Source organism: Mesorhizobium sp. Ca11 (assembly GCF_020165275.1).
In the GTDB taxonomy this organism is placed as follows: Bacteria; Pseudomonadota; Alphaproteobacteria; order Rhizobiales; family Rhizobiaceae; genus Mesorhizobium.
This window is the reverse complement of record NZ_JAIUHU010000005.1, coordinates 288358-343440: the sequence shown is the minus strand read 5'-3', so window position 1 is coordinate 343440 and position 55083 is coordinate 288358. Positions and strand designations below refer to the sequence as shown.

Here is a 55083-nt window from a genome sequence, read left to right as displayed (position 1 = left end):
GTCGCGCCCCATCTTCGGAAGATCTGCAAGGCCGTCCGGATATATCGTGACCCTGCCTTCCTCGACATGCGTGACAGCGCCCATGCGCTCGATCTGGTGGGAGCAGGATATGGAAGGGCCGGCGAACGCTGCGGGATTGCCTCCGCTCCGGATGATTCTCGACACCAACAACAGGTTGATGTACGAGCCGCTGCTGGGGAGATCGAGCCATCGCGCGCCGAATTCGCCGGGCGCATGATCGGGGCCTTTGCACGCGTGGCCGCAATCTGTTGGCTGATGATCACACGGTCCGCAATCGAGCTGTTCTGAAGGGTTCGCGAACCCTGCGCAACCGAAACGCAACGACAACGTCTGGCGACCAACGCTGACTAACGTCTCGCACCCAAAGTGCTCGAAACATCAAGCGAAAAGTGCAGACAGGTGCGGGAGACGATTCCGCCTCTCCGCTCTTGCAGGCTCGTCTACCCGTCAGGACGGTGACGGGTAGACGAAACCGAGCCTCGTCAGGTCGGCAGGTTCAATCAGCCCGAATCTTATTTTTTCTTGCGAGCGGCGGCTTCGGCGCGCACAGGCGCCTCGTTGATATTGGCCGCGCCGCCCATGTCGCCATTCTTGGTTCGTCCGGCCCCCGGCCCGGCGCCTATATCCGCGCCTGTGGTCGGATCGGAGGAGGGATCCGAAAGCGTCCGCTCTCCCATTTTTGTAACCACTTTCATGTCTTTGGCCGCCAGCTTGACTGTTGCTGTCCCATCGCCATCGTCCGCTGGCATGACTTCCTCAAGATCGTCCACGCGGTCCCATTCGTCTCCCGAATTCCATGGCCCATTTGTGTCCCCTTCACCCTGCGACGTGTTGACGTACATACTCGCATATTTCTCAATGCCGGGGAGCTTGCCCGTCGGAAAGTTGTTCTCGATCGCGTAGAGTGCTTTCTCGAAAGATTTTTGATGCGCGATTTCGCGCGTCATGAGGAATCCGAGGGCGTCTTTGACGCCGGGATCTTCGGTGATGTTGATCAGTCGCTCATAGACGATCTTGGCACGCGCCTCGGCGGCAATGTTAGACCGCAGATCGACGGTAGGCTCGCCGCGGGAATCGATATAGGCGGCAGTCCACGGGACTCCGGCCGAGTCGCACAACGCAGGTGCGCCGCCAAACAAGATGGACTCTTTGGCCGTCGTGCCGCTTGCGCCGACCATCAAGTACAGTTCGGCTTCTTTCATCTGCCCTTCGGCCAGCTGCGCCTTCAGGCCTTTGTTGAGCATGGTGACGATCGAGCCGACGACCTCGAGATGACTGAGCTCCTCGGTCGCTATGTCGAGCAACATGTCCTTTCGGCCGACATCGTCTTCGCCCAGCCCTTGGGTGAAATAGCGCATTGCGGCGGCAAGCTCGCCATCGGCGCCGCCGAACTGCTCCATGATCATGCACGCCAGCCTCGGATTCGGCTCGGAAACGCGAACGGTGTATTGCAGTCGTTTATTGTGCATGAACATGAGGCTTCCTCCAAGGGTTGGGGCTTCCTAACCTCCCGACACCTGGAATGTTCCTGCGTATAGACAGAACGACTTAAATCGTGCGTCTTCTGAATCCGCGGAGCCGCGTTGACGTCGCGTGCTCACCCGGATCCGACTTTGCACGAGAATTCCTGCAAGCTAACCTTATGCAATACTTAAGTGGGAGGACCGAGACGATCAGAGCGCGTTGAGGCGCCGACGTGTCAGTCGGGCCTGAAGGAGGACTACGACCAGGAGGAACAGTCCTCGGATCACTGATTGCCAGTAGGCTGAAAGCGAGATCCATCCCATGCCGTTCTCGAAATTCAGAACATTGAAAAGGATGCCGAGCAGGAGCACGCCGGCGAGCGTGGTCACAACCGAACCCGAGCCGCCGGTGAGCAGCGTCCCGCCGACCACAACGGCTGCTATGGCGAACAATTCCCAACCCACTCCTTCAATGGGCTGTCCCGCCCCAAACTGAGATGCCAGGATAACGCCGGCGAGCCCTGCGAGTCCCCCGCTCGCGACATAGACCAAAAACTTCACACGATCGGTCCGCAGGCCCATGAGACGCGAAGCATCCTCGCCGCCGCCGATTGCCAACACCGCCCGTCCGGTACCGGTGTAATTCAAGACAAGGGAACCAATGAGATATGCCACGACGGCGATCGCCGCCGGGATCGGAAACGTCCAGAAATTGCCTTGGCCGATGGCAGTGAAGCCCGATTCATAGGAGACCGAAACGGTCTGGTTGCCCGCAAGCAGGAGGGCCGAGCCACTGGCGGCCTGCATCGTGGCGAGAGTGGCTATGAACGGCATCAGATTGGCGCGTGTGACAAGGGTCGCATTGATGAGCCCGGCGGCCAGCCCAGCGCCTATACCCGCCGCGAGACCAGGAACGATTCCATAAGGGCTTGCCAATGCCGAAGCCACGCTGCCCAAGGCAGCGACGGAGCCCACGGAAAGATCGATTCCCCCTGTCATGATGACGAAGCACATACCAAGCGCCACCAGCGCGAACATGGAATTGTAACGCAGGAGAGTCATGACATTGTAGAAGCTGACGAACCGATCATAACGCAGAAAACCGAACAGAATGAGCGCAGCCAGGGCGATCAATACGCCGTAGGTGCCAATAATGCGGACGAGGCGAGCGCGATTCATAAGGCTACCCGCGATGCTGCTGCTGCAGCCACACGGCGAGTGCGATGATTCCTGCCTTGACCACCAGGGCAGCGGCGTCAGGCACCCCGTTCGCCAGAAGGGTGTAGCGCACCAGTTGAATGGTAAGCGCTCCCAGCAGGCTACCGACGATGGTGGCCTTGCCGCCGCTGAGCAGGGTCCCGCCCACGGCAACAGCCGCGATGGCATCGAGTTCCATACCAAGGCCAACCAGGTTGGCATCGCTGGAGGAGTTGATTGCAATCACGATAAGCCCGGCCAGCCCGGCGCAAAGACCGCTAATGCCATAAACCGCAATCTTTACCTTGGAGACGGCAATCCCAGCTAGTTCGGAAGCCTTTTCATTACCGCCGACCGCCAATATGCGTCGCCCGAACAGCGTTTTTTTCAACGCCCATGCAGCTGCCGCGACAATGACAGCCATGATGATGACTTGCGCCGGGATGTCCAATGGTCGAGCAAGGCCGATCCATTGAAATTCAGGTACGCGGAAGGTTTGCAGGTTCCCGTTGGTCATCACCTGAGCGATGCCGCGGCCGGCGATGAACAGAACCAGTGTCGCGACAATGGGCTGGATGCGGAACCGGGCGACCAACCAGCCATTGAAGAGCCCCAACAGCCCGGCCACCGATACCGAGACGGTCATCGCGGCAGCCACGGCCAGGTGGATGCTTCCGATCGGAAGGATCTTGCCCATGAAGATCATCGGGGCCAGCGCACCCGAAATCGCCATCAGAGATCCGACGGAGAGATCGATGCCGCCCGTGGCTATGACGAGCGTCATCCCGACGGCTACGATGACGATGGTGCAGACCTGGGTGAGGTTGACGTTCAGCGTCTGCATTGTCGCGAAATTGCGTGTGAAGGCGAGGTTGAACGCAACGAGCAAGAGAAGTGCGATCAAGGTACCGTAGCGTGACAGAAAGCCGAAGAGGTCGAAGCTCCGCGCGACGGCATCCCGCTCCGCATATGACCTCGGCAGCTCGGTCATGTCGTGGCCCCCCAGGACGCGCTTGTCCCGTGCGCCATCGCGGTCAGCACTTTTTCTTCGCTAGCGGCTTCAGCTTCCAACTCGGTCACGCTGACGCCATCGCGCAGAACGAATATGCGATCCGCACCTTCGATCACTTCCTCCAGCTCTGACGAGATCATGAGCACACCGAGGCCCTGGTCTGCAAGCCTCCGGATCAGACGCTGGATCTCGCCCTTGGCACCCACATCGATTCCCCTTGTCGGCTCGTCGAGTATGAGTAGCTTCGGATTCATCGCCAGCCAGCGGGCAAGCAGCACTTTCTGCTGGTTCCCACCCGAAAGCTCCCGCATCTTCTGATTGGGTCCGGAGCATTTAATGCCGAGCTCGCGGATGAACCGCTCGACGATTTCGCGCTGGCGCGAGTCGTCCAGCACGCCGTTGCGGCTGATTTTCGGAAGCAAGGCAAGGGTGAGGTTTTCTGCCACCGTCATCTCCGGCACGATACCTTCGCCTTTGCGGTCCTCGGTGCAGAAGCCCATCCCGGCGGCGATCGCGTCGGCGGGACGGTCGGGGTGGTACGCGGCACCCTCCATCGTCATCTGGCCGGCGCTTGGGCGATCGGCACCGAACACGAGCCTTGCAGTTTCGGTGCGACCCGCGCCGAGGAGGCCCGCAAACCCCGCGATCTCGCCGCGCCGGAGATCGAAGCTCACATTGCGGACAGCCTGCCCGGCCCCAAGCCCTCGGGCCGAAAACATTACATCCCCGATTCTAGAGCGGTCGCGCTCGCCGAAGGCTGTGGCGTGACCCTCGACAGCCGCGACATCGCGGCCGAGCATAGCTGCGACAAGTTCCAGTTTGCCGATTTCTTCCATTGCGGCGCTGCGCACTGTGCGGCCGTCGCGCATGATCGTGACCTGGTCGCAGACCTCATACAACTCGTCGAGCTTGTGGCTTACAAAAATGACGGACACCCCTTCAGCCTTCAACTGATGAATGACGCTGAACAGCACTCCCACTTCGCGTTCGTCGAGCGACGAGGTCGGTTCGTCCATAATGACAAGGCGAGCGGAGAACCCTATAGCCCGCGCGATCGCGACCATCTGCTGTGTTGCAGTGTTGAACTCGCCAAGCGGACGGCGAACATCGATGCCAATTGCGAAGCGGCTCAGCAGGCGCTCGGCTTCCGCGTGCATGGCATTCCAGTCGAGCAGGCCGTAACGGCGCTGTTCCCGACCCAGGCAAATGTTCTCCGTCAGTGACCGTAGCGGGACCAGATTGATCTCCTGATAGATCGTGCTGATGCCGTTGACTTGTGCCTGGTGGGGCGAGTGGACCTCAAAGGGCTCGCCTTCGAACAGCACTTGCCCGGCATCCTTACGGTAGTATCCGGTCAAGACCTTGATCAGCGTTGATTTGCCCGCGCCGTTCTGGCCTATCAGGGCATGGACCTCGCCTGAGCGCACGCAAAGCGACGCATCCGCCAGCGCCGGTATGCCTGCGAAACGCTTTTGGATGTCGCGCATGTCGAGAAGCAGCGTGGAAGGTCCGTCCGGCGGCCGCGTCATCAGCAAAGCTCCGAAAAAGCCTCCCCGCCGAGGCGGGGAGGCGCCTTTATCCAGACAACTCAGAACGCCGTACTGATCTTATCCTTTGCGTTCGTGCCATCGTAGAAGTCGTCGTCGTTCTTGATGAAGGGCGGGATTTGCTTTCCAGCGGCATAGTCGGCCATCGTGGCGAAAGCCTTCGGTCCGAAAAGCGGGCTGCAGCCGCAGATGGCGCCGATCTTGCCGTCGACGATTGCTTGCACGCCGTCCTTTTCGCCGTCTATCGAGACAATCAGCACATCCTTGCCGGGCGTCTTGCCGGCGGCCTCGAGAGCTGCGATCGCGCCGAGCGCCATCTCGTCATTATGGGCATAGATGATATCGGCTTCAGGATGGGCCTGCAGCAACGTCTCGGCCACTTGGCGGCCCTTGTCGCGAGCGAAGTCGCCCGACTGTGAGGCGACAATCTTGAATTCCGAATGCTTGGCGATGATGTCGTCAAACCCCTTCTTGCGGTCGTTGGCTGGCGAGGAACCGGTGGTGCCTTCCAGCTCGATGATCTTCGATTTTCCATTGGCGTTCTTCACCACCCATTCGGCGATGCGGTTACCCTCATTGATGAAGTCGGAACCAATGAAGGTGACGTAATCCTGTCCAGGCTTGGCCATGGTGTGATCCACGTCGCGGTCAATGAGAAAGACCGGGATGCCGGCATCACGCGCGGCCAGGATGACCGGCACCAACGGCTTGTCCTCGCGGGGAGGCAGGAAAATCGCGTCGACGCCCTGCGCGATCATGGAGTTTACGTCGGAGGCCTGCTTGGCCGAGGATCCGGCGGCATCAGTATAAACGAGCTGATGGCCGAGCTTTGCAGCCTCATCCTGCATGCTTTTGGTTTCCGCTAGCCGCCATGGATTGTTGCTCTCGGTCTGGGCGAAGCCAACTTTATACTTGTCTTTCTTGGCAAGTGGCGGGAGCGCGGCGAAGGCGCGTGGAGCGAGGGTAAGAGCGGCCACGCCGACGGCGGAGCCTACCAACAATTTCCGACGGGTAATGATCATGCTTTCCTCCTTGGTTGTCGCGTTTTGACGCCGTTGAATATTCCTCGCCTATGGCGGGCTAGGTCAGCTCGCTTGCAGACTCCGCCCTCGATTGAGTCACTGCGCCCGCTTCCAAAATGAAATCGGCGCAGCGGTCGCCCAGCATCATGGCGGGTGCAGCCGTGTTGCCGGCGTTGATGTTAGGGCACACCGACATGTCGGCAACGCGCAGGTTCTCTATTCCGCGCACCCGCATGGCCGCGTCCAGAACGGCCATTCGATCGCTGTCCGGGCCCATGCGGCAGGTGCCGGCCGGATGGTAATTCGTTTTGACGAAGCGCTTGCAGTGCCTTTCGAGCGCCGCGTCGCTGAGGTCGTCTTCCCGGGGGACGGCTACAGCCTTGACGCGGTCAGCCAGTGGCTTCGCGTGGAATGCCTTCAGGAAATAGCGCTGGCCGGCAATCATCTGCTTCATGTCGTCTTGATGTTTGAGCAGGTGCGGAGAGACGACCGGCATGTCGTTCGGATCTGCCGAACGCAGCTTCACGAAGCCACGGGACTTCGGCTTGACGACCACGGTCGTCACAGTGAGGCCGTAGGTATTCTCGACCAGGGTCAGGATATCGCGGTCCAGGTACACATGGGGCACGCAAAAAGCCTGGATCGTCGGTTCGCCATCCGGGTCGGTCGGATTGACAAAAGCCCCGGCCTCGACTCCCGCGGACAGGATCGTACCGGCGCCGAAAAGCTTGAAGTGCAGGCCGTTCTTGATCATCCGCCAACCCTGGCCCTGCTTAAAGTAGCCATACGGGCCGTTTGCTGTGGCAATGATGGGCACTTCCGGATGGTCGATCAGGTTCTGGCCGACGCCTGGAAGGTCGACGACGCAGGCAATGTCATGTCTGGAAAGTTCCTCGGCCGGGCCAATACCTGACAGCATAAGGAGTTGCGGCGATACCAGCGCGCCCGACGAGACGATCACGTCGCCGTCCGCATGGGCCTCGTGCTCGGTTCCCGATTGGTCAGTGTAGATTACACCCTTTGCGCGCTCGTTCTGGATCAGCAACTGCCTCGCGGCAGAATTCAGCCTCAGCGTCAGCCTGGGATCCTTAGCCAATGGCTCGATAAACGCATAGGCAGCGCTGCTACGCTTCCCGCGCCGGTTCATGAACTGATAGAAGCCCACTCCGCGTTGCGACGGCCCGTTGAAGTCATGATTGTAGGGCAGTCCGAGCCGTTGGACCGCCTGTACAAACCAACGCGAAACGTCGTCAATGTGACCGGGGTCGGAGACAAGCAACGGTCCTTCGCTGCCATGCAACTCGCCGCCGAGGCGGTTGTTGCCTTCCATGCCCGTGAAGTGGGGCAGCACCGCCTGCCAGTTCCAGCGGATGCCGGCATTGTTGCCGCGCAGCAACTCATCCCATTCGTCATAGTCCGAGGCACGGCCGCGCATATAGACCTGGGCGTTGACCGAGGTGCCGCCGCCCAGCACGTTGCCTTGCGAGATTTCGTGTTGACGTCCATCCAGATGCTGCTGCGGCTCGGTGCGGTAATAGCGCATGAACTTCGAGCCATTGATCATCTTGAAGATCCCCGGCGGCATATCGAGCAGCGGGTGGTGATGCGAATGCCCAGCTTCGAGAAGCAGGACCCGCCGTCCTGCCCTCACCAGCCGCGCCGCGACCACGCAACCCGCTGCTCCGCCGCCCACCACGATATGATCGTAAGTCTGCGTCATTCTCGCCGGTCCTCCCTCCGGCCCTCACGACATTTCAAATGTGCCACGGACATACTCCCAAGCCGCGGAAAGATGATTGAGCAGCGCCCGCTCGGCGCCATCCGGATCTCGCTCGATGATCGCCATGCAGATTTCGCGGTGGCTCAGGAAATTGATGCGGTTGCGCTCGGGCGATCGGGGCATGCGCATCCAATGCGGCGACAGCCACGCGGTGAAGGCCTTGTGCACTGCGGGCATCACCGGGTTGCGCGTGATCTGGTAGAGCACGGCGTGAAATCCTACGTCGGTGGCATAGAATTTTTCCGAATCCGGTATCGCCGCCTCGTTCATCTCGAGCGCTGATCTGAGCGTGGCCACGTCGTCCTTGCGCGCATGGATGGCGGCGTTGCGCGCAAGAGCGGCTTCAAGAAAGACCCGGGTATCGTAGAGGTTTTTCACTCCCGCCTGAGCGCTTAGCAGGTGGCCGACAACACCTTCCAAAGCGCCGAGCGCCGCGTCCAGCCCCGGCCGGCGGACCACTGGGCGAAAGCGTGGACGCGCTTCGATAAGACCGCGGCTTGCCAGGCGAGCGACCGCTTCACGCACCACGCCGCGGCCGACCCCGTACTCGGCCATCAACTCGCGCTCGGCCGGCAGGAAGCTGCCATCACCGAGCTTGCCGGAGACGATATCCGCTTCGATTCCAATCACCATGGCGTCTGCCGCGCGAGCAGCTCCGCTCGTGGCCCGCGTTCCAAGATGCTGTGGTGTACTTAACAAGCCGTCCTCCACTTCACGCAGTCATTAATGCGCAGATCGGACCAAAGCACAAGGTCCAGCGAGTTATCATCGGACCAAAATCGCGGTGGATCACCGATCTGGTTGCGATCAGCCCGATAGAGTGCAATTATGGTATGACGAAAATAGGCCAGACGATGAGAGCCTCGCAATGGGCGATACAATAATCACGGACGTAGAGGTCCGGCTTTTCCGGGTGCCGCTGCGTGAAGTAATGACCGACGCCAAGCATGGTGCTCACACGCATTTTGAGCTGGTGACAGCGACCCTGAGGCTGGCGGACGGCAGCGAAGGGACTGGTTACACCTACACTGGAGGTAAAGGTGGGCATGCGATCGGAGCCATGATCGTGCACGATCTGGCGCCGTTCCTGAAAGGACGGGACGCGACCGACATCGAGGCGCTCCATGATGGGATGCTATGGCACATCCATTATGTTGGACGCGGCGGCATCGCGTCCTTTGCGATTTCTGCGCTCGACATAGCGCTCTGGGATCTGCAGGGCCGGCGCATCGGCCGGCCACTCTGGGAAATGGCAGGCAGGGCCGGCAAGACAGCCAAGGCATATCGCGGCGGCATCGACCTGAACTTCTCCCTCGATCAGTTGCTGGCGAGCATCGACTCCTATCTCGCCGCCGGGTTCAATGCTGTGAAGATCAAGGTCGGCAAAGACGACCTCGCGGAGGATGTCGCCCGAGTTAAGGCGATCCGCGAGCGCATCGGGCCGCACACCCCGTTCATGGTGGACGCCAATTACGCGCTCGACATTCATCGGGCGATCGAAGCGGCGAAAGCATTCGCGCCTTACGAGCTGCTCTGGTTCGAGGAGCCCATCATACCTGACGATTACCAGGGCTACGCTGCCATTGCCGAGGCGACGGGCATGCCGCTGGCCATGGGCGAGAACCTGCATGTGATCGAGGAGTTCGAGCATGCCTTCGCGTGGTCGAAGCTATCCTACATCCAACCAGACGCGTCGAACTGTGGCGGCATCACAGGCTGGTTGCGGGTCGCCGAGCTTGCGCGCAAGGCTGGAATTCCGGTGTGCAGCCACGGCATGCAGGAACTACATGTCAGTTTGGTCGCAGGCCAATCAAACGCTGGTTGGGTGGAGGCGCACAGTTTCGACATCGACCTGTACACCACTCGTCCGCTCAGGCTGCAGGATGGGCTGGCAGTCGCCCCAGACGAGCCAGGCATTGGTGTCAGCTTTGACTGGCGTAAGCTGGATGGCTTTGAGGAGAGGGTCTAAGCCAGATCGGTAACGGACCGACCTGGCCCGAAAGAGCCAGCTTGCCGAGCGGACCAGCCACGGTCGCTTCGAAGCGTCGAGAGGCTATCGCGCTGGAAAAGGAGCGCGCCGCGAATAAGCAGCACCCGCCGAACGGCGAGTGGGGGTCCACGGCGGCCGGTCAAGTGCTCCCGGCAGAAGCGAATGACATATCGCTATTGGGCTGTCGCAGGCGAAGCGGAGCACCTGGCCAATGAAGCAAATGTCCGACTGCTACTACGCGCAAGGTATCAACTTTTTTGCGAGACCTCGTCCCTCTGCCCATTGCGATCACTCAAAGTTAAATGCGCTGGCATCCGAAGTGCTCACAATGGCTGAATGCCACGGTACGTTTTCGAAGTTACAAGAAACGGCCAGCGATTTGCCGATGCGTGGGTTGAACTGGACAGCCTGCGCGACATGCGACGAGAAGCGCTTAAGACGCTGCACGACATCGCCGTCGACGAAATGGCTGAGAGCGACGTCGATGAGACCCTGGCGATCTCGGTCCATGATGAAACCGGCAGGGCGATATATTCAGCAACTCTCACGGTCTCACAATCGTTGCCGCTCTTGCACCTGGTTGGCCGGTGAGAAGCGTCATAGGACGTTGCGTCGAAGTGGTCCGCCGCCGAACATTCTTGGGTGGGCCGTCATCGGGGGCCATGATCAGTGCGCGCGTCACGTGGGGTTGTGGCGCCGATCCGCCGGAAAATGAAGCTTTCATTTCCCTCCGGCGCTGCCTGCGCGGCGTCGGTCAGCATCGCCATTCGCTTGTGGATCGGCGACTTGATGCAGGCCGGATCCGTTGCCGCCGCATCGCCGGCGATCGCCATCGCCTGACACCTGCAGCCGCCCCAATCGATCTCACGCCGCTCGCAGCTTCGGCACGGCTCCTGCATCCAGTCGGTGCCGCGGAAGGCGCTGAATGCCGGTGAGTCGGCCCAGATTTCGGCGAGCCTGCGGTCTCCGAAGCGCTCGAAGCGCAGCGAGGGAATGGTCTGGGCGGCATGGCACGGCAACACGGTGCCGTCGGGCGCGACCATGAAGGCGTCGCGCGCCCAGCCCCCCATGCATGGCTTGGGACACACGGCAAAATAATCCGGCGTGACAAAATCGATGTTCATGATTCCGGCGAGCCTTTCGCGTGCCGCCGTGACGATGTCCGCCTGCCGGTTGACCGCCGCCAGGTCGGGCATCAGCCTGTCGCGATTGGCGAGCGCCCAACCGGCATATTGGACGTTCGCGATCTCCAGCCGCTCCGCATCCAAGGAGAGGGCGAGATCGATGAATTCCGGCACTTCCTCGATGTTGTGGCGATGGACCGGCGCATTGATGGTGAGGGGCAGCCCGGCCGCGCGGGCGCGGCGTGCCGTCTCCAGCTTCTTCTCGTGGCTGCCCCGGTGGTTGCCGATACGGTCGGTGGTCGCCGGACGGGCGCCCTGGAAGCTTAGTTGCAGGTGGTCGAGACCGGCTTCGGCAAAGGCCTCGATGCGGCCCTCGGCAATGCCGACGCCGGCGGTGATGAGGTTGGTGTAGACGCTGCGCGCCGAAAGCCCGGCGATCAATTGCTCGAGGTCGCGACGCAGCGTCGGCTCGCCGCCGGAAAGATGCACCTGCAGGACACCGAGATCGGCGGCCTGCGAGAACAGATCGAGCCAGGTCTGCGTGTCGAGCTCGTGGTTGGCCTTCAGCAGCTCGAGCGGATTGGAGCAATAAGGGCACTGCAGCGGGCAGCGATGCGTCAGTTCCGCCAGCATGCCGATCGGGGGCAGGAGGGGCGCGTTCATAGCTTCACCAAAAGCTTGTCCGACCATTCCTGCAGGAAGGCGATGACGTCGGCCGCCACGTCCTCCGGATCCGCGTCATAGTCGGCCGCAAGATCGGCGATGATGCGCTCGACCGTGGACCGGCCGTCACAGCGGCGCAGTATGTCGAGACTGATCTCGTTCGGCCAGAATACCTTCTCCGGCGAAAGCACGGCGAACGCCTGCCGCACGGGATCGTACTGGATGCGCACATGCCTGGGCAGCGATGGCGCCGACCGCAACGACACGATGGCTCTTTCCCGTAGTGCCGTCATGAGGCCGCCGGGCGGAAGGCGCCGGGCGGTATGTTTCCCGGCGCGCCGTAAGCATGCTGGAGCGCATCGAGCATGGCCCAGAGTATGTCGCATTTGAACACCAGCGCATCGATCGCCTGCTGCTGGCGTTCGGCCGTGTCGGCATGGGCCAGCACATAGGCGAGGGCGAAATCGGCGTCGCGCGATGCCTGTTCGGGCCGCCGGCTGAAATAGGCCAGCGTATCCTCGGTGATGTAGTCGTATCTGGCCAGCATCGCCGGCACCCGCTCGCCAATGATCGTCGGCGAGAACATCTCGGTCAGCGATGACGCGACCGCCTCGAGCAGCGTATGGTTCGTGCAGAAGGAAAGATAGGCGCCGACGGCGAAACGGGTCGCCGGCAGGGCCAGCTTTTCGCCCTTGACGGCTTCGGCATCGAGCCCAAGAGAGCTCGCCAGGTGCAGCCAGCGCGCGATGCCGCCGCTCCAGCCGTCATCACCGTCATGGTCTTCGATGCGCTTGCGCCAGGCGGCGCGAAACGCCGGATCCTCGGCACGCGCCAGGATCATGGCGTCCTTGCGCGGAATGACGGCCTGATAGCAATAACGGTTCAGCGCCCAGGCCTGCATTTCGACCTTCGACAAGGCGCCGCCGGTCATCCTGTGATGGAAAGGATGGCGGTTATGATAGCGCTCGTCGCCGACCTGCCGCAGCACGGCCTCGAGCTCGTTCTTGGACAGTCCGCCTCGGGCCGCGTCGTGGAAATCGCTCACAATTCAAGCTCCATGCCATCGCTGGCGACTTCCCAGCCAGCCGCCTTGACCGCCGCGTGTTCGGCGGAATTCTCGTCCAGAACAGGATTGGTGTTGTTGATATGGATGAAGATACGGCGACCGATCTTCACATCGGCCAGGCCGGCGATAGAACCTGCTTCTCCGGACATTGCGATGTGCCCCATGCGCGCGCCGGTTTTCTGGCCGACGCCGGCCGTGATCATCTCGTCGTCCGTGTAGACGGTGCCGTCGAACAGAAGGCAGGCAGCACCGGCCAGGCGCGCGCGCAGCGCGGCATCGATGCGCGCGCAGCCCGGAATGTAAAAAACCGCGCCGCGACCGCCGGTCTCGCTGATGCGGACGCCGATCGTGTCGCCGGTGTCCGAGCTGAAATCGGCGGCGGGATCGCCTCTTTGCTCGAGGTAGAGCGCTATCTTGCCCGGCACCGGAAAGCTGCGGACGATCACGCCGGTCGGGTGGCCGTCCGCGCCGCAGATAGCCATCTCCTGTGTCGGCGCCAAGAGACGCCGTGGCACGATCGCCGGATCAAGGACATTGAAGATCGAATTGGCCGCCAGTGTCGCGAGCACCTGCGCGGTCGCATAGATCGCGAAAGGCTGCCGCTCACGCAGGCTGAGCAGGCCGGCGATATGGTCCACGTCGGCATTGGTCAGCACCACCGCGCGGATAGGCGTCGAGCGCAGCGGTGCATCGGCCGCGGGCTGCAGCTCGGACGCTTGCGCAATCTGCTGGCGGATGTCGGGCGACGCGTTGAAGAGGACCCAACCTGTCCCATCCGCCGATACGGCGATGGATGATTGGGTTCGCGAACGCACGCCGGGCATGCCCCTGCGAGCCGCGCGGCTCAGGCGGCAATTGCAATTCCACTGCGGAAAGCCGCCTCCCGCCGCCGATCCGACGATCTTCACGCGCATGGCAATGCATGCCCAGCGGGCCAACTGACCGGCGCCACTTTTACGGCTGCGGTCGATTTGCGTCCGCGTCTTCTGATATCGCAAAGAATTGCATGCCCCGTCGAGCAGGGCATGCAAATTCACGGGCTACTTTTTCGGCCGGATTTCAGCAGGCAGATATCGCGATATCTCGAAGCCCGCCGCCACCTGACACATGGTTGGTTTCTTCCAGGTCTTCTTCATCGAGTTCTCCTTCTGCAACCATAAGATCGACGGCCGTTAGGGCCAAGTGGTCCACTTTGCTAGGCCGCCTGCAAAGCACGTTGATTGGCGTCGCTCTCGCCAAGAGCGTTGAGCGCCTCGTCGGTTGCCGATTCTTCCTTCAACGTTTGTCGGAGCAGCGGAAGAGCATCCTTGAGACCGAGCTGTTCGGCCCATGCGATCAGCGTGCCGTAGCGCGCGATTTCATAGTGCTCGACCGCTTGCGCGGCGCCAACCAGCCCTGCGTCAAGCGCCGGCTCGTCCTTGTACTCTTCGAGGATTTCCGAGCCCTCCTCGATGATGCCGTCGATAGCAGGGCAGGTCTTGCCCCTGGCCGGCTTGCCGAGCATGTCGAAGACTTGTTCCAGGCGGTCCACCTGGTCTTCAGTTTCCTTGAGGTGCTTTTCGAAAGCGGCGCTTATCTTTTCGGACTGTGCTGCTTTCGCCAGCTTTGGCAAAGCCTTCAGGATCTTTTTTTCAGCGTAATAAATGTCTTTTAGTCCGTCCAGGAACAGGCTTTCCAAGCCGTTCGAAGTCGCGGACGAAGCTTTTTTCGGCATCTTAGGTCCTCCTTGGGTGTAGGGATGCGCCTGCGGCACTCTTCCTAATCCGCCCGGAGACCCGAAGTTCCGACAAGAGTGTCATCATCGCTGGCGCCGTGCTCACAACGACTTAGCTCCGAAGGCAGTCCGGTTGAGGAGACGTCAACTTCCGCCTCGTCCGACATCGCGCATCCGCTCGATTTCCTCCGGCTCTTTGTCGTCCATTCCGGCGATCTCGTTGCGAGCCTTGGCGTTCGCCTTGATCAGCTCATCGAGTTTCGCCTGCAATGCTTGGGTGTCGCGATGCTCGGCCCTTTGAATAAACAGCGTCATTGCCCAGGTGATCAGCGTCGCGGCGCCGTGCCAGTCAAGTGTCTCCCGCTCGAAGACGTACCAAGCAAGAGTGTAGCCGCCCAAAATCAAAAAGGCCGCCGGTCGGGACGTCAGTGTGCCGACTTTGGTCAGCGCTTCTCGAAGCTGCAATGTTGCCATGCCTGCGAACGGCTGAGCGCAATCCGGGTTCCCGCTGGATACGTTGGGCTGGAACCTAGCTCGAGGCGGGAACGTCCCCCTCGTTTCAAGCGCTCTCGCCGTGGAAAGCCATCGAGTGTCTCCTCAGAGTGTTCAAGCTCCCCACCGTGCAGCGATCCGTCCATTCCCCGCCGTTTCGGATTTACGGAACATCGGCGTCATCGTCCAGTTATCTCGCGTCGAGGAGGAGGTGCTCCATGAACGCGACAAAGGAATTCCTGCGAAGCTGGCTGGAAGAGAATGTCGGCAACTTGCCGACCGACACCGAGATCAGCGTTGCGATGCTGGCGCAGCAATTCGAGCAAGACGCCGATGCCGCCGGCTACGGTCGCGAGGTGCGCGAGCAGGAGGTGGGCAACATTGAGGACGCGATCCAACGTGCACTAGACAAAGCCGGCGAGGAAAACAGAGGGTCGGAATCCAGTGCTGATCACGAGAATTCGCTGGCGCCTGTCATCGATGCCCTGGAAGATGTCGAGCCTGAACAGGATGATGCCGAGGGCTCCGGCAAGCCGGCTGTCTAGTCTAGCGGTTCTCCTTGGTCAGCGTCGAAATTACCGCGTCCAGAACCGTCTTTGGGCAAGTCTCTCCTTCGCGCAGCGCTTCGAACAGGGAGGTCACCAAGCTTTCCAGCGTTCCGCCGTGATCCTTCGACAGTTTCGAAGCTGCCTGCGTTAGCGCTTCGAATTCCAAAAGACTGAGTTAAGAGTGGCGCGTCATGGTTCCTTCCTCGCGAGGCGGACGCAGGACGCAACCGGACGCTTGCCGCACTCGTAGAAGTGCAGCGGTTCAGCCTCAACCACATTTGTTGCAAGAGGCTGTTGCTTCTCCCGGCTGCGGAGCAGTAACGAGGTCGATCCCGCTGCCCACGGAACAAAGGCCGGCCACAGAGGTTTGGCCGGCTTCCAACCTGCCCGGAAGTCAGCAGACATCCGATGAAAGCGGAGAAGGTGCTCAATGACGAAGCCCCGCCAAAACGACGATCCCGCGCGATCAACCCCAAGCAGCGATCGGACCGGCCAGCAAACAGGAGCGGACAGGGATTCGCCGCAGGAAGATCCGGTTGAAGGCTCGCGCAAGATTGTGGATCGCGAGCTCGCCCGGCAAAAGCCGTCGGCCGGGGCTGATAAGAAGGAGGCCGAGCAGAGCCTGCGCGACCAAGTCGAGGAAGAGACCGAGCTGCCTCAGAAAGGGTCGGCCTGATAGCGAGCAGGGCGGCTGTAAAGTCCCCTGCTCCGCCACACCGCCTGATTTCCAACGATGACGGCAAAGTTCAGGAAGAACCTGCTTCTGTTGCTTGCGGCGGCAGCGGTTGGCTTGTCCCTGTACAATGGCCAGCTTGCGCGACGGGCGTTGGCCGCACGTCCGCTCGGGCGCTTCATCCATCTCCGGGGAACGAAGCTGCATTTCCTGGAGGCGGGCAATGGGCAACCGCTTCTGCTGTTGCACGGCAATGGCGCCTCGGCGGAAGACTTCACGACAAGCGGCATCTTCGGCAGAGCCGCCGCCAGATATCGCGTACTTGCCTTCGACAGGCCCGGCTTCGGCATGAGTCCACGCCCGGCCGGCAGACCTTGGACCGCAGCTGCCCAGGCCGACGTCATCGATGCCGCGGTCGCGAAACTCGGCATCGGGCGCTACATGGTTGTCGGCCATTCCTGGGGTGCAGCGGTGGCGCTCGAGATGGCGCGTCGGCATCGCCGGTCGGTAGCTGGCGTCGTTGTCGTCGCCGGCTATCATTACCCGTCGCCGAGACTGGCCCTTGCCATCTCCGCGCTGCCGGCGGTTCCACTTCTCGGGACGGTGCTGCGCCACGCTTTGCTGCCTTCGCTGGTCAGGCTGAACTGGCATTGGGCGATGAAGCAGATTTTTCATCCGGCAACGGTCGCGATGCCTTTTGCGGCGATGACAAGAGGATTGGCGAGCCGGCCCTCGCAGCTGCGCTCCATATCCGCTGAATCCTTTCTGATGCTGGTATCGGCACTCTTCCCAAATCGCCGATATGCCGACATCGCCGTCCCTGTCGGGATAATTGCCGGCGCGGGCGACCAGCTGTTCGATGCCAAGGCCGAGGCGCTGCGGCTGCAATCAGAGATAAGCCACTCGCTCGTAGAAATCGTTTTGGATGCGGGACATATGGTGCATCAAAGCAATCCGCAGGTGATCCTAGCGATGATCGACAAGGTTGCGGCTCTTGCCAACATTGGTGACATGGCGAAGCAACCGGCTCGCACGACATGATTAGGTGCGCGGTCCGCGGAACAGAGTAATACGGCCGAGATTCGGCTGGCTTCCAACGGAGAACCAGCTACGCATTTTACCGACAAAGAAATTGCAATTCCCGGTCAGGATGGAAAAGCCGAACCCGATCTTCGCGCGCGCCCTGCAACAGGCAATCGGCGGCGCAAAACCCGAACACGGAGGAACTTTCGCGTGGCTGCGGCTTGATCTTCGGGATTTGATGCGATTGCAGCGAGGGGAAGATGTTGCGCACCGTTGCCCGGCCGAGCCGGGCCTTCCTGCCCCTGCTGGCGCTGGCGCTTGCCTCTTGCTCCTCGTCTGAAACGATTGACCAGCAATCGAAGCTTGCGGCCTCGACGGCGCAGGCGGCAGTGCTGGTGAGCGGCGCCTGGCTCTCCGGCGCCGCGCCGTCCCATTATGCGTCCTCTGCATTGCAAACCTTCGCCGAGACACTCGCCGCCGGCCGGCAAGTGGAATCGGCGTCTCCCTCCGACCGGGGAAAGCGAGATTCGTTGGTAGCGGCTGTTACCCGGCTGTCGAATGCGGCAAGGCGGGCCAAGGACGCGGTCGAGGCCGAACAGGATGCCCAGGTCGGTCAGGCGCAACAGGAGCTTCGGGCCGCGCAAGGCGATCTCGCTGTGGCCTATCGCCAGTATTTTGCGCAGCAGCAATGAAGAAGCTGCTTGAAATTTCACTCGGTGTCGTGACCAGCGTCGGCGGCTTCCTGGAGGTCGGCTCGATGGCGACGGCGGCGCAGGCCGGTGCATTGTTCGGCTACCAGCTCATCTGGGCGAGGATGGGGACTGTAAATTTCGAGCATCTTGCCGGCAGGCCCGTATTCTCCGAGCGCGGCAGGAGCATCGGCTATATCGAAGAGATCGTCGCGGAGCGGGACGGCGACGACCTCGTCGCCACCGAATTTCATGTCGGCATCTTCGCCGCATTGGAGCGCTTGTCCGCTTCGACTGTCGGCGCTGCATTGCTCGACTTCTTCGCGCTGAGGCGCCGCGAGGGCCTTTATCGCATTCCCTGGGACAAGATCGAAATTTCCGATCCGACACGCCCCAGGCTGCTTTGCCCAGACGAGAAGCTTGCCGCTTTGAAGGCAAAGCCCATGGGCAAATGAGAACTCGCTAAAAAGCTGCTCGTCCAGGGGAACATCGTAGCCGGCAGGAAGTTCGAACTAAATCGAGGAGGCTGCACCATGAACAGTGTCATCTATCTCATTGGTCTGATCGTCGTCGTGCTGGCAGTGCTTTCCTTCCTCGGCTTTCACTAGGAGGCACCATGCAGCGCGAGAATGATCGGGGCCCTGAGTCCGCCGACTTTGCCAAAGCCAAGGACGAAGTTTCCGACCGAATCCGGCAAGAAACGCAAAGCGCCGGCGAAGCTCTCCACGATGCCGGCGACGAGGTCGCCCGCAGGGCTGGAGCGTATGCCGCCGAAGCCCAGCAGGCCGTCTCCGAAAAAGCGGAGCAGACGCAGCGCGATATCGGATCGAGCCTGGCCGCTTTCGGCGGCGCCCTGCGCGCCGCGAGCGATCACTTGGCTAACAGCGACCAGAGTGCGGCCTCGAAGTTCATGCAGGAGGCCGCAAGCGGGCTGGAGCGGCTGTCCTCCTCGTTGAGGGAGAAGCCGTTCGGACAAGTGCTCGAAGACGTTCAGTCCTTTGGCCGCGAGAATCCTGGAGCGCTTCTTGCCGGTTCGGTTTTGGCGGGATTGGCACTCGGCCGCTTCATGAAGGCTTCGCCGCCCGGCACGCGCCGCCCGACGCAGGCCGCAGCCAAGTCTGGACATTCCGGACAAACCGGCCTGGGAAGGAGTGCACGACGGGATAGCGCTCCCTCAAATTGGGGTTCCGACGGCGGCATACCCGGCAAGGCAGCGGAGCTGAAGAAATGAGCACTCACGATAATCCAAGTCTCGGCACATTGGTCGCCGATCTGGCGCAACAGGTGAGCACGCTCGTGCAAACGGAGGCGAGGCTCCTAAGAGCGGAGATCTCGGAGAACGCGACCAAGGCTGGCGCAGGCGCCGTCGAGGTGCTGGGCGGCGCGATATGTCTGCTCGCTGCGCTGCTGGTTTTGTTGCAGGCGCTCGTTATCGCTCTGGCCCGCCTTGGTCTGGGCGCCGGGTGGTCCGCTTTGCTCGTGGGCGTGGTCGTGGCCGTGCTTGGCGTGATCCTGTTGCGGACCGGCATGGCGAGCATGGCGCCTTCCGAGCTCGCGCCGGACCGTACACAGGAACAGCTCAAGCGTGACGTGAACGTGATCAAGGAACAAGCGAGATGACCGAGAGATCCGCAGCAGAGCTCGAACGCGAAGCGGAAGCCACGCGCGCAAGAGTGGTGGCGACCGCAGACTCCATTCGCGACAAGATGACCCCAGGGCAGCTCTTTGACGAATTCACCGGGCATTTCAGAGGCGGCGCGGGCTCCGAAATGCTTCACAACCTGAAGGCCCAGGTTCGGGACAATCCATTGCCGCTGACGGTGATCGGCGCGGGCCTGGCCTGGCTGATGTTGGGCAGTGGTGCCTCCGCCACCCCGGCTGGTACCGATGGTGTGACGCGGCGCGGTCTTGGCCTCGATCATGGAGCGTTCGGCGCTGGAATGGGTTCGACCGCCTCGGATGCGGCAGGCGCTGTCGCCGAAGCGGCCAGCGGGGCGGCCGGAACTGTCTCGGGAATGGCTAACGAAGCCGCCGGCACAGTGTCGAACGTGGCAAGCAGCGCAGCCGACACACTGGCGAGCTCGGCGGCGGCTGCGGCCGATATGGCAACAAGTGCCAGCCGCTCGGCACATAGTCTGCTTGAGGACCAGCCTCTCGCAGTGGCTGCCGTCGGCCTCGCCATCGGAGCTGCCATCGGCGCCATGCTGCCGCACACAGAGGTCGAGGACGAGCGATTGGGCACCTATCGCGAGAGGCTTCGGGATAGTGCCGAAGACACTTTGAAAGAAGGCCTCGACACCGCAACGCAAGTCGCGGCGGAAGCCTACCAGTCGGCAAGCGACGAAGCCGAGCGGCAGGCATCGAGCGAGGGCACGCTGGCCGACAAGGTCGGCGGGGTCGTCAAAGCCGCGGCCGACAAGGCCGACGAATCGGTGCGCGAGAAACTTTCCGATTCCGACGCGTCCTCGTCCGGGAAATCGTAGCCGCTTTTTCAACACTCAAGGAACAATGCGCGCCTCCCTCGGTTCGGGCGGCGTCAGATAGATGGAGACACCGCAATGGCTGAATCGCGCGAATGGCTTGTCCAATGGCTGAGGGACGCTCACGCCATGGAGGAACAGGCAGAGACGATGCTGTCGGGGCAATTGAGCCGGATTGAGAGCTACCCTGAACTCAGCGAGCGAATTCGCAGCCATCTGGAAGAGACGAAAGAGCAGGCGAGGCGGCTGAAAACCTGCCTAGATGGCCTCGATGAAGGTTCCTCCATGTTGAAAGACGCAGGCGGCAAGCTGACCGCTACAGCGCAGTCGATCAGCGGCGTCTTCGCCGGCGACGAAGTCATGAAAGGCTCTCTGGCGAGCTACACGTTCGAGCACATGGAAATCGCGTCCTATACGATCCTCATCGCCGCGGCCAACGCCGCGGGCGAGGCTGAGATTGCCCGTGTTTGCGAACAGAACCTGCGCGAAGAAGAAGCCATGGCCGAGTGGCTGAAGAGCAACCTGCCGCAAGTCACGCAAAAGTTCCTGACGCGGGCGGACGCCGACAGCGACAGCGCGAAACGCTGACTTGGGACAGACCACTGCCAGGAACAATCCGCATTTCCAGCTGTTAGGGTCGCGGTCGGTCCTCCCTCTACCGGTCGAAGGCGGGGCCCGCCCCGATGGTTGAATGGGGCGGGCCCGGTTGGCATGAATCCAGGAACATTCCTTCTTTCAAAACATTAGGGTCGCTCCCATCCTGGAGTGCCCATGCCGATATTGAACATCCGACTTGGCTTGCCCGACCTGAGCCGGATGCGGCTGGCGCTGACGTTTCTCATGCTGCTCGCCATCGCCCTGCCCGGTCTGGCCGAGCCGCAGACGTTGGTGATCGGCTATCTCGGCGAACAGCGCAAACCACCTCTGCCCCTCGGGCCGCTGGACGAGGTCGTCACCGACGACGGCCTGCAAGGTGCCCGGCTCGGCATCGCCGACGATGCCAGCACCGGCCGCTTTCTCGGCCAGCAATTCCGGTTGCAGCAAGTCATCCTCAAGCCCGGCGAGACGCCAGCCGAAGCAATCAAGGAATTCGCCGCCGCCCGCATCAGCTTTGTGGTTGCCGATCTGGATGCCCTCCAATTGCTGCAGGCGAGCGCAGCTCCTGGCGCCGAGCGGATGACGCTGTTCAACAGCCGCGCGCCCGATGATCGCCTGCGTCAGGAGGATTGCCGCAAGAACGTGCTGCATACAATTCCGAGCCACGCCATGCTCGCCGACGCCCTGGCGCAATATCTGATCTGGAAACGCTGGCAGCACTGGTTCCTGCTGGTCGGCCCGCATCCGCAGGATCAGGCGATGGCGGCTGCCTTCCGGCGCGCCGCGACGCGCTTCGGAGCGGAAATCACCGTCGACCAGCCCTGGACGTTCCGGCCCGCCAATGGCCGCGCGGACACGGGGCACGTCACGCTGCAGACCGAGATCCCGGCCGCCACGCAAGTCAGCGACTATGATGTTCTGGTTGCTGCCGATGAAGCGGATGAATTCGGCGCCTATCTCGAGGGGCGCACCGCTCTTCCGAGGCCGGTGGCCGGGACGCAAGGGCTGGTCGCAACCGGCTGGAGTGCGGTCAACGAGGAGTGGGGCGCCACGCAGCTCCAGGATCGCTTCCACAAGCTCGCCGGGCGCTGGATGCTGCCCAGCGACTACGCCGCCTGGCTTGCCGTCAGAAGCATTGGCGAGGCGGCAACGCGGCTGCACAGTCTCGATCCGACCGCGATCGGAAACTATCTGCGCAGCGACGATTTCCTTCTCGCCGGCTTCAAGGGACAGGGGCTGAGTTTCCGTCAGTGGGACGGGCAGATGCGCCAGCCCATCCTTATCGCTGGTCCTCGCCTGATCGTCTCGAGCTCGCCACAGCCGGGCTTCCTGCACCAGCGTACGACGCTCGACACTCTGGGCATCGATCTGGAGGAGAGCACGTGCAAGTTCTGATCGCGCTCGTCCTTTCGATGTTGGTCCTCGCTCCTTCCGCCAGGGCAGAGACGATTTACGTTTCCAACGAGCAGGACAACACCGTCGCGGTCGTCGACGGGGCGACCATGACCCTTCAGGACACGATCGAAGTCGGCCGGCGTCCGCGCGGAATGGCGCTTTCGATCGACAAGAAGACGCTGTTCGTTGCCGAAGGCGACGATAACCGCATCGATATGGTCGATCTCGCCAAGCGGCAGGTGGTCGGTCGATTGCCTTCCGGCGCCGATCCGGAATTCTTCATCGCCCACCCGGATGGCAAACGGCTCTTTGTGGCCAATGAGAACGACAATCTGGTTTCGGTCGTGGATATCGCGGCGGCCAAGGTTATCGGCACCGTCGATGTCGGGGTCGAGCCGGAAGGTATGGCGGTTAGTGCCGACGGCCGAACGGTCGCCTGCACCTCCGAGACCACGAGCATGGTTCATCTTATCGATGCCGCCACGCTCGAGCTCATCGACAATCTGCTCATCGACACGCGGCCGCGCGCGGCCGCGTTTTCGCCGGACGGCAAGCAATTGTGGGTGTCGTCCGAAATCCGCGGCACCGCCACGGTGTTCGACGCCGCGACGCGCGCTCAAACGGGCAAGATCGAGTTCGAGGTGCCGGGTATTCGGCGCGAGGGCGTGCAGGCGGTCGGTATCCTAATTTCGCGCGACGGCGATAACGCCTATGTAGCGCTCGGTCCGGCCAACAGGATTGCCGAGGTCGATACCAAGACACTGACGGTCCGGCGCCTCTACCTTGTCGGCCAGCGGCCATGGCATGTTGCGCTCTCGGACGACCAGAAGCGCCTGATCAGCGCCAACGGCAACTCCGGCGATATCTCCTTCATCGACCTGGAGAATCAGGAAGTGGTGAAATCGCTGCCGGTGGGGCGCGGCCCATGGAGCGTCGTGATCGGCCCATGAACGCCTTGTCGGTCGAGGATCTGGGCCACAGTTTCGGAAGCCGGCGGGTTCTCCAGGGGGTCTCGTTCGCTGTGGCTGAAGGGAGGATGTGCGTCCTGCTTGGACGCAACGGGGCCGGCAAGACGACTTTGTTCTCGCTGATCACTGGTCTCTATCACGCGCGGGCAGGAGCTGTGCATGTCTTTGGCCAGGCGATGGAGGCGAACCCATCCGCCACGCTCGCGCAAATGGGCATCGTTTTCCAACTGCCGACGCTCGATCTCGACCTGACGGTGGGGGAGAACCTGCGCTACCACGCGGCCCTGCACGGGCTTCCTACAGACCTGAGCAAGGAGCGCTCCAGGGAGGAACTCAGCCGCCTGGGAGTGCTGGACAGGATCGATCATCCCGCCCGCGCGCTGTCCGGCGGTCAGCGCCGACGCGTGGAGATCGCAAGGGCGCTGATGCATGGTCCGCGCCTGCTGCTGCTCGACGAGCCGACCGCCGGGCTCGACGTGCCGGGACGGCGCGCGCTCGAGCGGCATGTGAGAGAGCTTTGCCGCGAGCGCGGCATTGCCGTTGTGTGGGCGACGCATTTCCTCGAAGAAGTGGGAGCCGATGACGACATCGTCGTGCTGGATCGGGGCAGGGTGCGCTGGGCCGGTCGCGCTGATCGCATTTCTCCCGAGCTTGGGGTCGAAAGCATCGCGGAGGCATTCGCCTCGCTGACGGGGTCGCCATGAAGACGCATCACGCATTGCGGGCGCTCCACGGCATCTTGCAGCGGGAAATGCTGCGCACGCTGCGGCAGCGCGCGCGCCTGTTCTCCGCGATGGTCCGTCCGCTTGTCTGGCTGGCGATCTTCGCTGCCGGCTTCCGCTCGGTACTCGGCCTGTCGATCACGCCGCCTTACCAGACTTATGTCCTCTACGAGGTCTATGTTGTGCCCGGGCTGGTGGCCATGATGCTGCTGTTTCATGCCATGGCAAGCTCGCTGGCCATGGTCTACGACCGCGAGATGGGCAGCATGCGCCTGCTGCTGACGGCACCTTTGCCGCGCTGGTACCTGCTTGCCGCGCGCCTGCTGGCCAGCGTGATCGTCGGCCTGCCGCTGGTCTACCTGTTCCTCTTCGTGGCGCGCTTCTGGGACGTGCGGCCGCCGATCCTGGGCTATGTTGCCGTGTTTCCGGCGCTCGTGCTGTCGGGTCTGATGCTCGGTGCGTTCGGCCTATTGGTGTCCTCGATCTCCACCCAGATGGAGAACTTCGCCGGCGTGATGAACTTCGTCATTTTCCCGATGTTCTTTGCCTCGACGGCGCTCTATCCGATCTGGCGGCTCGCCGAAGCCGGCCCGGCGCTGGCGACGATCGCCGCCTGGAACCCATTCAGCTCGGCGGTCGAACTGATCCGCTTCGCGCTCTACCTGCGGTTCGATGTGGTTTCCATGCTCGTCGTTGTCGCCTGCCTTGGGGCATTCTTCCTGGCGGCGGTGGTCGGCTACGATCCAGGCCGCGGCTTGTGGTCCCGGCGCGGCGGCGAAGGCTGATTATCTGAGGGCATAGAGATAGGCCGCGATATCGCGGGCCTGCTGCTCGGTGATCCTTGTCGACGGCATGGCGGTGTGCGGGTTGATTTCCCTTGCCGACCGGATCCAGCGGATCAGGTTCTCCGGATTGTTCGCCAGCACGCCGCCGATATAGACACGGCCGGCTAGGCTGCCGTCGAGGCGCGGCCCGACCTGGCCTTGCGCTCCCGGCACGCCGGGAATCGTATGGCAGCCGGAACAGCCATTCGCGGTCATGATCGGAATGGCGCGTGCGCCCACGCCGCCGGTCGCCACATCCGACTCGTGCCGGACGCGCTCGCGCCGGTCGGTCCATAAGGCCGCCGCGCCGACTGCGGCGGCCAGCAGGAGGATCGCGGCAAGGGCGCCGCCGATCAGCCTAGCCAGGTCGGAGCGCATGCGTCGCCTCCCTGGTCCCACTGTTGCTTATCCAAAGGCCGGCGAGCAGCAAGGCCGCTCCGCCATAGATCAAGCCGGCCGGAACCCACATTACTAGCCCGGCGAGTTGCTGGTCCTCGACCGGGCTCAGGCCCCAGATCGCCGCGCCGGAGGCATTCGCCGGATACCAGAGTTTTGGCGATAGCAGCAACAGGACGCCGAGCAGGCCGGTATGCAGCGAGGTGAAGAAAAGATGCATGACGGAGCTGCCATAGGTTTGCCGTCGGCCGTAACGTGGCAGAAGCGCCCACCAGAACAGCAAGGCAGTGCCGAGGAAACTCGCATGCTGCGCGTAGTGCAACACCCCCTGCTGCAACGCTGCCTCGAACAGTGCCGGAATATGCCAGATCCAGATCGCGACCCCATGAAGCACCGTCGCGCTGAGCGGGCGCGCGGCGAGGGCCCAGAGCGCCTGCAGCACCTTGCCGTGGGTGAGCTTTCCCGTCCCTCTGCGAAGTGTGGCCGGCAATGCCCACATCAAGGCCGCGCCGGGGCAGGCGGCGACAAGGAGCGGCGCCGCTACGGCCATCAGCAACTCGTGCTCGATCATATGGGCTGAGAACACGCGCTCGCCGAGCGCGTGTATCGGGCTGACCAGCGCTCCCGTCAACACGCCCCAACCGGCCGCGAACAACAGAGCCTGTCGTAGCCGTTCCGGTCGGCCCCGGCCGCTGCGGCGCCATAGCCGGCTTGCGCCGAGCGCATAAATAAGCGCGAGCACTGCCAAGGGAAGCGTGATGGGAAACGCCAACGTCCATCCGGCCTCGGGCGCGCCGGCGCCATAGCAGATCGAGGTCGAAAAGAAGGCCTCGAGGCTCATCGCAGGCACTCGTCGAGGATAAGCGCGGCGCTGCCCTGCATGAGGATGACGAGGGCGAACAGCAGCGCCGCGAGCATGCCGAGATCGGCGACGAAACGCTCGGTGCTGCGCGTGCGCTCAGGCTTGAAGGCGGCGCCGCCTTGCCGCTTCGCCCGCCATGATAGCGCGCCGCCGAGCAGCGAAAACAGCGCGAGCAACAGCGCCACCGGGAGCACGACCTGAACCTGGCGATTGCACTGCCAGTGCACGAGCGAATAGTTCAGCTGCGTCGAGATTGCCCAGGCCAAAGGCCCCGACAACAAACCTCCCCAGGACGTGCCCAGCCGCAGCGCGCGCATCTCAGCCCAACCTCGGTAGCCAGTAGATGAGCAGGTAGATCGGGATCCAGGTGAGGACCACGAAGTCCCAGTAGAAGACATTGTCGCCGACATCGCCGAAGCGCCGGCCGCTGTAGCCATGGTGCGTGAACATCAGCACCGTCAGAACGATCGTGTCGCCGACATCGGTGATCAGATGCGTGGTGTGGAGACCGAGCAGCACCCACAGCATCGAGCCGTAGGCGTTCGTGTCCCAGTAGATGTTCAGCGCGGGAAATTCGAACCAGCGTACGACGAGCGGCGCTATGCCGAGCAGCGACATCACCACCATCCCGATCCGCACCGGTCCGATAGCGCATTGCTTGGCGTAGCCGTTCAGTATGTGGTTGGGAATCAGGCTGGCGATGAGAAGCAGCGTCACGATCGTTCCGGGCCAATGGTTGGGCTGTGGAGCGCTTAGGCGCCAGTTGGGCCACAAGGTCGCGAGATAGAGATAGGCGCCGGCGGCCAGCGCAAAGCCCGTGCCCTCCAACGCCATGAAGCCAAGCGTACCCCACCAGGTCGGGCTACGCGGGCCATGTCCAAAGGTCGGGAGGGCGGAAAGATCCATGGCGGGACGCTGGTTCATTCCTCGTCCTCCGGATCGCCCTTGGGCCAGAACCATCCGATCAAGGTGATGGCGATCGGCGCGGCGCCCCAGACGATCGCCCAGGGCGTGAAGATCGAGTAGAGGAAGGTGCCGCCCACGGCGATGGCCGCCAGCAGCGGCCAGATCGACGGCGTCGCCGATTTCTCGCGGATGTCGGGATGGGCTTCCGCCACCGTCGAGACGACCAACTCGCGCACGTCGACGCGAAGCCCGGTCGCGACGGGGAGCGCCTCGCGCTGGGCCCAGAGCGGCTCGATATTCGTCACGATCGGAATGCGCGCGAAATTGTAGCTGGGCGGCGGCGAGGACGTTGCCCATTCGAGCGTGCCGGCGTCCCAGGGATTGTCGCCGGCAGGCGCACCCCTCAATGCGCTGTGGACGAGGTTGAAGGCAAACAGCACGAAGCTCAGGAAGAAGAGCACCGCGCCGGCGCTGATGAAGAAATTGATGTTCCCCCAGCCGAGCTCTGCCGGATAGGTGTAGACCCTGCGCGGCATGCCCCACAGGCCGACAATATGCATGGGGAAGAAGGCCGCGTTGAAGCCGACCATCGCCAGCCAAAAGTGCCAACGCCCGAGGCGCTCGCTCATCATGCGGCCGGTGATTTTGGGAAACCAGAAATAGGCAGCTCCGAGCAGCGGAAAGACCGAGCCGCCGATCAGCACGTAATGGAAATGAGCGACGACGAAATAGGTGTCGTGCACCTGCAGGTCGAGCGGCACTGAGGCAAGCATGACGCCAGTCAGGCCGCCGATGACGAAGGTGAAGAAGAAGCCGAAGACGAACAGCAGCGGCGTGCGGATCACCGGTCTGCCGTCCCACAAAGTCGCCAGCCAGCAGAAGATCTGAACGCCGTTAGGAATGGCAATCATCATGCTAGACGCGGTGAAGAAGCTGGCCCCCAGTTTCGGCAGCCCGGTCGCGAACATGTGGTGGACCCAGAGGCCGAACGATAGGAAACCGACGGCGATCAACGACAGGACCAAGCCGAGATGGCCGAACGTCGGGCGCCGGGCGAAGGCCGGGATGATGGCGGAGACCATGCCGGTCGCCGGCAGGAAGATGATGTAGACTTCGGGATGTCCGAAGAACCAGAAAAGATGCTGGAACAGCAGCGCGTCGCCGCCTTCCGCCGGGTTGAAGATATGCGTGCCGACGAGCCGGTCGAGGATCAGGAAGGTCGAAGTGACCATTACCGCCGGCATGGCGAAGACGACGACGAAGGACGTGACCAGCAATGCCCAGACGTAGAGCGGGATCTTGTCGAGCGACATACCGGGTGCCCGGTGCTTGAACACGGTGACGATTGTCGCGACGGCGACCGCCAGGGATGACACCTCTGTATAGGTGATCATCTGCGCCCAGACGTCGGCGCGCTTGCCTGGAGCGTATTCCGGCCCGGACAGCGGCACATAGGCGAACCAGCCGACATCCGGCGCCATCGAGAGGGCGAAAGACACCCAGGCGAAGAGGCCTCCTGAGACATAGACCCAATAGCTGAAGGCATTGAGGCGCGGGAAGGCGATGTTGCGGGTGCCGACCATTAACGGCACCAGATAGATTCCTGTCGCCTGGACGATGGGCACAGCGAACAGGAACATCATGGTGACGCCGTGCATCGTGAACAGCTGGTTGTAGAGATCCGGCCCGATCAGGCCGCGCCGCGGGCCGGAGAGTTGGATGCGCATGACAACGGCGTTGAGGCCGCCCAAACACAGAAACAGGAACGCGGTGATCAGATAACGCCGTGCGATGACCTTGTGATCGACGCTCGACAGCGCGCCGATGATACCGGGAGGCGTACGCCACGTCCGCGCCAGCCACCGATGCAGGCTGGTATCGTCCAAGCCGGTGTCGCGCGGCCCGTCGCGCTCGGGTGCAAGATCGCCTTTGGCGGACGCCTCGCGTTCGGGCGGCAGATCGCGTTCGCTGGTGAGATCCGCGCTGCTCATTTCAGCCCCTCGAGATAGGCGACGATGGCGTTGAGCTCGTCGCCGCTCAGATCGGCTACCGGCATGTGAGAACCCGGCTTGATGCCTTGCGGATCGGCTATCCAGGCGGCGAGATTGCCGCGGCTCATCGTCAATGTTCCGGCCGCAAGCGTTTGCCGGCTGGCTATATGCGTCAGGTCGGGAGCGACCGTTCCTCCGGCGGGGGTGCCGCCGACCTTGTGACACATGACGCAAGGGCGTTTCAGGAACAGGTCCTCGCCTGCCTTGGCCTCGTCGCTCATTGGAGCGGCGGCTGGTTGCAGCTGATCGTTCCACCAGGCGTCGAACTTTTCGCGCGGCTCGGCGATGATGAAGGTGCCCATGTTGGCGTGCTGCGCGCCGCAGAACTCGGCGCATTGGCCACGATAGACGCCCGGTTTATCGGCCTTGATGTCGAGCACGTTCATGTGGCCCGGAATGAGGTCGAGCTTGCCGGAAAGGCTCGGCACCCAGAAGGAGTGAATCACGTCGGTCGAGGTGATAAGAAGCCGCACCGGCTCGCCGGCTGGAATGTGGATCTCGTTCGCCGTGGTCAAGATGCGGCTCGGCGTAGCGTCCTCATAGCGCACCTCCCACCACCATTGGTGGCCGGTGATCCGAATGGTCAGCGCGGCGTCCGAGCCGATCGCCGCAAGCGTCCTGTTGGCAAAGAAGCTGAGCAGCGTGAGGCCGACCAGGATCACCGCGGTCAGCGCTACGGCGGTCAACACCACGCGCAGCTTGCGGTTGTCGGCATCGGCGTCGATTACAAGCGGCTCGGCGCGCTCTCGTGGCCGGATCATTAATGGCAAGGCAAGAGCGATCATCACCAGCACCCACACCACCGCGCACAGGCCGGTGAAGAACCAAATCAGCCATGCGAGCTCACTTGCCGCGGGACCTTTCGGGTCGAGCGCCGATTGCCAGCCTGCGCATCCCTGAAGAAACAGGGCGATTGCCGTGGCGAACGCAATCGAGGCGAAGCGTTTCACGGCGACTTCCCCAGCGTGGCGGCATTCGGCATACGGTTTTCCGATGGGTGCGCCATCATGTCGTCATTGCGGGATGGCGCGGCGGAGGAGGGCGCGTTGCCGCTCAACGAGCGAACGAAGGCCGCAAGCTCCCAGATCTGGTCGTCCGGGATCTTGTCGCGGAAGCTGGGCATGCCGTTCGGACGGCCATCGCGGATCGTGGCATGGATGCTTTCCATCGAGCTGCCATAGATCCACTTTTCGTCCATCAGCGCCGGGCCCATGCCGCCGCCGCCATTGGCATGGCATCCTGAACAGTTGAACCAACCGAACAGGCGCTTGCCTTCGCTCAGATGAAAGGCATTGGCCTCGAAGCTCGCCGCTTTGTTGTCTGTGGGGGAGGGCCGCTGCCCGCCGGGTTCCAGAGTTGTCACCGGTGTCGGCTGCTCGCCCGAGCCGAGGGCCGATTGAGGGCGCGTGTCCCGTTCCTCGCGCTGGCAGGCAACGAGCATCAGCACCACAGGAAAGAGCACGGCGACAGCGCACCTCATCGCACCGTGCCCCCCAAGGCATCGAGGCGCGGCACGCCATACTGCGCCAGCAATGCATCGATCTCCGCCTTGTGCCTGGCCAAGGCATTGTTCACGTCGCCGCGCAAGGCGTCGTCCTCGCGCCGCACGCCCATCGAAATATCGTAGATCATGGGTAATTGCGGGCCGTCGATGCGAGGCGCAACCGGCGTGATGCGCAGCGGGACCTTCTGCTTCTGGGCAAAATAGCCGGCAAGCGGGCCCCATACCACGGCTAGGTCGATCTCGCCGCTCGCCACCGCCTCCACGATGCGGGCCGGCGGATTGGGGGCGGAGTAGTCGCCATAGACCGGATAGCCCACCAAGTGACCGATGATGCCGCGGCGGCCGAGCGCCTGGACCGGAGGCGAGTTGGCTCCGTCGTCGCCGATGAGTTGAACGCCGATGCGCATGTAGCGCAGCCGCGGGTCGTTGAAGGAGGCCACGTCGGGACCGTCCTGGCGGGTCACGAAGACATAGGACGATCGGTAGTAGGGAGTGGTGGTGCGCAGCATTTCGAGATTGGCCGGCGTGCCGGGCACGAGATCGCAGAGACCCGCCTTCAGCGTGTTGCGCACGAAGCCGCGGCGCTGCGCCCACCAGGTGTAGGTCAGCTTCGCGCCGAGATCGGCGGCGATGATTTCGGCGATCCTGTTCTCGAATCCCTGTCCGGCTGCATTGGAAAAGGGCAGGTTGTTAGGGTCGGCGCAGACCCTGAGTTCACGAGCGCCGGCCGTCGCCGGAAAGAGCAGCAAGGCGAGCGCGGCCATGCCCATGCCAATCCGCTGCAACCCCTTGCGCGTCAGTACCGCAGTCACCTCAAGCGCATCAGGGCAGACGGAACACATAAAGCGTGCCTCCCGCCGTGGTCGCGTTCTTCAGGTCCTTCATCGCGTTAACGAAACCGAGCGCAGCAGTGGCGTCGCGCGGGTCGAGATCGCCCGACACGATGGCGCCGGCCCATCCGCCGACGCCGGACAAGATGGCGACGTATTGGTGGCCGTCCGGGCCGCGATAGGTGATGGGCTGGCCGATAATGCCGGACGAGGTCTTGAACTGCCAGAGCAGGTCGCCGGTCTTGGCGCTCACCGCCTTGAACCAGCCTTCCATCGTTCCATAAAAGACCACATCGCCGGCGGTGACCACCGCGCCGCTCCACACCGGGAAATTCTCCTTGAGGCTCCAGGCGGGTTTTTCGGCCGCGATATCCCACGCGGTGAAGGCGCCGCGGTTGCCGCCCGGCCCCGGGATCATGCGGACGTTCATTCCGACATAGGGCGTGCCGGCGATGTAGTTCACCTCGACGCCTTCTTCGTCCATGCACAGATTGTTGTGCGGGATGTAGAGCAGGCCGGTCTTTGGCGAGAAGGCGGAAGGCTGCCAGTCCTTGAGGCCCGACGCGGTCGGGCAGATGTCGCGGACGACCTTGCCGGTGCCCGTCAGCTTGTCCGGGTTTTCGATCAGGCGGCCGGTCTTGAGATCCACGCCCTTGCTGGAGTTGACGGGGCCATAAGGCTTTGCGGACAGGACCTCGCCGGTGCTGCGATCAAGGACGTAGAGATAGCCGTTGCGTTCCGGCCGGACCAGCACCTTGCGCGGCTTGCCCTGCCAGTTCATGTCGAGCAGGATCTGCTCGTTGATGCCGTCATAGTCGTGCAGGTCGTGCGGGGTCCACTGGTAGAACCATTTCGCCGCTCCGGTATCGGGGTCGCGGGCGAAAATGCCCGATGTCCATTTGTTGTCGCCGGGCCGCAGATCGGGATTCCAGGGGCCGGGATTGCCGGTGCCGTGGAAGATAAGGTTGAGATCCGGATCGTAGGAAATCCACCCCCACATATTGCCGCCGCCGATCTTCCAGGCTTCCGGCGGCCATGTCGTGACGCCGAGGTCTTTGCCTTTGTCCATGTCGTAATGCGGCTTGAAGTCCGGGCCGATCAGCACCTCCTTGTCGGGGCCGGTGTTGTAAGCCGTCCAGACGACATGACCGTCGCCGGCGTCGAGCGCCTTGACCCAGCCGCGAACGCCCATCTCGCCGCCGGAATTGCCGACCAGCACTTTGCCTTTCACCACAAGCGGCGCCATGGTGATGGTTTCGCCGATATTGATGTTGCCGACATGCGCGTTCCAGACCGGCTGGCCGGTGTTCGCATCGAGCGCGATGGTGTGGCCGTCGAGCGTGTTGAAGAAGATGCGCCCATCCGCGAAAGCCGCGCCGCGGTTGACGACGTCGCAGCAGGCAACCCCTTGCGCGGCGGGCTCAGGATTGGGTTCGTATTTCCACTTGATCGGCGCGCCGGGCTTGGAGAGATCGAGTGCGTAGACGATGTTGGGAAACGGGCTCACGATGTACATCGTGCTGCCGACCACCAAGGGCGCCGCTTCCTGGCCCTTGTTCACCCCGGTCGAGAAGGTGAAGGCGACCTGCAGATTCTTGACGTTGCCTTCATTGATCTCGGCGAGCTCGCTATAGCGGGTCGAGGCGTAGTTCTTGGCGGGCATCGTCCATTGCCCGTCATCGGGCGGCGCGGCCGCGGCAGGCGGTGAGATCGCGGGTGCCGGCGGCGATTCCGAAGCGGCTGTCAGCAAGGGGGCGCAGACCAACAGCATCGCTGCAATGGCGCCCGGAGAATGTTTTCGGGGCGCCGACGAGCGCTTGGTCATCGGGGCTTCCCCGCAGGATCGTACCGGTTGCGCTGCTTGCTTCATTTCGGCGTCGAACCTCCGACGCCGGAACCGATTTCCGCCGCTATATCGGCCTCGTGCCCGGCACAAAGCGGGTGGCCCCAGCCCGAGGCGCTTTTCCCGCCGGGATCAAGATCGTAGATGATGGCATCCTTGCGGTTGGGATTGACGCCCGCCGGAACCTTATCGAGCCCCAGGGCGGCGCGAACGCGCCAGGCGACGTTGTGGTCAGCGCAGGAGGAATCGCCGCTGATCCCGAGGCCACCGACGATCGCCTTGCCGTCGTAGAGAGCCAGGCCCCCGCCGAACACGACGACGCCGCCGATCGGCTCGCCGATCAGCGGATCGTTGGCGCTGCCGAACGTCTTGGGGTCGCCTGTGTAAGCCGCTGCCTGGTTGACGGGATTGGTGGTCTGCAGACCGAACAGCGGTCCGCCTGGTTGCACCCCGGCATAGAGATTGGCTGTCGACAGCGCCATGTTCACTAGGCTGAGGCCATTGGCCGTGTTGGCCTTCTCGGCCGCGATCAGCCGGCTGCCCGGCCATTGCGCATCGGCCGTGGGTCCACTGAAGGCAACGGCGCAGACGGTGCCGTCGCGGGCAACGATTGCCGCCCATTCATTGGTCTCGAAGCCGCCATTCGCGGGGCCGCCGCTCGCCTTGACGTTGGCCTTCAAGGCCGAAAGCAGCTTGTCGTGATCGGCCGGGCAGGGCGCTTGCGCGTGAGCGGCGTTTTGCTGCGTCGAGCCAAACGCCAAGACCAGAAGGCCCAAAGCTAGCAACGAAAACCGACGATGAGCCATGATCCGGAACAATTTGTTGAATGTTACCGAACTGACAGCCGGCTGCTTTGTTCCTCTTTCATGAAGAGGTTTGTAGCCGACCAAGACCGCTGGCCTGTAAGGACGCCGGGCAGCGGAACCAGTTTGGATCACTGGCCGCACCAAATGTCCGCGACAGGTTGGACCATAGCGTTGGCAAGCTCGACTGTTTGCGGCTGCGGCAGGCTTGCAAAGCTACCTCGACCTAATTGAGAGGCGATTTCCCCGAACCGCTCGCCCCGATCGGGATGAAGAGCGGCTACATTTCGCTGTTGCCGACTGTCCCAGCCCCGCCATCACCACGATTGATGATCGGAACAAGAGCCGGTATTTGCAATCGGAGGGCAGGCTTGCCCGAGCTGTCCTGGCCGAAAAACACGATACCGGCGGCCCGGAATGCCTGGCGCACGGCAAGCAGCTTTTCTGGCGAGGGGAGACGGCCACCACGCTCAAATTCGCGAATATCCACCTCGCTCAAATCGCACTTGGCCCCGAGACTGACCCGAGACCAGTTCAACAGGGCCCGAGCCGCCGTCACCTGCTCTGGCGTTAAAGGAGCCACCAAACATCTCCACTGCCTTTTGATCCTGCCACGAATTGAAAACTCAAGAACATGTTCCATTGCTGGCAAAAATCGGGAACGTCATGTTGCGCTCGGACCGTTGCCCCCTTGGAACAACGATGTTGGCGCATCGTTTGATGGCAATGAAACAGCTTCGCTCAGATTTCGCGGCAATAGCGCAGCCGGGCTATTGGATCGCCCTCGGACTTCTCGTCATCCCTTATGGAGTGGGCGTATTTTTCCTTATTAGGATTTGCCACTGTATGTAATTGCGCGTGTCGTGCGGTCCAGGGGCCGCGTTGGTAGCTTTAATGGCTAAATCGCCGTTCAAAGGTAGGGCCGAGCGATACGGAGCCATCCTGGAGAGCTTCTGATCTTTGCCCGCGATAAATCAAGAAACTTCGACGCACCCACGTCTATGTTGCGATCAACAAGCGGAAAGCTGGGCATCAAGCATCGACTTCACGGAGGCGCGCGCCGGTGCTTGCCGTCAAAGCGATATGCGAGGCGCCAGAGGCGAGATCCCGTAGGCTGCACCCACAGTTGGAGTCCGCAACTGTCAGAGAGTTTCACAAGCTTAGTAGCGGGGCGAGCGTTTCGGCATTTCACGTCGGAAAGGGCCATTTATCAGATCTCCTTTGGCTGTCTCAATACCATCAGAATGTCCATTAGCAACGGAATACCATCTCCACCCGCCGTTGGACCAAATGCGCTCGAAACGGCCCAACCGCGCTCAAATTCGCGAACTGACCCGAAAAGACCAACAATTTCAGGCGTTTGCAGAGGCTGCGGCGTAGAAGCTTCGGCGATAGGGACTATCAGGAGAAGTGCCCTTCCCGAGAGATGGGTGACAGTTCATTCCGGATAGATGGGTTACACTTTTGGCCCTTTGCAAGGAGAGCAAGGTGCCTTGGAAGGAGTGTAACGTCATGGACGAGCGGCTTAAGTTCGTGGCCCGTCTGCTGGACGGAGAGAAGATGGCGGTCCTTTGCCGGGAATTCGATATCTCGCGCAAGACCGGCTACAAGATCCTCGCGCGCTACAATGATAGCGGCCTTGAGGGGCTGACGGATCGGTCACGCCGTCCCTATCGCCACGCCAATCAGCTTCCGTTTCAAATCGAGAAGCTGATTGTGCGCCTGAAGCAGGACAAGCCGACTTGGGGTGCGCCTAAGATACGCGAGCGGCTGGCCCGGCTCTATCCGGATGTGCACAGGCCTGCGATCTCGACGGTGCATGCGGTGCTCGACCGGCACGGTATGGTCGAGCACCGCAAGCGACGGCGCAACAAGGCGACGGGGACGCCACTTTCAAGCAGCTGTCGACCCAATGATCTGTGGTGCGCCGACTACAAGGGCGAGTTCATGCTCACCGATCGGCGCTATTGCTATCCGCTGACGATCACTGACTTCGCCAGCCGCTATCTCATTGCCTGCGAGGCGCTGTCGACCACCAAGGAAGCCTATGCCTTCACCGTGTTCGAGAGCGTTTTCAAGGAGTTCGGTCTGCCCCGCGCCATCAGGACCGACAATGGCGTTCCCTTCGCCAGCCCCAACGCGCTCTTCAACCTCAGCAAGCTGTCGGTCTGGTGGCTGCGCCTGGGCATCGACATCGAGCGCATCCAGCCGGGCTGCCCACAGCAGAATGGGCGCCACGAGCGCATGCACCTCACCCTGAAGAAGGAAGCCACCAAACCGGCTGGCGCCAATTTCCTTCAGCAACAGGCTAGGTTCGATGACTTCATCGACGAGTTCAACTCAGAGTGCCCGCATCAGGCGCTCGGCATGGACTGCCCGGCAGAGCGCTACACGCCCTCAACGCGCCCCTACACTGGCTTGCCAGAGCTCGACTATCCGTTTCACGATAAGGCCGTCGCCGTCACCACCTGCGGTCGCATCTGCTACAATCGCAAGAAGATCAACCTTAGCCTCGTCTTTGCCGGCCAGACCGTCGGCATCAAACAGATCGAAGACCATATCTGGCTTGCCAGCTTCATGGACTATGATTTGGGGTACTTTGATGATGAGACATTCAGGCTCGAACCACTCCACAACCCCTTCGGGCCAAAAGTGTTACCCATGTCTCCGGTATAAACCGTAACCTATGTGTCCGGAACGGACCGAAGAGGGGATGGTGCCCAGAGGCGGATTCGAACCACTGACACGAGGATTTTCAGTGAGCGATAGGGCGGTGTTGCCCGGAATACCGACCTTAACAACGTCAGGTGAGACTATAGCGAGCCCAAGTGGTGAACCCGGCAGGAATCGAACCTTCGACCTACGATTAGCGAATAAGAAGGTGGCTCATTTCGGGTTCTTATCCGGTTCGCCAGACCATACGAGACGATACGAAGGATATGGGTTGGCTAGCCATCCTGTAAGCCATTGATTTTGCTTGACGACCTCACACCCTCCGGGCCCACCATGACCTTTGATTTCATTGCGAAAAAAATGGCTTCGCCCACGGCTTGCCCGCGCTTTGCCCACGCCCTAGAAACTCGAGGCCGGACGCTTTCCTTCGTTAGTTCGAGATTCCGATCGGGCGGCCGAATAGTTTGGGGCAATCATTAGGGTAGTCCTTCGCCAGTCCCCACTTCGCCCGGTATTCGTCAGGCGTCATCCCGTGCCTGGTTGCCAGAGCGGCCCGGCAATCACTCGTCAGCCGGCCATCCAGCCGCCGTCAACCATCAGGTTTATCCCGGTGACGTAGCTGGCCATATCGCTGGCCAAGAACAGCGCCGCGCCCGCCACGTCGTTAGGATGCCCGAGCCGCGGCCACGGCGTGCGCCGGCGCGAATACTCGAGCGCACCAGGATCGTTGGCGACGCCCGGCTTGCCGGTGATGATCTTGCCCGGCGCGATGGCGTTGCAGACGATCAGGTCGTCGGCATGGTCGACGGCGATCTGGCGCGTCATCTGCACGATACCGCCCTTGCTCACCGAATAGGGAAAATCGCCGGGGCAGGCGACCATGCCGTGCTGCGAGGAGATGTTGATGATCCGGCCGCGCACCTCATTGACCGGCGCCTGGGTCAGCATCTGCGTGACGGCGCGCTTGTTGCAGTAGAAGAACCCGGTCAGGTTGACACCGATGACGCGGTTCCACTGTTCCGGCGTGGTCTCGATCAGGTTGGTGCTGGTGTAGATCGCGGCATTGTTGACCATCACGTCGAGGCGACCGAACCGCGCGACCGTTGCGCCCACCAGCGCATCGACGGCACTCCAGTCGGATATGTCGGTCTTGACGTAGATTGCAGCGCCGCCGGCCGAGCGGATCATGTCGGTGGTGCTCTCGCCGTCCTCGATCGGCTGCTCCACCATGTCGGCAACGACGACGCTCGCGCCCTCCGCCGCGAATTTCAGCGCGATGGCACGGCCGATGCCGGAGCTCCCTCCGGTGACGATGACGGTTTTACCTGCGAGCAAGGCCATGGTGTTCAGCTCTCCCGAGTGACGATCTTTCCCTGCGCCGGGCCGACCAGCCTGCCTGCGCGCACGATCTCGCGGCCGCGCAGGAAGACGTTGGTCAGGCGCGCTTTCACGGCCCAACCGTCGAAGGGCGTATAGCCGGCCCGAGACACCTGGTCGGCATTGGCGATCGTGCTGGGTTGGTGTGGATCGAGGATCAGCAGATCGGCGTCGTAGCCGGCGGCGATGCGGCCTTTGCGTCGGCCGAGGCCGAAGCGCTCGGCCGGATTGCGAGAGCACATGCGCACCAGATCGGGGAGGGCGATGAGCCCGTCATCGACCAGCTTCAGCATGGTGGGAAGCAGCGTCTGCAATCCCGGCATGCCGCCCGGAACGTCAGCGAAAGCCGCATAAGGCGCCGCCTTCTCGGCCGGTGCGTGCGGAGCATGGTCAGTGGCGACGATGTCGATCAGTCCCGCGCCGAGCGCAGCGTGCAGCGCATCGACGTCATGCGGCGACCGCAAGGGCGGCGAAGCCTTCAGATTAGCGCCCAGAGCTTCGTAATCTTGCGCTGTGAAGAACAGGTTCTGCGGCGTCGTCTCGACGCTGGCGTCGGCCATGCCGCGCAGCCGGCTCCAGGTCTCGACACCCAGTTCGGAATTGATCTGCCGGACGTGGATTTTTGCCTCCGCCGAGGCCGCGACGATAAGGGCGCGGGCGATGCCGTTGGCTTCGGCCAGCGGCGGCCGGCTGTCCAGAAAGGCGGCGATGGCGCCCGAGCGGTCGCGCATAGCGCTGCCGTTCAGGATCGATTGATCGCCGGGTGAAATGCCGATCAGCGTATCGGCACCGGCAAAAGCTTTGAGCGCTTCGGCGACCGCGTCGAGCGAGGCAAAGAGGAAGACGTCCGGCACGTCGGCGGTGAACAGCTCGAACGACACCGGCGCAAGGCTAAGCAGGCCAGGGATGAGCGACAGGTCGCGGCTGATCACGGCCTGCAGGCCGACGTCGACATGGATGCGGCCTTCGGCGATGGCCATCTTGTCGGCGAGTTGCGTTGGCGTGGCCGTCCACGGTTCGTCGGTCGGCATGTCGAGCACGGTCGTCACGCCGCCGAGTGCGGCCGCATGCGTGCCGGAGGAGAAATCTTCCTTTTGAGTCAGGCCAGGGTCGCGCAGATGTGCATGCGCATCGACCAGACCTGGCAGCAAGAAGCAGTCTGAGGCATCGACGACCATCCTGGCTTCGGCGGCTTCGCCGGGCGCGATGATTGCGGCGACCTTGCCCGCGGCGATTCCGATATCGCTGTGGCTGATGCCTTCGGCATTCACCACCGTTCCACCGCGGATCAGCGTTTCGAACATCGCTCAGCCGCGCTGTTCGATGCGGCTATGGTTCGCACGCCAGAAGCGGGCGATGTCCTCGCGGCGCATGAAGGCGGCGCCGTCGCTTTGTTGGATATGCTCGATCACCTCGCGTAGACCCGATGCGCGGTTGGGCTGGCCCGTCCAGCGGGCGTGGATGCCGATGGTCAGCATGCGGCCGCCGGTCTCGTCGGCTTCGGAGAGCATATAGTCGATGGCCGAGCGGCAGTCCTCGGCGAAGTGGCGGGGATTGCTATAGCCCGGAGCCACCAGATAGCGGCTGTCGTTGAGCGTCTTGGAGTAGGGGACGACCAGTATATCCGTGCCCCGGTGGTCGAGGAAATAAGGCAGGTCGTCATTGCAGGGATCGGAGTGGTAAAGGAAGCCGCCTTCCTTCACCAGAAGGTCGCGCGTGTTGACGCTAGGCAGCGAGCGGCAGTTCCAGCCGAGCGGCCGCTTGCCGAGCAGCTTCTCGTAAAGCGCGATGGCTTCGTGCAGGTGACGCTCTTCCTCGCCGCGCTCCATCATCGTGTAGTCGATCCAGCGCAAGCCATGGCCCATCAGGTCGTGGCGGCGGCTCTTCATCCACTCGACCAAAGGCGGGTTGCGCTCCAGCGCCACGGCGCAGGCGGAAAAGGTGACCGGAATGTCGTAGCGATCGAAGAGGCGCACCAGGCGCCAGACGCCGGCGCGGCTGCCATATTCGAAATGCGTCTCGGTGCCGAGATCGCGCACCGGCGGGCTGCTGGTCAGATTGTATTCGCCCCAATTGTCGTTGCGGCCATCATCCAGCCAGTTGTATTCCGAACCTTCCTCGTAGTTAAGCACGAGGTTGACAGCGAGCTTCACGCCGCCCGGCCAGGTGACGAAGGGCGGATGCGGGCCATAGCCGACAAAGTCGCGCGGCTGGGCATGCTGGAGATCGATCGGCATCGGTACTCTCCTCAGCTTTCGTTGGCGGCAATCCAGTCCATATAGGCGTGAAAGGCTTCCTTGCCGGGACGCGGCCGCCATGTGGTGTCGCGCAGGATGCGGGCGATGTCATAGGCGCCCCACATACCGCCTTTCAGCGCCACGTCCTGGACGATGTTGGCGTCTTCTCCTGATGCCACCTCGGCCTTCAGCCCCGGCACGCGTTCCTTTGCCCAACCGATGATCTCGCCGATGGTCTGGCTGGAACCGGAGCCGATATTGTAGTGACGGTAATTGAGGTGCGGCGCGTCGATCAGTGCGAGGATCGCTGCGGCAACGTCGGTCGAGGCGACATAGTCGCCGACAGGCTCCAGGCTGTTCGGCCTGATCGTCTCGCCGGCCAGAGCCATATGCGCGACGCGGTTGGGGACATGGCGAAAGTTGCGGCTCTCGGTGGCGCGGTCCATCGGTCCGTAGACGGAAGCAAGCCGCACCGAGACCGCCGACAGGTTAAACAGGTCGGCATAGCGGTTGGTGACCATCTCGGAAGCGAATTTCGAGATGCCGTAGAGCGTCAGCGGCGCGACATAGCCGTCTTCCGGCAGCGGCTCGCTACTCCAGTCGGGCCCGTTGTGGCGGTAGACCGAACCGGAACTGACATAGACGAAGCGCTTGAGGCCGGGCCTCGCGCGCGCCCACTCCAGCATGCGCACGGTGCCCATCAGATTGACGTCGACGATGCGTGCCGGATCCTCGGCCTCCGGCTGGCGCTTGGCCTCCGAAGCGCTGCCGCGTGAGATCGGCGTGATCGTCGCGCCGTGGACGAGTGCCGTGATGCCTTGCTGGTCGAGCGTCGCGGACCAGGCTTGCGGGTCGAGGATATCGGCAGCGATTACCGTCAGCCGGTCGCGCACCGGCGCGAAATGCTTTTCAGCGGCTGCGTCGAGGCCGGAGCGGTCGAGGATCACGGCACGGGCCAGAGGGTCGCGATCCAGCCAAGCGCGCGCAACCACGCTCATGACGAAGCCGGTGCCGCCAGTGACGAGCAGGGTCATGGGAACTCCTTTGAAAATACGGGCTCAGCGCGTCGCATAGCCGCCGTCCACGAGCATGTCGGATCCGGTGACGAAGGATGCATCCGAGGAAAGCAGGAAAGCCGCCGCCGCGGCGATCTCGTCAGGATCGGCGATGCGGCCGAGCAGATGGGCGGGACCAAGGCCGGCATTGGCGGCCTCGAAATCGGCGAACCGGCGCAGCAGGCGGGTCGTGGCCACCGCGCCGGGCGACAGGCTGTTGACGCGAACCTTGTCGGGCGCGTGGTCCACGGCCATCGCCTTGGCAAGGTGGATCAGCCCGGCCTTGGCAGCGCAATAGGCGACGGCCTTGGTCGTGGCGACGCGCCCGAATTGCGAGCCGATGAAGACGATCGAGCCGCCGCCGCTTGCGGCGATCAGCGGCACGGCGAACTTGCTCATCAGAAAGGCGCCGGTCAGGCCGATATCGATCTCGTGCCGCCACGCATCCTCATCGAGATCGACGACGGTGGCGTTGGTGGAGGGGGCCGCGGCATTGTGCACCAGCCCGTCGAGCCGGCCGAATTTTTGCCGGGCGAATGCGACGGCCGCTTCGGCGGACTCGATGTTCCTCACATCGCACTGGCAAGCGGCCGCGGCAGGGCCAAGCGCTTCGGCAAGCTTCGTCGCAGCCTCAAGATCGTAATCCGCGCAGACGACGCTTGCGCCTTCGGCAGCGCAGCGTCGTGCAATCGCCGCACCGATGCCGCTGGCAGCGCCGGCGATGAGAATGACGCTGCCCTTCATGCGGTTCATTGCATCCGTCATCAGACCTGCTCCTTGACTGCCTGCATCGCCGGCGCGATGACCGGCCGGCGTAAAAGATTGTAGCAGGCAGCTATCGTCACCAGCACGGCGCCGCCGCCGAGCAAGAGGAACATGGCCGGCGCGCCCATGCGGTCCATCAGGCCGGCGGAAATGCCGGGCGTCGCGACATTGCCGATCGAATAGAGCAGGAGCAGCGTGCCGGAAGCGCCGACCATGTGCCGGCTGTGCAATTGCGAGGCGCCGAAGGCCATCGCCACGGGATAAACGGTGAGCGCCGTGCAGCCATAGAGGAAGAACAGCACGAAGAGCAGCGGCACCGAAAAATTGCCGAGCCAGGCGATCGCAGCGCAGAGCGTGACGGACAGGACGCCCTGGACAAGCAATATGATTCGTCGCTCAAACCTGTCCGACAGCCAGCCGACTGGCGTCTGCGCCAGCATGCCGGCGATGCTGATGGTCGTAACCAGCCCGACCGTCGTTGCCGCCGACAGCCCGATCTGCGTGCCGTAGATCGGCGTCAGCACGAAGATGTTCATGTTGGTGATGCCGCCCTGGAAGATCGCCACGACCGTCACCGGCGCCAGCCGAAAGAGCGCCAGCGGGCCGAGGCGCTTGACCGGTCTCGCCGAACTTGCGTGCTCCGGATCGCTGGCCGGCAGCGCCGGCCAGCGACCGCCGATGAATTTGGAGATCAACGCCAGAAGCACCGTCGCCGCCGCGACCAGGAACAGATGCGGCGATTGCGGACCGACCAGGCCGACAAGGAGTTGTCCTAGCAGCACGGCGATCGCCGTCGTCAGCATGTAGAGCGAAAACAACGCGCCGCGATTGTGGTGCTCGGCGTAGAGGTTGATCCAGCTTTCGCAGACCACGAACAACGACGCCATCGCCATGCCGCCGAGCAGGCGGAAGCAGATCCAGCTCGGCAGGAATTCGGTGAAGACAAAGCCTGAAGCGGCCAGCAGCGCCAGCACAAGGATCGCGACGAAGGTGCGCTCGTGGCCGTATTGGGCGACAGCCGGGCGCGTGACCAGGCATCCGACGAGGAAGCCCACGGGATAGGCGGTCAGCACGATCTGCACGACCTGGGGCGAAATGCCGGGCTTGCCGAGATGCAGCGACACGGCGGTGGTCAGCATGGCGCTGCCGATGCAAGCGAGGCAGACGCCGACCATGATCGGCAGCATGGCGCGGGAGCGCTCAGCATTTTGCCAAAGCCTCATCGCGGATTGAGCGATCGACCTCATGAATGCGGCTGCGGCGGCTCCCTGGCGGCACCGTTGACCGACGGCAGCCCGAGCTGAAGCTACACTTTATAGTGGCTGCCACAAACGAAGATTGACGCGGCTATGGCTTAAATTTTTTTGGCCATGCCGGCAAAGGAAAGCGGCGTCTCGGCGCGTCGCGGGCTTTACAGCGGTTTTGCACCCTCCTTACCATAGACAAAAACCGGATCTGGAACCCAGCGGAAGGGAACATCATGACGATCGAACGCCTCGAAAACGGCCAGCGCTTCTGCCGGGTGCTCCGCTACAACGGCACCGTCTATGTGGCCGGCCTGACCGCGGATGATCTTTCCGGCGACACCACCAGCCAGACCAAGCAGATCCTGGCCAAGATCGATACGCTTCTGGCCAAGGCCGGCAGCGACAAGTCGAAGCTGCTCAGCGTCCAGATCTGGCTCCGCGACATCGCCGATTTCGAGATGATGAACACGGCCTGGGACGCCTGGATCGACAGGAGCGCCATGCCGGTGCGCGCCACGGTGGAAGCGCGGCTTGCCGGCGACCAGTACCGTGTCGAGATCATGGTGACGGCGGCCGTCGGATGAGCCGGCCGGCGAGGGGACGCCAATGCATGAGCTGGTGATCAAAGGCGGGCGCGTGGCGCTCGACGACGGCTGGGCCGAGTGCGACATCGGCATCGACGACGGCCGCATCGCCGCGATCGGCAAAGGCCTGACCGGGGGGAAATCGATCGACGCCGGCGGCAGCTGGGTGATGCCCGGTGGCATCGACGCGCATTGCCATCTCGACCAGCCGGTCTGGGGCGGCGCGGGTAATGCCGACGATTTCTATTCCGGCACGATCTCCGCGGCCTTTGGCGGCACCACCTGCATCGTCCCGTTCGGCATGCCCGGGCAGGACATGACCACCATCGGCGCCATTGACCGCGCGCTGCAGCGCGCGGCGGGGCGTCCCGTGATCGACTATGGGCTGCATGCCGTGGTCACCATGGGCACTGGCGCCGATGTCGAGGCGCAACTTGCGGCGCTTGCGGTACGCGGCATCTCCTCGGTGAAGCTGTTCATGACCTATCAGGGTTTTGCCGTCGACGACGACCTGTTCTTCCGAGTGCTCGATACGGCGAGACGACTAGGCTGGATCGTCATGGTCCATGCCGAAAATGACGCCGCGATCCGGCGCACGCGACAGCGGCTGATCGATCTCGGCCGCACCGATATCCGCTATCATGTCGTCGCCCACAGCGAGACGATGGAGCGCGAGGCGACGCATCGCGCTTTAGCCTTCGCCGAGATGACCGGCGCGCGCATGACTATCGTGCATGTATCGTCCTGGCAGTCGGCGGAGGAAGTGGCGCGAGCGAAGGCGCGCGGGGTGGCCGCCATCGCCGAGACCTGTCCGCAATATCTGTTTCTCGGGGCGGCTGACCTCGACCGCGACGCAGTCGACGCGGCCCGCTTCGTCTTTTCGCCGCCGCCGCGGTCGCCGCGCAGCCATGGGCATCTGTGGCAGGAGCTGATTAACGGCGGCATCGACCTCTGGTCGTCGGACCATTCGCCATATTATTTCGCCGACAAGATCGGCCGCTCCGAAACACCCGGTTTCACGACGACGCTGAGCGGCATTCCCGGCATCGAGACACGCCTGCCGCTGCTGTTTTCGGAAGGGCTGCTCACAGGCCGCCTGACGCTCGAGCGCTATCTCGACCTCACCTCGCGCAACGCCGCCTCGATCTACGGCTTCGCCGATCGCAAGGGCAGGATCGCCGTCGGGCTCGACGCGGACCTCGCGCTGTGGGATCCGGCTGCGCGCTGGACGCTCGGGCACAAGGCGCTGCATTCGCACGTCGATTTCACGCCCTATGAGGGCAAGGTCGTCACCGGCCGGCCGACCACCGTCCTGGTGCGCGGCGTGCCGGTGGTCGCCGACGGCAAGCTGCAGGCCGAACCGGGGTTCGGGCGCTTCGTGGCGCGCGCCGCAGCCGATCCGGCGCTTTTGGGAAAACCAGTCGAGGATTGGACACCATGGCTCGATGCCTGACCATCGCCGTTTGCCAGACCGGACCGATCCAGCGCAGCGCCACGCGCGCCGAGACAGTCGGGCGGCTGGTGCATCTGCTCGAAAAGGCAGCGGCTTCCAGCGCCGAGATCGCGGTGTTTCCGGAAATGGCGCTGACCACGTTCTTTCCGCGCTGGCGCATCGACGACCAGGCCGAGATCGATGCCTTCTTCGAAGTCTCGATGCCAGGACCCGAGACGCAGCGGCTCTATGATGCCGCCGCGCGGGTGAAGGTCGGGTTCGCGCTGGGTTATTGCGAACTGGCGCATGAAGAGGGTCGCAGGCGCCATTTCAACACGATGGATCTGGTCGGGCCGGATGGCGCCTCCATCGGCCGTTATCGCAAGATGCATGTGCCGGGTTCGAGCGAGCCGGAAGCAGGCACGACCACCCATCTCGAACGACGTTACTTCGAACCGGGCAACCTCGGCTTTCCGGTCTTCGACTATCGCGGCGTGCGCGTCGGTCTCGCCATCTGTAATGACCGCCGCTGGCCGGAAACCTATCGCATGCTGTGCCTCAACGGCGCCGAGGTGGCGCTGCTCGGCTACAACACCCCGCTGCTGCTCGACGAGGCGCCGGCGCTGGCGCATCTGAGAATGTTCCACAATCATCTGCCGATGCAGGCCGGCGCCTACCAGAACACGCTTTGGATAGGCGCCGCCGCCAAGGCGGGCCTGGAAGACGGGCAAGCGCTGATCGGCGGATCCTGCATCATCGCGCCGACCGGCGAGATCGCCGCGCAGGCGATGTCGCTCGACGACGAGGTCATTGTCCACCGCGCCGATCTCGATCTGATCGAGACCTGCCGGAAGGTGAATTTCAACTTCGAGCTCTATCGCCGCCCCGACCAGTACAAGCGCATCTCGGAGCCTGTCTGAGACCGCGATGGGCCTGATCGAAACCGGATACAGTCAGGACACCGCGGCGCTCGCAGCCGACCCGCTGTCGCTTGGCGACATCGTGGAGAACGGACTTTGCATCGGTTGCGGCCTTTGCGTCTGGATTGCCGGTGCTGGAGAAATCGAGATGGTGATGACGCCGGAAGGCCGAGAGCGGCCAGTGGCGAGGCAGGCGTTGGATAAGGCGACCTTGGCGAAGATCAACGCCGTCTGCCCAGGAACGAGGATCGCCGGTCCGCCTCCGGCGCAAAGACGCGAGGCCAGGCTAGCGGATACTGTCTGGGGGCCTGTCGAACGGCTTGTGCTCGGCTCCGCTGGAAATCCCACAGTGCGGTTTGTCGGCTCCGGCGGCGGGACGCTGACGGCGCTCGGGCAGTTCCTGCTCGACTCGGGACGGGTCAAGTTCGTGCTGCACGTCGCGGCCTCGCGTTCCATGCCGATGCGCACGGAACGAAGGCTAAGCTTCGACAGCGCCTCGGTGCTCGAAGGCGCCGGCTCGCGCTATGGGCCGGCGGCGACGCTGGCGGATTTCAACGACATCCTCGACCGAGGCGAGCCGTTCGCCCTGATCGCCAAGCCCTGCGACATCACCGCGGTGCGAAACCTGGCCCGGCTCGATCTGCGGGTCGACGAATATATGCGCTATGCGCTCGCCTTCGTCTGCGGCGGGGCCTCTGACCTGACCAAGTCGGAACAGGTGCTGGAGCGTTTTGGCCTTCGTGAGGACGAGCTCGCTCTCTTCCGCTACCGGGGATATGGAAATCCTGGCCTGAACCGCGTCGAAACCAGAGACGGCCGCGCCTTCGAGATCAGCTATCGGCAGCTGTGGGAAGACGAGGACAAATGGATGATCCAGCCGCGCTGCAAGATCTGCCCCGACGCGATCGGGCAGGTGGCGGATATCGCGGTATCGGATTCCTGGCTGAACGGCGGACCGGCCGTCGAGGACGAGCCACTCAATGGCATCATCGTGCGCACGAAGCGCGGGCTGGAGCTGTTCGACGCGGCCGTTGAGACTGGCGTACTGCAGATCAAGCGGGAGAGCGGCATCGCCGAGATCAGCGAATTGCAGTCGCATCAAGTGCGCAAGCGGCGCGCCGTGTGGGCGCGGCTGACAGGCATGGCAATCGCAGGCAAGCCGGTGCCTTTTGTCAGCGACCTCGCTTTGCGGGATTGCGCCGTGCAGAACTCGCCGGCCGACAATCTGGCCGAAGGGCGGGGCGCCCGCGATCGCGCGCGCCGCGGCCGCCTGGGCGAGCCGCCAGCCGTGCCGCGCAAAATAGTCGTGGAGGATGAGCGCCGATGAGCGGGCAGACCGAAGTCATCATCATCGGCGGGGGCATGGCCGGCGCCGGCGCTGCCTTCGAGATTTCGCGCGACAAGAAGGTCGTGCTGCTCGAGCGCGAGAGCCATTGCGGCTATCACACCACGGGACGCTCGGCGGCGAGCTTCACCGAGAATTACGGCAACGGCGTCATCCGCCGCATCGTGCTCGCCAGCCGGGCGTTTCTCACCGAGCCGCCGACGGGTTTTTGTGATTATCCGCTGCTCAGCAAGCGCGGCATGATCACCGTGGCGCGCACCGACCAACTCGACCTTTTGCGTGAAGATCTGGCGGCCGCGCAGGCGCTCGTTCCCACGATCGTCGCGATGGCGCCGGCGGAGGCGATCGCGCGCGTGCCGGTGCTGCGCCGGGACTACCTCGCCGGCGCCTATATCGAACCGCATTCGATGGACATCGACGTCAACGGCCTGCACCAGGGTTTTTTGCGCGGCGCGCGAGCGCATGGCGCGCGCATCGTCACCAAGGCGGGTGTACGGACCATCGGCCGACAGGGCGGTCTATGGCGGGTCGAGACGGAAGCGGGAACATTCGTTGCGCCGCTGATCGTCAATGCGGCTGGCGCCTGGGGCGACGAGGTCGCTGCGATGGCTGGCGTGCGCCCGGTCGGCCTGCAGCCAAAGCGCCGCACCGCCTTCAACATTCCCGCACCTGCGGGTGTCGACATTAGCGACTGGCCGCTGGTCAACGATGTCGGCGCGGAATTCTATTTCAAGCCGGATGCCGGGCAATTGTTCGTGTCGCCGGCCGACGCCACGCCGTCGACGCCGATGGACGCATTTGCCGAAGACATCGATGTCGCGATCGGCGCCGAGCGTCTCGAACGGGCAACGACAATCGAGGTGCAGCGCGTGTCGCGCTCCTGGGCGGGCTTGCGGACATTTGTCGCCGACGGGTCGCCAGTGGTCGGGCCGGATGACGAATTTCCGGATTTCGTCTGGCTGGTCGGGCAGGGCGGCTACGGCATCAAAACCTCGCCGGCGTTGTCGCGCATCTGCGCCAGCCTGATCGCCGGCGGCGGCCTGCCGGACAATGTCGCGAGGCAAGGCGTTTCCTTGGACGATCTGACGCCGCACCGGCTGCTCGGCGCCGAGGGCGAAGCTCGACGGGCCGCGCCATGAGCTCACTGACGGCCGGTGGGAAACTGGCGGGACGTATCCTGAACGCACTCGCCGAAGCCACGACGGACGCGCCGGGAATCACGCGCGTTGCTTACGGGCCGGGCGAGCGCTTCGCCCATGACTTTGTGCGCAAGGAGGCGGAAAAGCTCGGCGCCGTCGCGCGCGTCGATGCCGCCGGCAACCTCTATTTGACGCTGAAAGGCCGTGACCCGGATTTGCCGGCGATCGTCATCGGCTCGCATCTCGACAGCGTGGCGCATGGCGGCAATTTCGATGGCGCCGCCGGTGTCGTGGCGGGCCTGGCGGTCATGGCCGAACTGGTCGGGCAGGGCATCCGCTTGCCACGCGACCTCATCGTGTTGGCAACGCGGGCGGAGGAGGCCGTCTGGTTTCCGCTGTCCTACCCCGGCAGCCAGGCGGCGCTTGGCCTGCTGGATCCGCGGGCGCTCGAAGCCAGGCGGTCCGACAGCGGGCGCACGCTGGCCGAGCACATGCGCGAGGAAGGCTTCGATCCCGACGCCGTGTGGCGCGGCGTGCCCGGCATCGATGCAGGCCGGATCGCGGCTTTTGTCGAGGTGCATATCGAGCAGGGGCCACGCTTGACCGCCGCCGAAGCGCCGGTCGGCATCGTCACCGGGATCGCCGGCGGCTTCCGCTATGTCGATGCGAAATGCCTTGGCGCCTACGCCCATTCCGGCGCTGAGCCGCGCTTCGCCCGGCATGACAGCGTGCTTGGCTTTGCCGATCTGGTCGCCGCGCTCGAAATCGAATGGGATGCGCTCGAACGCGAAGGACGTGAGGCCACCATCACCTTCGGCCGCGTGCAGTCCGATCCGACGCAGCATGGCGGCAGCCGTGTTCTGGGTGAGCTCGGTTTCACACTCGATGTGCGCAGCGCCGAGGCGGCCGTTCTGGAGCGGATCGAGGCGCGGCTGCAGACTATTCTCACGGAGGTTGGCGGCAAGCGTCGGGTGAGCTTCGAGACCGGCCCGCGCTTCACCTGGGAGCCGGCGACCATGTCGCCGGCGTTGATCGCTAGGCTCGACCGCGCCGCGACCGCATTGCAGATGAGGGCGCCGCATGTGCCGAGCGGAGCAGGGCACGATGCGGCCACGTTCGCCGGCGCGGGCATTCCGACCGCCATGCTCTTCGTGCGCAACGAAAACGGTAGCCACAATCCGCATGAAGCGATGGAGATCGCCGATCTCGATCAGGCGATACGTCTGCTTCTGCGCTTCGTCACCGACTTCGACAATCTCCTGGATCAGCCATGAACCTCGCCAAGACTGCCTTGCTCGTCATCGACCTGCAGAATGAGTACCGACCTGGCGCGGCATGGCCGGTCGTCGGCTACGACGCGGTGCTGGCCAATGCCGCAGCGCTGATCGAGGCCGCCCGCAAGGCTGGCGTGCCGGTCATCCACGCTCAGGCTTGGGTCAAGCCGGAAGAGCGTGAAGGCTACGCGCGGCAGGAGGAGATCCTGACCGAAGAATTCCGCTCCGCCGTAGCGGGCAGCGAAGGCGCGGACATCTGCGCCGAGGTGGCTGCCGTGCCCGGCGACATCGTCATCCACAAACACTGGCCGAGTGCCTTTCGCCGCACCGATCTTTCGCAGCGCCTCGCCGCGCTCGGGGTTGAAAACCTTGTTGTCACCGGCGTGCTCACCGACAGCTGTGTGACGGAGAGCGTGTTCGATGCGGTCTATCAGGGTTTTCGCGTCTGGCTGGTGAAAGAGGCCTGCGGCAGCATGACGGAAGCCATGCACCGCACCGGCATGCTCGACATGGCGAACCGGCTCTATGGCGGCGGCATATTGCGTCTGCGGCAGGCGTTGAAGGCGCTTGCCGAACAGCCCTTCGAAGGCTGGCGCTGCACGCGGCCGGTGGAATTCGCCTATACGCTGGAGAGCGTAGACCGGATCTATGAGGCGCTGTGACCGGCGCCACAGCCGCATGCGCCTTTGAATATCGTCTTTGAAGCCGAAGGCTTGAGAACCGCGCCGGGCAGCGCTCCGGTGGCTCTGCCGCCACGCCAGACCGAGATGCCGTTGACGAAGACATGGTCGATGCCGGCGGCGGGCCGGCGCGGCTCATCGAAGGTGGCGGTGTCGATGATCGTCTCGGGGTCGAAGATGACGAGATCGGCGAAATTGCCTTCGGCGAGAATACCGCGCTCTTGGATGCCGAATTCACGCGCAGGCAGGCCGGTCATGCGGAACACGGCCTCCTCCAAGCTGAACAGGCCGACATCGCGCGCATAATGTCCGAGCACGCGCGGAAAAGTGCCCCAGAGGCGTGGATGAGGGTGGATATCGTGCGGCAGGCCGTCCGAGCCGATCATGGTGCGCGGATGGGCGATGATGTTGCGGACATCCTCCTCATCCAGCTGGAAGTAGACCGCGCCCGCCGGCAGCAGGCGCTCGCCGGCTTTGCGCTCGGTGCAGTTCCATTCGCGGGCAATGTCGGCGATCTCGCGCCTTGCCATCTCCGGATGCGGATCGGACCAGGTGATGAGGATCTTCAGGCCGGTATCGCAGCGCTCCAGCCGCAGCACCGTCGAGCTCGCGGCATAGGGATAGACATCCATGCCGATGTCCATCGTCTCGCGCGCCCGGTCGATCCGCTCCAGCGAAGGCCGGCTCTTGCCGAAATTGGCGCGGCCGGTGCACTGGTGGTGCGAGATGAAAAGCTTGCCGCCGGCATGGTCGGCGATGTCGATCGCTTCCTCGATCGCCTCGTCCATCGTCTCGAAATAATTGCGCGTGTGGGTGACATAGGGGCCGCCAAGGCCCGCCGCCGTGGCGGCCAGCGCCTTGACCTCCTCGGTCGACGAGTTGACGGCCGGCGGATAGTCGAGCCCCGTGCTGAGGCCGAACGCACCCTCGGCCATCGCCTCGGCCACCGCTTCCTGCATTGCCGCCGTTTCCGCTGCGTTTGCGGGACGGTCGGTCACCGGCATGCAGCGCTGGCGCAAGGTGGTGTGGCCGACGAGCAGGGCCGCGTTGGTGGCGATGCCGCGCCGCTTCAGTTCGGCGACATAGTCGGCAAAACTGCCGAAGCGGAAGTTCTCGCGGCCGCCGACCAGCGTGAAAGGCGGCGGCGGGGTCTTGTCGAGCAGTAGCGGCGCGAGGCTGACGCCGCAATTGCCGGCGATCACCGTCGTCACGCCCTGGCTGATCTTCGGGTCCATGCCGCGTGGGGCCAGCAGCGCGCCGTCGTCATGGGTGTGCACGTCGATGAAGCCGGGCGCGACGATCTTGCCCAGAGCATCGATTTCCTCGATGCCGTGCTCATCGTCCAGCCGGCCGATCGCCGCGATTCTGTCGCCGGTAACGGCGATGTCGGCCTCGAACGGTGCCGAGCCGTCGCCGGCGATCAGTGTCGCGTGGCGGATAACGAGGTCGTAAGGCATTGTAGTGTCCTAAGCTTCCGGATTGGCGGCGATCTCCTCGCGGCGGCGCGCGACATAGGCGTCGAGCTCCTCGCGGATTGCGGGATCCATGACCGGCTCCTCATAGTCGTGCAGCGCCTGCTGCCAGAGCTCTGTCGCCCGGTCCAGCGCATCCTTGCCGCCGGCTTCCTGCCAGGCGCCGTAGTTCTGCCAGTTGGAGAGCATCGGCTGGTAGAAGGCGGTGGTGTAGCGCGACATGGTGTGCTCGGCGCCGAAGAAATGGCCGCCGGCCGGCACCGATTTGATGGCTTCGAAGCCGAGGTCGTCCTCCTGGAATGGCAAGGGCCGCAGGAACTCCATCATGTTCTGCAGGATCTCGACGTCGAGCACGAGCTTTTCGTAGGACGCCGTCAGCCCGCCCTCCAGCCAGCCGGCGGCGTGATAGATCAAATTGGCGCCGCCGAGCACCGCGCCCCATGTCGCCATTTCGGTCTCGTAGGCGGCCTGCAAGTCGACCACGTTGGAGGCATTCGCATTTGAGGTGCGGTAGGGCAGGTTGTAGCGCCGCGCCAATTGGCCGGCGATGATGTTGGCCTTGGCGTTTTCCGGCGTGCCGAAGGCCGGCGCGCCCGACTTCATGTCGACATTGGAGGTGAAGGCGCCGTACATCACCGGCGTGCCGGGGTTGACGAGCTGGGTCAGCGTCACGCCGAACAGCGCCTCGGCGTTCTGCTGGCAGAGCGCGGCGGCCAGCGTCACCGGCGTCATCGCGCCCATCAGCGTGAAGGGCGTCACCGTCACCGGCTGGCCGTGCTCGGCCATGGCGATCAGGCCTTCCGCCATCGCGTCATCGAACAGGCGCGGCGAGTTGATCGAGATGATCGTGGTGACGCCCGGCGAGGCGCGCATCTCCTCGACCGAGATGCCGCGCGCGATCGCCATCATGTTGACGCCGTCCATCGCCCTGGCGCGGCCGATCGCCGTGCAATGGAAGGAGAGATCGCTCAGTGTCAGATTGGCATGGTAGGTGTCGAGATGGCGGGAATTCGCCGGCAGCTCGATCGGCGCCACCACCTGGTTGCCGATGATGTGGATGGCGTTGAAGTGGTGCGCCAGCCGGATGAAGTTCTGGTAGTCGGGGAGGTTGCCCGGACGGCGGCCGTTGATGCGGTCATGCACATTGGGCGGACCGGCGACCAGGCCGAAAACCAGTGAATTGCCGCCGAAATGGATCTGCTTGTCCGGATTGCGGCTGGTCAGCGTGAAGGAGGAGGGCACGTTGCTCAGAGCTTCCGTCACGATGCTCTCGTCGATGCGGATGGTCCGCTCCTCGCGATCGACGATGGCGCCGGCCTTGGCGAACAGGTCCATAACCTTTTCGCTCATGACGCGGATCCCGAGCTCCGACAGGATGCGCATCGAGGTCTTGTGCAACTGCTCGATGCGCTCCTCGTCAAGGAGCTGCATAGGCGCGTAGGGGTTCTTGACGCTCTGCCACGGCAGCTGCGCGATGCCGCCGCCACCGCGCCCGAGCTTCGATCTGCGGCGACCGCCGCGCCTGTCCTGTGACATAGCATTCCCCTTCGATTCTTGTTCTCGCACGGAAAACCGCTGCACTTTTCCTGGAATTGCTTTCAGTAGCCGCGTTCCGGATTGACCACATTCTCCAGCGGCTCGCCGCGGCGGTAGCGCGCCAGATTGTCGGCGAACATGCGCACCGACTTGATGTCCCAGCCGTCATAAACCGCAGCGCAATGCGGCGTGACGGCAACGTTGTCGTAGCTCCAGAGCGGATGCTCCGCCGGGAGCGGTTCGGTCGCAAAGACGTCGAGCGCCGCGCCCTTGATCCGCCCCGCATCAAGCGCGGCGAGAAGGGCCTTTTCCTCGATGACGCCGCCGCGCGAAATGTCGATGAGAACGACGGACGGCTTCATCGCGGCGAAAGCGGCCTCGCCCAGCAGGCCGCGCGTGGTGGACAGCAGAGGCACGCAGCAGACGATGAAATCTGCACGGCCGGTCAGAGGCAGCAGCGCGTCGGGACCATGCACTTCGTCGAGCGAGAGCATCGGTTTCGGTCGCGCGCGAATGCCCAGCGTGCGCATGCCCATCGCCTGCGCACGGCGCGCGACGGCCTCGCCGGTCTTGCCGAGGCCGAGGATAAGGATGGTCTTGCCCTCGATCGGTTCGACACGGCCGCCGCCCCATTGGCGGGCCTGTTGCCGGCGCTCGAAACCGCGCAGGTCGAGCGAGAAGGAGAGCATGGCTCCGAGCGCATATTCGGCCAGCATACCGGCGGCGACGCCGGCCGAGTTCGTCACCGTCACATGATTCGGATCCCAGCGACCGAGATGGTCGGTGCCGGAGCCGCCGATCGACACCCATTTCACCGTCGGGCTCTCGACGAGGACCTGGCGCGGATAGCGCGGCGTGCCGTCGAAGCGGATCGAATAGACTACTTCCGCGGCGGTCCGCTCGATCAAAGCGGGAAGGCCGGCATAGGTGTCGCAGGCATGAACATCCAGATCCGGATGTGTCTCGGCAAGCACCGCGAGCGCGCCGGCAGGCTTGTCGGTGTGCAGGATGATTGTTGGGCGCGCCGACATCGCGATCTCAATCGCGGCCGATACGATCGGCGGCGCTGCCGAGGACGGCAAGCAGCGCCCGGCCGTTCTCGAGCGTCGCATTCTCATGCGGCGCGCGCAGGTTCAGCCAGC

At 63.4% G+C, this 55083-nt stretch carries 59 protein-coding genes and 2 pseudogenes (2 of these 61 cut by a window edge); 24 read left to right on the top strand and 37 right to left on the bottom strand.

The window, feature by feature from the left end; all coding sequences use genetic code 11:
- Positions 1–309, top strand: the 3' portion of a protein-coding gene (locus LB538_RS11960; RefSeq protein WP_224523281.1) for a hypothetical protein. 36 nt of this gene lie to the left of the window's left edge; the window shows 309 of its 345 coding nt (coding positions 37–345); its start codon lies off the left edge, out of view; its stop codon occupies positions 307–309.
- 224 nt (positions 310–533) lie between these two features.
- On the opposite strand, the gene LB538_RS11955 is transcribed toward LB538_RS11960, so the two are convergent.
- The 7 genes from LB538_RS11955 to LB538_RS11925 form a co-directional block, all read right to left on the bottom strand.
- A complete protein-coding gene (locus tag LB538_RS11955) occupies positions 534–1496 on the bottom strand; it encodes a manganese catalase family protein (RefSeq protein WP_224523280.1) in 963 nt (320 codons plus the stop codon).
- A gap of 198 nt (positions 1497–1694) precedes the next feature.
- Entirely contained in the window at positions 1695–2663 is a 969-nt protein-coding gene (locus LB538_RS11950; RefSeq protein ID WP_224523278.1) for an ABC transporter permease, read from the bottom strand.
- Between the two features lie 4 nt (positions 2664–2667).
- Positions 2668–3672 carry an ABC transporter permease gene (locus LB538_RS11945; RefSeq protein ID WP_224523276.1) on the bottom strand — a complete coding sequence of 335 codons (1005 nt, stop codon included), beginning with the start codon at positions 3670–3672 and terminating at the stop codon, positions 2668–2670.
- Positions 3669–5222, bottom strand: coding sequence for a sugar ABC transporter ATP-binding protein (locus LB538_RS11940; protein ID WP_224523275.1), 1554 nt, complete (start codon positions 5220–5222; stop codon positions 3669–3671). Before LB538_RS11940 ends, LB538_RS11945 begins: the two co-directional genes overlap by 4 nt.
- A gap of 59 nt (positions 5223–5281) precedes the next feature.
- Positions 5282–6262 carry an ABC transporter substrate-binding protein gene (locus LB538_RS11935; RefSeq protein WP_095768517.1) on the bottom strand — a complete coding sequence of 327 codons (981 nt, stop codon included), beginning with the start codon at positions 6260–6262 and terminating at the stop codon, positions 5282–5284.
- A 58-nt stretch (positions 6263–6320) separates the two neighbouring features.
- Positions 6321–7982, bottom strand: a complete 1662-nt coding sequence (locus LB538_RS11930) for a GMC family oxidoreductase (RefSeq protein WP_224523270.1) — start codon at positions 7980–7982, stop codon at positions 6321–6323.
- Positions 7983–8006: 24 nt separating this feature from the next.
- Positions 8007–8753: an FCD domain-containing protein gene (locus tag LB538_RS11925; protein ID WP_224523269.1), complete on the bottom strand. Its 747-nt coding sequence runs from the start codon at positions 8751–8753 to the stop codon at positions 8007–8009.
- 157 nt (positions 8754–8910) lie between these two features.
- Here LB538_RS11925 and LB538_RS11920 point away from each other — a divergent pair, with 157 nt between their 5' ends.
- Both LB538_RS11920 and LB538_RS29325 read left to right on the top strand, forming a co-directional pair.
- On the top strand, positions 8911–10011 hold the full coding sequence (locus tag LB538_RS11920) for a mandelate racemase/muconate lactonizing enzyme family protein (RefSeq protein WP_224523267.1): 1101 nt from the start codon (positions 8911–8913) through the stop codon (positions 10009–10011).
- 357 nt (positions 10012–10368) lie between these two features.
- Positions 10369–10623 carry a DUF6894 family protein gene (locus LB538_RS29325; RefSeq protein WP_095768520.1) on the top strand — a complete coding sequence of 85 codons (255 nt, stop codon included), beginning with the start codon at positions 10369–10371 and terminating at the stop codon, positions 10621–10623.
- Between the two features lie 59 nt (positions 10624–10682).
- Here the strand turns inward: LB538_RS29325 and pqqE are convergent, their stop codons facing one another.
- From pqqE to LB538_RS11880, 7 genes are all read right to left on the bottom strand, one after another.
- Positions 10683–11819: a pyrroloquinoline quinone biosynthesis protein PqqE gene (gene pqqE, locus LB538_RS11910; RefSeq protein ID WP_224523263.1), complete on the bottom strand. Its 1137-nt coding sequence runs from the start codon at positions 11817–11819 to the stop codon at positions 10683–10685.
- Positions 11816–12085, bottom strand: coding sequence for a pyrroloquinoline quinone biosynthesis peptide chaperone PqqD (gene pqqD, locus LB538_RS11905; protein ID WP_224523261.1), 270 nt, complete (start codon positions 12083–12085; stop codon positions 11816–11818). Before pqqD ends, pqqE begins: the two co-directional genes overlap by 4 nt.
- Positions 12086–12108: 23 nt before the next feature.
- Entirely contained in the window at positions 12109–12864 is a 756-nt protein-coding gene (gene pqqC, locus LB538_RS11900) for a pyrroloquinoline-quinone synthase PqqC (RefSeq protein ID WP_224523252.1), read from the bottom strand.
- Positions 12861–13799: a pyrroloquinoline quinone biosynthesis protein PqqB gene (gene pqqB / locus LB538_RS11895; protein WP_224523355.1), complete on the bottom strand. Its 939-nt coding sequence runs from the start codon at positions 13797–13799 to the stop codon at positions 12861–12863. Before pqqB ends, pqqC begins: the two co-directional genes overlap by 4 nt.
- A 126-nt stretch (positions 13800–13925) precedes the next feature.
- Positions 13926–14021 (bottom strand): pyrroloquinoline quinone precursor peptide PqqA, encoded by a 96-nt coding sequence (locus tag LB538_RS11890; protein ID WP_108702850.1) that lies wholly within the window; start codon positions 14019–14021, stop codon positions 13926–13928.
- Between the two features lie 59 nt (positions 14022–14080).
- The gene (locus tag LB538_RS11885; protein WP_095768525.1) at positions 14081–14599 is read right to left on the bottom strand and encodes a ferritin-like domain-containing protein; all 519 of its coding nucleotides are present in this window, start codon (positions 14597–14599) and stop codon (positions 14081–14083) included.
- Between the two features lie 144 nt (positions 14600–14743).
- Complete coding sequence (locus LB538_RS11880; protein WP_224523243.1) at positions 14744–15073, bottom strand: low affinity iron permease family protein; 330 nt, start codon at positions 15071–15073, stop codon at positions 14744–14746.
- A gap of 236 nt (positions 15074–15309) precedes the next feature.
- On the opposite strand from LB538_RS11880, the gene LB538_RS11875 reads away from it, so the two are divergent.
- The 13 genes from LB538_RS11875 to LB538_RS11815 all read left to right on the top strand — a co-directional run bounded on the left by LB538_RS11875 (position 15310) and on the right by LB538_RS11815 (position 24971).
- Positions 15310–15636, top strand: a complete 327-nt coding sequence (locus tag LB538_RS11875; protein WP_095768527.1) for a DUF768 domain-containing protein — start codon at positions 15310–15312, stop codon at positions 15634–15636.
- Between the two features lie 433 nt (positions 15637–16069).
- Positions 16070–16315, top strand: coding sequence for a hypothetical protein (locus tag LB538_RS11870; protein WP_095768528.1), 246 nt, complete (start codon positions 16070–16072; stop codon positions 16313–16315).
- A gap of 57 nt (positions 16316–16372) precedes the next feature.
- A complete protein-coding gene (locus tag LB538_RS11865) occupies positions 16373–17353 on the top strand; it encodes an alpha/beta fold hydrolase (RefSeq protein ID WP_224523241.1) in 981 nt (326 codons plus the stop codon).
- 242 nt (positions 17354–17595) lie between these two features.
- A complete protein-coding gene (locus tag LB538_RS11860) occupies positions 17596–18027 on the top strand; it encodes a hypothetical protein (protein ID WP_224523238.1) in 432 nt (143 codons plus the stop codon).
- Positions 18024–18479, top strand: coding sequence for a hypothetical protein (locus LB538_RS11855; RefSeq protein WP_224523236.1), 456 nt, complete (start codon positions 18024–18026; stop codon positions 18477–18479). The genes LB538_RS11860 and LB538_RS11855 overlap by 4 nt, the downstream gene beginning before the upstream one ends.
- 161 nt (positions 18480–18640) lie before the next feature.
- Positions 18641–19255, top strand: coding sequence for a hypothetical protein (locus LB538_RS11850; protein ID WP_224523234.1), 615 nt, complete (start codon positions 18641–18643; stop codon positions 19253–19255).
- Positions 19252–19644 carry a phage holin family protein gene (locus tag LB538_RS11845; RefSeq protein ID WP_095768531.1) on the top strand — a complete coding sequence of 131 codons (393 nt, stop codon included), beginning with the start codon at positions 19252–19254 and terminating at the stop codon, positions 19642–19644. Before LB538_RS11850 ends, LB538_RS11845 begins: the two co-directional genes overlap by 4 nt.
- Positions 19641–20507 carry a DUF3618 domain-containing protein gene (locus tag LB538_RS11840; RefSeq protein WP_224523233.1) on the top strand — a complete coding sequence of 289 codons (867 nt, stop codon included), beginning with the start codon at positions 19641–19643 and terminating at the stop codon, positions 20505–20507. The genes LB538_RS11845 and LB538_RS11840 overlap by 4 nt, the downstream gene beginning before the upstream one ends.
- 75 nt (positions 20508–20582) lie before the next feature.
- A complete protein-coding gene (locus tag LB538_RS11835) occupies positions 20583–21092 on the top strand; it encodes a ferritin-like domain-containing protein (RefSeq protein WP_095768533.1) in 510 nt (169 codons plus the stop codon).
- Between the two features lie 210 nt (positions 21093–21302).
- On the top strand, positions 21303–22496 hold the full coding sequence (locus LB538_RS11830) for an ABC transporter substrate-binding protein (protein ID WP_224523232.1): 1194 nt from the start codon (positions 21303–21305) through the stop codon (positions 22494–22496).
- Positions 22484–23446, top strand: a complete 963-nt coding sequence (locus tag LB538_RS11825; protein WP_224523231.1) for a PQQ-dependent catabolism-associated beta-propeller protein — start codon at positions 22484–22486, stop codon at positions 23444–23446. The genes LB538_RS11830 and LB538_RS11825 overlap by 13 nt, the downstream gene beginning before the upstream one ends.
- Positions 23443–24168, top strand: a complete 726-nt coding sequence (locus LB538_RS11820; protein ID WP_224523230.1) for an ABC transporter ATP-binding protein — start codon at positions 23443–23445, stop codon at positions 24166–24168. Before LB538_RS11825 ends, LB538_RS11820 begins: the two co-directional genes overlap by 4 nt.
- Complete coding sequence (locus LB538_RS11815; protein ID WP_224523229.1) at positions 24165–24971, top strand: ABC transporter permease; 807 nt, start codon at positions 24165–24167, stop codon at positions 24969–24971. Before LB538_RS11820 ends, LB538_RS11815 begins: the two co-directional genes overlap by 4 nt.
- Here the strand turns inward: LB538_RS11815 and LB538_RS11810 are convergent, their stop codons facing one another.
- The 12 genes and pseudogenes from LB538_RS11810 to LB538_RS11755 form a co-directional block, all read right to left on the bottom strand.
- A complete protein-coding gene (locus tag LB538_RS11810; RefSeq protein ID WP_224510172.1) occupies positions 24972–25388 on the bottom strand; it encodes a c-type cytochrome in 417 nt (138 codons plus the stop codon).
- Complete coding sequence (locus LB538_RS11805; protein WP_224523228.1) at positions 25369–26247, bottom strand: cytochrome c oxidase assembly protein; 879 nt, start codon at positions 26245–26247, stop codon at positions 25369–25371. The genes LB538_RS11810 and LB538_RS11805 overlap by 20 nt, the downstream gene beginning before the upstream one ends.
- On the bottom strand, positions 26244–26585 hold the full coding sequence (locus tag LB538_RS11800) for a hypothetical protein (protein ID WP_095768540.1): 342 nt from the start codon (positions 26583–26585) through the stop codon (positions 26244–26246). The genes LB538_RS11805 and LB538_RS11800 overlap by 4 nt, the downstream gene beginning before the upstream one ends.
- A 1-nt stretch (position 26586) precedes the next feature.
- Positions 26587–27192 carry a heme-copper oxidase subunit III gene (locus LB538_RS11795; RefSeq protein WP_095768541.1) on the bottom strand — a complete coding sequence of 202 codons (606 nt, stop codon included), beginning with the start codon at positions 27190–27192 and terminating at the stop codon, positions 26587–26589.
- Entirely contained in the window at positions 27189–29165 is a 1977-nt protein-coding gene (ctaD, locus tag LB538_RS11790) for a cytochrome c oxidase subunit I (RefSeq protein ID WP_224523225.1), read from the bottom strand. Before ctaD ends, LB538_RS11795 begins: the two co-directional genes overlap by 4 nt.
- Entirely contained in the window at positions 29162–30175 is a 1014-nt protein-coding gene (gene coxB, locus LB538_RS11785) for a cytochrome c oxidase subunit II (protein ID WP_224523224.1), read from the bottom strand. Before coxB ends, ctaD begins: the two co-directional genes overlap by 4 nt.
- Positions 30172–30705 carry a c-type cytochrome gene (locus tag LB538_RS11780; RefSeq protein ID WP_095768543.1) on the bottom strand — a complete coding sequence of 178 codons (534 nt, stop codon included), beginning with the start codon at positions 30703–30705 and terminating at the stop codon, positions 30172–30174. The genes coxB and LB538_RS11780 overlap by 4 nt, the downstream gene beginning before the upstream one ends.
- Positions 30702–31571 (bottom strand): substrate-binding domain-containing protein, encoded by an 870-nt coding sequence (locus tag LB538_RS11775; protein ID WP_224523223.1) that lies wholly within the window; start codon positions 31569–31571, stop codon positions 30702–30704. Before LB538_RS11775 ends, LB538_RS11780 begins: the two co-directional genes overlap by 4 nt.
- Complete coding sequence (locus tag LB538_RS11770) at positions 31552–33384, bottom strand: methanol/ethanol family PQQ-dependent dehydrogenase (RefSeq protein WP_224523222.1); 1833 nt, start codon at positions 33382–33384, stop codon at positions 31552–31554. Before LB538_RS11770 ends, LB538_RS11775 begins: the two co-directional genes overlap by 20 nt.
- Before the next feature lie 41 nt (positions 33385–33425).
- Positions 33426–34163 carry a heme-binding protein gene (locus LB538_RS11765; RefSeq protein WP_224523221.1) on the bottom strand — a complete coding sequence of 246 codons (738 nt, stop codon included), beginning with the start codon at positions 34161–34163 and terminating at the stop codon, positions 33426–33428.
- A gap of 322 nt (positions 34164–34485) precedes the next feature.
- On the bottom strand, positions 34486–34848 hold the full coding sequence (locus tag LB538_RS11760) for a multiprotein-bridging factor 1 family protein (protein WP_224523220.1): 363 nt from the start codon (positions 34846–34848) through the stop codon (positions 34486–34488).
- A gap of 417 nt (positions 34849–35265) precedes the next feature.
- Positions 35266–35412, bottom strand: a pseudogene (locus LB538_RS11755) (Arm DNA-binding domain-containing protein); the annotation flags it as partial.
- Positions 35413–35693: 281 nt separating this feature from the next.
- On the opposite strand from LB538_RS11755, the gene LB538_RS11750 reads away from it, so the two are divergent.
- Entirely contained in the window at positions 35694–36881 is a 1188-nt protein-coding gene (locus LB538_RS11750; protein WP_411909009.1) for a helix-turn-helix domain-containing protein, read from the top strand.
- Positions 36882–37277: 396 nt separating this feature from the next.
- Here LB538_RS11750 and LB538_RS11745 read toward each other — a convergent pair.
- From LB538_RS11745 to LB538_RS11715, 7 genes and pseudogenes are all read right to left on the bottom strand, one after another.
- A pseudogene (locus LB538_RS11745) lies at positions 37278–37419 on the bottom strand (MucR family transcriptional regulator); the annotation flags it as partial.
- A 26-nt stretch (positions 37420–37445) separates the two neighbouring features.
- Entirely contained in the window at positions 37446–38219 is a 774-nt protein-coding gene (locus LB538_RS11740; RefSeq protein WP_224523215.1) for an SDR family NAD(P)-dependent oxidoreductase, read from the bottom strand.
- Positions 38220–38224: 5 nt separating this feature from the next.
- Complete coding sequence (locus LB538_RS11735; RefSeq protein ID WP_224523214.1) at positions 38225–39559, bottom strand: dihydroorotase; 1335 nt, start codon at positions 39557–39559, stop codon at positions 38225–38227.
- Between the two features lie 3 nt (positions 39560–39562).
- Positions 39563–40492: a polysaccharide deacetylase family protein gene (locus LB538_RS11730; RefSeq protein WP_224523213.1), complete on the bottom strand. Its 930-nt coding sequence runs from the start codon at positions 40490–40492 to the stop codon at positions 39563–39565.
- An 11-nt stretch (positions 40493–40503) separates the two neighbouring features.
- Complete coding sequence (locus LB538_RS11725; RefSeq protein WP_224523212.1) at positions 40504–41526, bottom strand: NAD-dependent epimerase/dehydratase family protein; 1023 nt, start codon at positions 41524–41526, stop codon at positions 40504–40506.
- Between the two features lie 24 nt (positions 41527–41550).
- Positions 41551–42312, bottom strand: a complete 762-nt coding sequence (locus LB538_RS11720) for an SDR family NAD(P)-dependent oxidoreductase (RefSeq protein ID WP_224523211.1) — start codon at positions 42310–42312, stop codon at positions 41551–41553.
- Positions 42312–43499, bottom strand: coding sequence for an MFS transporter (locus LB538_RS11715; RefSeq protein WP_224551444.1), 1188 nt, complete (start codon positions 43497–43499; stop codon positions 42312–42314). Before LB538_RS11715 ends, LB538_RS11720 begins: the two co-directional genes overlap by 1 nt.
- A 293-nt stretch (positions 43500–43792) precedes the next feature.
- On the opposite strand from LB538_RS11715, the gene LB538_RS11710 reads away from it, so the two are divergent.
- From LB538_RS11710 to LB538_RS11680, 7 genes are read left to right on the top strand one after another with little or no spacing between them, the layout of a single operon-like run.
- A complete protein-coding gene (locus tag LB538_RS11710) occupies positions 43793–44143 on the top strand; it encodes a RidA family protein (RefSeq protein ID WP_095768554.1) in 351 nt (116 codons plus the stop codon).
- A gap of 22 nt (positions 44144–44165) precedes the next feature.
- Positions 44166–45596, top strand: a complete 1431-nt coding sequence (gene hydA, locus LB538_RS11705; RefSeq protein ID WP_224523209.1) for a dihydropyrimidinase — start codon at positions 44166–44168, stop codon at positions 45594–45596.
- Entirely contained in the window at positions 45581–46495 is a 915-nt protein-coding gene (locus LB538_RS11700) for a nitrilase-related carbon-nitrogen hydrolase (protein ID WP_224523200.1), read from the top strand. Before hydA ends, LB538_RS11700 begins: the two co-directional genes overlap by 16 nt.
- A 7-nt stretch (positions 46496–46502) precedes the next feature.
- On the top strand, positions 46503–47822 hold the full coding sequence (locus LB538_RS11695) for a Coenzyme F420 hydrogenase/dehydrogenase, beta subunit C-terminal domain (protein WP_224523198.1): 1320 nt from the start codon (positions 46503–46505) through the stop codon (positions 47820–47822).
- The gene (locus LB538_RS11690; protein WP_224523196.1) at positions 47819–48979 is read left to right on the top strand and encodes an NAD(P)/FAD-dependent oxidoreductase; all 1161 of its coding nucleotides are present in this window, start codon (positions 47819–47821) and stop codon (positions 48977–48979) included. Before LB538_RS11695 ends, LB538_RS11690 begins: the two co-directional genes overlap by 4 nt.
- The gene (locus LB538_RS11685; protein WP_224523194.1) at positions 48976–50253 is read left to right on the top strand and encodes a Zn-dependent hydrolase; all 1278 of its coding nucleotides are present in this window, start codon (positions 48976–48978) and stop codon (positions 50251–50253) included. The genes LB538_RS11690 and LB538_RS11685 overlap by 4 nt, the downstream gene beginning before the upstream one ends.
- Positions 50250–50915, top strand: coding sequence for a cysteine hydrolase family protein (locus LB538_RS11680; RefSeq protein ID WP_224523192.1), 666 nt, complete (start codon positions 50250–50252; stop codon positions 50913–50915). The genes LB538_RS11685 and LB538_RS11680 overlap by 4 nt, the downstream gene beginning before the upstream one ends.
- Here LB538_RS11680 and LB538_RS11675 read toward each other — a convergent pair.
- From LB538_RS11675 to LB538_RS11660, 4 genes are all read right to left on the bottom strand, one after another.
- The gene (locus LB538_RS11675) at positions 50900–52390 is read right to left on the bottom strand and encodes an N-acyl-D-amino-acid deacylase family protein (protein WP_224523191.1); all 1491 of its coding nucleotides are present in this window, start codon (positions 52388–52390) and stop codon (positions 50900–50902) included. The two genes, LB538_RS11680 and LB538_RS11675, sit on opposite strands and share 16 nt — an antisense overlap.
- Before the next feature lie 9 nt (positions 52391–52399).
- The gene (locus tag LB538_RS11670) at positions 52400–53941 is read right to left on the bottom strand and encodes a trimethylamine methyltransferase family protein (protein WP_224523189.1); all 1542 of its coding nucleotides are present in this window, start codon (positions 53939–53941) and stop codon (positions 52400–52402) included.
- A 62-nt stretch (positions 53942–54003) separates the two neighbouring features.
- The gene (locus LB538_RS11665) at positions 54004–54972 is read right to left on the bottom strand and encodes a D-2-hydroxyacid dehydrogenase (protein WP_224523187.1); all 969 of its coding nucleotides are present in this window, start codon (positions 54970–54972) and stop codon (positions 54004–54006) included.
- Between the two features lie 7 nt (positions 54973–54979).
- On the bottom strand, positions 54980–55083 hold the final stretch of the coding sequence (locus LB538_RS11660; RefSeq protein WP_224523185.1) for a dihydrodipicolinate synthase family protein. The gene runs 805 nt beyond the window's last position; only the last 104 of its 909 coding nucleotides appear in the window; its start codon lies beyond the right edge, outside the window; the stop codon is at positions 54980–54982.

Excerpts from the sequence above, each read along its gene's own strand:
- LB538_RS11770 (WP_224523222.1), bottom strand. The coding sequence starts at position 33,384 with ATGACCAAGCGCTCGTCGGCGCCCCGAAAACATTCTCCGGGCGCCATT.
- pqqB (WP_224523355.1), bottom strand. The coding sequence starts at position 13,799 with ATGCGCGTGAAGATCGTCGGATCGGCGGCGGGAGGCGGCTTTCCGCAG.
- LB538_RS11810 (WP_224510172.1), bottom strand. The coding sequence starts at position 25,388 with ATGCGCTCCGACCTGGCTAGGCTGATCGGCGGCGCCCTTGCCGCGATC.
- LB538_RS11665 (WP_224523187.1), bottom strand. The coding sequence starts at position 54,972 with ATGTCGGCGCGCCCAACAATCATCCTGCACACCGACAAGCCTGCCGGC.
- LB538_RS11930 (WP_224523270.1), bottom strand. The coding sequence starts at position 7,982 with ATGACGCAGACTTACGATCATATCGTGGTGGGCGGCGGAGCAGCGGGT.
- LB538_RS11880 (WP_224523243.1), bottom strand. The coding sequence starts at position 15,073 with ATGGCAACATTGCAGCTTCGAGAAGCGCTGACCAAAGTCGGCACACTG.
- LB538_RS11845 (WP_095768531.1), top strand. The coding sequence starts at position 19,252 with ATGAGCACTCACGATAATCCAAGTCTCGGCACATTGGTCGCCGATCTG.
- LB538_RS11800 (WP_095768540.1), bottom strand. The coding sequence starts at position 26,585 with ATGCGCGCGCTGCGGCTGGGCACGTCCTGGGGAGGTTTGTTGTCGGGG.
- LB538_RS11860 (WP_224523238.1), top strand. The coding sequence starts at position 17,596 with ATGTTGCGCACCGTTGCCCGGCCGAGCCGGGCCTTCCTGCCCCTGCTG.
- LB538_RS11805 (WP_224523228.1), bottom strand. The coding sequence starts at position 26,247 with ATGAGCCTCGAGGCCTTCTTTTCGACCTCGATCTGCTATGGCGCCGGC.
- LB538_RS11720 (WP_224523211.1), bottom strand. The coding sequence starts at position 42,312 with ATGACGGATGCAATGAACCGCATGAAGGGCAGCGTCATTCTCATCGCC.
- ctaD (WP_224523225.1), bottom strand. The coding sequence starts at position 29,165 with ATGAGCAGCGCGGATCTCACCAGCGAACGCGATCTGCCGCCCGAACGC.
- LB538_RS11795 (WP_095768541.1), bottom strand. The coding sequence starts at position 27,192 with ATGAACCAGCGTCCCGCCATGGATCTTTCCGCCCTCCCGACCTTTGGA.
- LB538_RS11725 (WP_224523212.1), bottom strand. The coding sequence starts at position 41,526 with ATGACCCTGCTCGTCACTGGCGGCACCGGCTTCGTCATGAGCGTGGTT.
- LB538_RS11735 (WP_224523214.1), bottom strand. The coding sequence starts at position 39,559 with ATGTTCGAAACGCTGATCCGCGGTGGAACGGTGGTGAATGCCGAAGGC.
- hydA (WP_224523209.1), top strand. The coding sequence starts at position 44,166 with ATGCATGAGCTGGTGATCAAAGGCGGGCGCGTGGCGCTCGACGACGGC.
- LB538_RS11815 (WP_224523229.1), top strand. The coding sequence starts at position 24,165 with ATGAAGACGCATCACGCATTGCGGGCGCTCCACGGCATCTTGCAGCGG.
- pqqE (WP_224523263.1), bottom strand. The coding sequence starts at position 11,819 with ATGAACGCGCCCCTCCTGCCCCCGATCGGCATGCTGGCGGAACTGACG.
- LB538_RS11670 (WP_224523189.1), bottom strand. The coding sequence starts at position 53,941 with ATGTCACAGGACAGGCGCGGCGGTCGCCGCAGATCGAAGCTCGGGCGC.
- LB538_RS11890 (WP_108702850.1), bottom strand. The coding sequence starts at position 14,021 with ATGAAGAAGACCTGGAAGAAACCAACCATGTGTCAGGTGGCGGCGGGC.
- LB538_RS11850 (WP_224523234.1), top strand. The coding sequence starts at position 18,641 with ATGCAGCGCGAGAATGATCGGGGCCCTGAGTCCGCCGACTTTGCCAAA.
- LB538_RS29325 (WP_095768520.1), top strand. The coding sequence starts at position 10,369 with ATGCCACGGTACGTTTTCGAAGTTACAAGAAACGGCCAGCGATTTGCC.
- LB538_RS11935 (WP_095768517.1), bottom strand. The coding sequence starts at position 6,262 with ATGATCATTACCCGTCGGAAATTGTTGGTAGGCTCCGCCGTCGGCGTG.
- LB538_RS11875 (WP_095768527.1), top strand. The coding sequence starts at position 15,310 with ATGAACGCGACAAAGGAATTCCTGCGAAGCTGGCTGGAAGAGAATGTC.
- LB538_RS11955 (WP_224523280.1), bottom strand. The coding sequence starts at position 1,496 with ATGTTCATGCACAATAAACGACTGCAATACACCGTTCGCGTTTCCGAG.
- LB538_RS11885 (WP_095768525.1), bottom strand. The coding sequence starts at position 14,599 with ATGCCGAAAAAAGCTTCGTCCGCGACTTCGAACGGCTTGGAAAGCCTG.
- LB538_RS11865 (WP_224523241.1), top strand. The coding sequence starts at position 16,373 with ATGACGGCAAAGTTCAGGAAGAACCTGCTTCTGTTGCTTGCGGCGGCA.
- LB538_RS11835 (WP_095768533.1), top strand. The coding sequence starts at position 20,583 with ATGGCTGAATCGCGCGAATGGCTTGTCCAATGGCTGAGGGACGCTCAC.
- LB538_RS11690 (WP_224523196.1), top strand. The coding sequence starts at position 47,819 with ATGAGCGGGCAGACCGAAGTCATCATCATCGGCGGGGGCATGGCCGGC.
- LB538_RS11700 (WP_224523200.1), top strand. The coding sequence starts at position 45,581 with ATGGCTCGATGCCTGACCATCGCCGTTTGCCAGACCGGACCGATCCAG.
- LB538_RS11920 (WP_224523267.1), top strand. The coding sequence starts at position 8,911 with ATGGGCGATACAATAATCACGGACGTAGAGGTCCGGCTTTTCCGGGTG.
- LB538_RS11775 (WP_224523223.1), bottom strand. The coding sequence starts at position 31,571 with ATGTGTTCCGTCTGCCCTGATGCGCTTGAGGTGACTGCGGTACTGACG.
- LB538_RS11680 (WP_224523192.1), top strand. The coding sequence starts at position 50,250 with ATGAACCTCGCCAAGACTGCCTTGCTCGTCATCGACCTGCAGAATGAG.
- LB538_RS11710 (WP_095768554.1), top strand. The coding sequence starts at position 43,793 with ATGACGATCGAACGCCTCGAAAACGGCCAGCGCTTCTGCCGGGTGCTC.
- LB538_RS11740 (WP_224523215.1), bottom strand. The coding sequence starts at position 38,219 with ATGGCCTTGCTCGCAGGTAAAACCGTCATCGTCACCGGAGGGAGCTCC.
- LB538_RS11820 (WP_224523230.1), top strand. The coding sequence starts at position 23,443 with ATGAACGCCTTGTCGGTCGAGGATCTGGGCCACAGTTTCGGAAGCCGG.
- LB538_RS11870 (WP_095768528.1), top strand. The coding sequence starts at position 16,070 with ATGACGAAGCCCCGCCAAAACGACGATCCCGCGCGATCAACCCCAAGC.
- LB538_RS11950 (WP_224523278.1), bottom strand. The coding sequence starts at position 2,663 with ATGAATCGCGCTCGCCTCGTCCGCATTATTGGCACCTACGGCGTATTG.
- LB538_RS11715 (WP_224551444.1), bottom strand. The coding sequence starts at position 43,499 with ATGCTGCCGATCATGGTCGGCGTCTGCCTCGCTTGCATCGGCAGCGCC.
- LB538_RS11840 (WP_224523233.1), top strand. The coding sequence starts at position 19,641 with ATGACCGAGAGATCCGCAGCAGAGCTCGAACGCGAAGCGGAAGCCACG.
- LB538_RS11780 (WP_095768543.1), bottom strand. The coding sequence starts at position 30,705 with ATGAGGTGCGCTGTCGCCGTGCTCTTTCCTGTGGTGCTGATGCTCGTT.
- LB538_RS11855 (WP_224523236.1), top strand. The coding sequence starts at position 18,024 with ATGAAGAAGCTGCTTGAAATTTCACTCGGTGTCGTGACCAGCGTCGGC.
- LB538_RS11760 (WP_224523220.1), bottom strand. The coding sequence starts at position 34,848 with ATGGAACATGTTCTTGAGTTTTCAATTCGTGGCAGGATCAAAAGGCAG.
- LB538_RS11685 (WP_224523194.1), top strand. The coding sequence starts at position 48,976 with ATGAGCTCACTGACGGCCGGTGGGAAACTGGCGGGACGTATCCTGAAC.
- LB538_RS11940 (WP_224523275.1), bottom strand. The coding sequence starts at position 5,222 with ATGACGCGGCCGCCGGACGGACCTTCCACGCTGCTTCTCGACATGCGC.
- LB538_RS11675 (WP_224523191.1), bottom strand. The coding sequence starts at position 52,390 with ATGCCTTACGACCTCGTTATCCGCCACGCGACACTGATCGCCGGCGAC.
- LB538_RS11730 (WP_224523213.1), bottom strand. The coding sequence starts at position 40,492 with ATGCCGATCGATCTCCAGCATGCCCAGCCGCGCGACTTTGTCGGCTAT.
- LB538_RS11695 (WP_224523198.1), top strand. The coding sequence starts at position 46,503 with ATGGGCCTGATCGAAACCGGATACAGTCAGGACACCGCGGCGCTCGCA.
- LB538_RS11945 (WP_224523276.1), bottom strand. The coding sequence starts at position 3,672 with ATGACCGAGCTGCCGAGGTCATATGCGGAGCGGGATGCCGTCGCGCGG.